We start from the raw sequence: 54,883 nt of genomic DNA on the forward strand, positions 1-54,883 counted from the left end.
AAGGCTTGCAAGTTAGCGCTCAGGTCTTTTTGTTGCAGGGTCTTGGCGTTCTGTTGCGCGACGAGCTGGAACACCCCGTCATCGAGAAACAGCAGCGCAAGCGGCAGGTCGAAGGCGCCGCCGGCCAGTACGATGTCCAACGCTTCCCGGGCGCTTGGCCCGGACCACGGTGCCTGACGGCTGATAATGAGCAAGGATTTGGCCATTTCAGGCACCTCCGAAACAGATCAGGCGGTCGGCGTCTTGCACCGCATCGTGCAACTGGCCCAGGCCAGACAGTTCCCACGGTGTGCCGACGGCCACCGCGTCGCGCTGATAACGCCGGGCTTCGTCTTCGTTCAACACCCCGCGGCGCAGGGCCGCAGCGATGCACACTACGCCGTCCAGTTGATGCTCGGTAACGAAGGTTCGCCATTGCTTGGCCACGTCCAGTTCATCCTGCGGCGTGACGAGGCTGCCGGACGCGTTGTAAACGCCGTCCTGATAAAAAAACAGCCGGACAATTTCATGTCCCCCAGCCAGTGCCGCTTGGGCGAACAGCAGGGCGCGGCGCGAGGAGGGCGCATGGGCGGCGGAAAACAGCGCGATGGCGAACTTCATGGCGGACTCGATCAGCAAAACTGCGGCCATGATAAAGCTTTATCGACGGGGCGGCGAAAGGCGTTTACCTGAAAACCGTCTATCCGCCATCGCCAGTGGGCTCGCCGTACAACGCCGTCAGTCGGCAAGGCTGGGAAATCTGCTTTCTGACAGGATTTTCATCCAGCCGATAGCGTCATTGTCACGGGCTGCCATTACACTCCAGCCCTCTTTCATTCCCAAAGATCAACGGCCATGTCTGAAGCGTTCGAAGTCCCAAGCCCGCATGAACAACATGTTGAACACGCCACAAAGAGCGCCCATGCCCACGGCGACAATTTTGCCAGCAAAATTGCAGTGATGACGGCGATCATGGCGACCGTGGGGGCGTTGCTCAGCTACCAGGCGGGTTCGACGGAGAGCGAGGCGGCGATGGACAAGAACAACGCCGCTATCCAGAAAACCGAAGCCTCCAACCAGTGGAATTACTACCAGGCCAAATCCAGCCGGCAAAATCTGTCTGAGCTGGCGTCCCATATTCCGGGCGTAGATTCTGCGCATTACGTTGCCGAAGCGCTGCGCTACAAAAACGAAAAGGAAGTGGTGCGCCAGAAAGCTGAAGCGCTTGAGGAAAAGGTGCGTGAGTGGGATGAAAAATCAGAGTTGGCGATGCATCAGCATCATCGCTGGGCCCAGGCAATGACGGCCATCCAGATTGCTATTTCACTGGCCGCGATCACCTTGTTGACGCGCAAGGAGTGGCTGAAGAAACTCGCCTATACCGCCGGGGGCGCCAGTGTCGTGCTGGGAACGTTGGCCTGGCTGCACATCTAAGCCTGAGGTTCAGTCCACCGGCTTGCGCGCCACCAAGCGCAACCCGCTCGCAATACTGCCCACGGCGGCGAACCCGGCGCCGATGCTCAGCGCCAACACGGGGCCATGGCTGCCCGACAGGCCAAAACTCAACGCCACCAGGGCCGCACCGGTGGCCTGGCCGATCAGCCGTGCCATGGCGATGGTGCCGCTGGCACCGCTGGCGCGGGCGCGGGGGGCGCTGGTCATCAGGGCCTTTTGGTTCGGCGCCTGAAAGAAACCGAAGCCGATGCCACAGATGACCATGCGGATCACGATCTCCAGCGCACTCGGGTCGTTGGGCAGCAGCGCGAGGGACACCATGCCCACACTGAGCACGGCCAAACCGATTCCGCCCAGCAGGCCGGGTGGATAGCTGTCCGACAGGCGTCCAGCGACCGGCGCGATGGCAGCCACGACCACAGACCAGGGCGTCATCAGAAAACCGGTCTGGATCGGGTCACGTCCCAGCGTCGTCTCAAAGAAAAACGGCAGCGAGACAAACGCCAGCCCTTGGGTGGCGAATGAGCAGAACGCGGTCAGTGCCGACAGTGCGAACATCGGGCGCTTGAGCAGGTCAATCGGAAACATTGGCGCTGGATGCCCAGCCTCGCGGCGCACCATCAGCGTACCAGCGATCAGAAATACCGCCAGCGCGATCAACACGCTGTTCATCGATCCCAACTGGGCTGCCTGGCCCAGGAAAAAAATCAACGCTGCGAACGTGAGGACATTCAGCAGCGCAGTCAGTTTGTCGAAGACCATCGCCTGAGGTTTGCCCACGGGCAGGGAACTCCAGGCAAAGGCCAGGGCAAACAGGCCGAGTGGCAAGTTGATTGCGAAGAGCCAAGGCCAACTGGCGACCGACAGTACCAGCGAGGCAATGGTGGGGCCGGCGGCGAAACACGTGCCCACCACCAGCGCGTTCAAGCCCAGGCCTCGGCCGAGGCGTTCAGGGGGAAAGATCAGGCCGATGAGCGCGGCATTGACGCTCATGATGGCGCTGGCGCCGAAGCCTTGCAGAACGCGTGCGATGGTCAGGGTCGGCAACGACCAGGCGAACGTACACAAGGCCGATGACACCAGGAACATGATGATGCCGCCCAGGAATACCTTGCGCTGTCCGACGATGCCACCCAGCGTCGCAAATGGCAGCAACGTCGCCACCGCGGCCAGTTGATAGGCGTTGATGATCCACACCGACGCGGCGGGAGACGCATTCAGATCCGCGGCAATGGTGGGCAGTGCGGTGTTGGCGATGGCGGTATCGAGGATCGCCAGGGCAATCGACACCAGAATCGCCAGCAGGCCACGTAATTCGCGAGGCGTGAGTTTGCTTGATGCGGGGAGAGACGGCTGGACGGCTGGCTGAGTCATTGAACGACAGGGCTCCGGAAAACGCTGCAAGGCACACACATCAGTACATTGAGGTGTTGCACACGCGGGATTTGGCATTAATGCACAGACGATGGCCCTGAGCCAGTGAACATCGTTTTAAGCCAGCGTCAGGATCCGAAAGACCTCCCCAAGGTATCGCGTATCATGGTTCCTTTTTTGCCGTCACAAGGTGCCGTCAATGAGTTTAAGTAAACGCGATCAGGCGCACATTGAGCGTCTTTTGGTCGCTACCCTGACCGAGGCGTGCGAAACCGCCAAAGCCGAAATCGTCGGGTTTGAATGGCTGACTCATGAGGTCGATTACGCGCGATTTCCATCAAGCTTGCGGGTGGTCTGGGTCTTCGATACGCAGTTGAGCAAGGATCAGGCCCTGGCGAGCGGGCAGGGCGAGCGCATGGTCGAACTGACGACGATCGCGTTAGCGGCAGCCGATGTGCTGCTCAGCCCGGTCGCGGCTCATGTGCAGTTCGATTCTGAACAAGCCTGTCAGCACGCCAACGGTGGCGACTGGCAGCAACGCCTGGCGAGCAAACGCTCGTCCCGGAGTTAAGCCATGGCCAAGGACATCGAAAATCCGTGCATTTCCGTTTGTCAGTTGAGCGGTGAGTTATGTGTGAGTTGTGGTCGCACCAAGGACGACATCCGAAAGTGGAAGCGAATGAAGCGGCCAGAGAAAATGGCCGCCGTGCAGCGGGCGACACTGCGTCTCAAAAGCCTGCAAAAGCGCGCGCAAACACCCAACTGAAAACCGTGATGGCAGGATGGTTTTGCACTTCAGTCACCCCCTTATGCAGGTTCATGATCGACCGCACAATAGCGAGTCCCAGCCCGGTGCCACGAGAGTCCGTGGCTTTTTTTACGCGAGTAAACATAACGAATATGTAATGTCTGCGCCACTGTCGTGACAGGTTCTAATTGATAATCTGAAAGCGTCAATTATATGAGGTGTCAACATGAAACGTATCCAGGTATGTGCGCTTTTAGGTGCAATGGTTCTCTCTTCTTTTGCAATGGCTGAGGGCGGTGGTGACAAGACGTTTGAAAGAATGATGGCGTCCAAAGAGCAGGCTGTGCAGGCATATGCGGCCAAAGAAGCAAAGGGTGATCCTGTGGTATTGAATAATGCCAAGGAACACAAAACTGAAGCGATGTAAGCATGTTGTCGGTTGAAAGGCCCGCGATCACATTTCGATCGCGGGCTTTGTTATTTCACTCAGTTGATGACGTATGTGAAAGTTTAACGCCACGTTCTCGAAAAAGTTGTGTTGTTGATCTTGTAGCAGTCGATCAATAACGGAGTAAGTGTGAAGTTAATGAGCGTCATGACGTGTGTGGTGGCGTAAGTTCAAACGACACAGGACTTTGAAGATGGCAAGAAATGTCTAATCGATGACCCGTGGCTGTGAGGGCCCAGGGATAAGCTGCAGACGTTGAAACCGATTCAGGGTACTCGGTGTCAGCCTGAAGCTTCCGTCATTCGCCACGTACTTTAACCATGAATTCAAGTACAGGTCGTGCTCACGGGCAAAGCTCTCCACCGCGAGTCGATTCTGATAACCAGGTTGCTGGGCCAGTGCCTTCCATTCGAGCAATAGGGCGTCTGTAATTTTTTTTGTAGGTTTTTTCAGTCTCGCGAGCTTCTCCAAGCCCATTGCATTCGGTACGCCTTTGGCGTCGAGGTATTGATTCCAAATCAACAGTTTAATTCGGTGCTCATTTCTGAACGCGGTTGCGGCTGCTTCATTAAACTCCTGCATCTCTACCCACTCCAAAAATAGCTCATCGGTGAATTTTTTAAAGCCGCCGGGGTTAAGTCGTTGTAGGCCCAACGTTGTTAGCCGGCCGTTTTTCGCCGATACGAGCTTGGCCCAGGTTTGGTAAGTGATGCCTCTTGTTAAAAAAAAGTTATGTGGTTTGAGCGCCGGTGACAGAGTGACTGCTGTCTGCCATTCCTGAAGCAGTTCAGCGCTGACTTTCTCCGGCTTCCCGCCTGGGAGGCGCTCCAGTGTGTCCAGCGTCCACGTTTTGTTCGGCAGTCGCCTCAGTTTGAATGATGTTGAAGCGCCACTGGGGGTAAGCACTTTCGCGACTAATCCGGTTTTACCGTACAGGTTGAACGAGTTCTGGATACGGTAGACCACCTCATCGCCCATCTCGCTCACATGGCGGATCAGCAGTTCGCCGCCGGGTGCCCGGTAAATGCCGGTTCCTTCTGACAGGGACGAACCGGAAGGAACGCCCCCCGCGAACGCCAGGTTGCGCCGCTGCTGTCGGAACGCGTTATGCAGCGTCGCCGACGCGGTTTGGCTCATCGGTGTTCCCGCACTGGCTCCTGTCAGAGGCCGCGCGACACTGGCCACCCGGAGCGGTTTGATTCCGATGCTTGTGGTTTCGCCTGCCCGTGCGGCGGTCTCGGTTGCTACCTTTATCACGAGCCGGCCCGCGATCCCCTGACGCGTAATCAGCCCCGGAATTTTCTGCCCCAAGTGGCGCAAGGTCTGTGCCGACCTCAGTGCGATTTTCCCCAACCACCCCAAAGCGGAGGCTGTCTGATGTGTTGCCCACGGGAACATCGTTATCACCGCTGTTGCTACCTCAATTCCGAACATCACACTGTTGAACGTTGACTGGCGTTGTAACTCTGCATTACTGATCGTTTGAGCGTCAGTCTGCTCGATCAAGTACAAGAAGTTCTGTCGGTACATCCCGTCCAGAACATTTCCGGTGTGCGGTGCCAGTTGCATATTGAGCAAGCGCGTTCCGGCCGGCAGTCGCTCCTTGAGGTAGACCTGCCAGGCCGTTGCTCGGAGCAGTCTGGCCATTTCGGACTCGCTCTTCACTTCTCTGAACGCCATCCCGTCCGGCGCATTTGGCGTGTACAGGATGACCTCCTGATGCTCGTCGGTGGAAATCACCAATACACCGTTTACCCGCTGTTCCGGTAGGCCTCCGGGGACGTTGTCCGGATTAAACATCAGCGCATTGGCGACGACGGCCTTACCCGCCACGCCGTTGCGTAGTGTCGCGTCCGGCGCTGCAATGACGGCCGCTACCCAAGCTGCGCCCAGTTTTTTTGTGCCGTCAGTGGGCAGTGATGAGTGGTAGGCGTCTGGACTGAGCCGGGCCAATGCCGCCGCATATCGCAGAGCTGCCGCCTGGGTTCTACTCCAAGCCGCCTTAAGGATATAGGGCTCGCCCGTTGTGGTGTCCGGGTCGAGCTTTTTTTTGAGCACGTCAGTGATGTAGCTGGGACCGACATTGATGTCTTTGACCCACTGTTCAAGGACGTCTTTCGTGAGAGTGAGAGGCTTGCCCTGGTGATCGCGCACCGGCGTACCAGCTGCGTTGGTGAGTGTGGCGCCCATGCTGTCCGTTGCGGTCCAGGAGAGGCTCCGCTCCCACGGCTTGTTATTTTTCAGTGTCAGGTCGGTCAGGCTCATCCGTTCCACGGGCTCAAGACCTTCGTGCAACATCCCAAAGCCGCTTTGGTTGAGGCGAACTGCCGTCACGCGGGTAACAATGACTTTGTCTGGATCAATGCGTTGTGAGGAAGCGTCTGCCTCGGCGTGACCCTCTGGCCATTGGCGTATCAGGAAGTCTTGTATTTTGTTCAGTACCTTTTCCTTGGCGTAGCCCTGCAACGTGGGAATCGCTCGCCACAAATTGACCAGGGCTTGCTCTTCGATAAGGGCAGCCTTTGCATAGGTTTTCAGTGTCGTCTGGTCCGCCGAACTCAACTGCCGCTCCCAGTCCTGCCGGCTGTTTTCCAGCAGCAGTTGGTTGCGCACCCAAAACGCCGCGGCCATGTCCAGCTGTTCTGCGAGTTCGGCAAGTGCGTTGCTGTCCTGCTCCATAAAGTCTACGCCCAGGCCTAGCTGCGTCTCGATGTCGTGCTGCTGCTTGTCCAGTAACGCCTGTACGCAGTCGACGACAAAGTCCCCTGCAATCGGTACAAACGTGCTGCGTAGATCGTCACCCCACATCCCGGTTTTCGTTAGCGCCACCAACAGCGGCAAGCCATTGCCGAGCAATCTACCGTCTTCTGTGCCGCCATTAATTCGAGCTACAAGCGTTTGGTGGAGCGATTCCAGCAAGGGAAATTCTTCAAAGCCCTTGCCTGGGGTGTAGAGCACCACCGGGCCATGGACGACGCTGCCACCCACCCCGTTGGTACTGACGTTTTTATGCCCGCTCGGCCAGTGGGGTGTTGTTGTCCAAGCGCCGTCGCTGGGCGTCAGGATGAAGCTTGTGGCCAGTCTTTCGCCTTCCGGCGTGCCGTTTTCCACCCTCAATTGATAGACCCCAGGGCGAGAACCGTGGCGGAAGACGTCCTCACGCTGGGCCTGGGACGGATACTGCATTACACGATCAATCAGAAGTCGTGCCAGTGGAGAGAGTGTCTGGTCAGCCGAACGTAGCTGGGCCTGGGCCGCCAGGCACTGGCGATGAATATCTGTCAGTCTCGCCTGTGGGCAGGTTAGCCCGGCCGCTACCGGCGTCCGCCAGAACGCCGAGATTTGCGCAGGCAACCGAGTTTGAATACTGTCGGCCAACCCCATGAGCGAGCCTTCTTGGGCGACCTGCTCGGCTTTATTGAACGCCGTGGGGCTGTGAAAGACACCTTCCTCCACGCCGTTTTCAACAGCCACCTCTTCCGAAGAGTTTTCCCACCCTAATAGATCTGACAGCGCCCTTGTCAGGGGCCTGGACGATTCAAAGTAGCGGATATCCGAGCGGTCAGTCCGGTAGCGATTGACATACAGCGTTTCGATGCCCACCCCAGTCGCCAGCTGCGGGAAGGTCTGTTGCAGCAGCTCCGGCAACACCGTGTTGAGCGAGGGATGAAGCGCTTTGTCCAGCACCGCCTCAAACTGCTCGTTAAGCGAGCTCCAAAGTCGTATCAGGTGTGTCTGCCGCGCACTGTCAGTTGGCAGGCTTTGCCCTATTAGAGTGGGCGGGGGCGGGGCGGGATGGCGCGCCAGCAGGTGTTTATTGCCCCCCAGCGGTAACGCCAATGTTGCTTGCACAGTAGCGTTCAAGGCCTCAAACGTGGAGCGAAGAGCGCGCATGCCATGGCTAATATCGGCCTCCTGCTGGTCTCGCTGTGACTGCAGGTTTTCGCTGAAGACCTGTCCGGTTATTGCGGTATAGCGCAGGGACTGAGCACTGCGTAAAACCTCCGTTGCGCGGCCCCGCTCGCTGATGGGTACGCTGGTCAGCAGAGCGGTTCTGTCCGCTACGTTGACCAGCCGGAGTCGCAGCCTGTTTTCCATGGTGGAAAAATTTTCGAAGGTCTCAACCCCGTAGTGCGGCGTGTAAAGAACCACCGGGTGCGTCGTGTGCAGTTGGTCGGCAAGTACGAAGGCGCCGGCAATCGGCGCGGACCAGTCAGGTTGGCCGTCAGCGTAAAGGCTGAGATTAAAGCGGCCATCGGTGGTTGCTTCGTCGCTCAGAAGGGCTTCAATCAGCCGCGCACCCGTCGCCAGAAGCGTCAGTTGATCGTTGGCCGTGGCCAGCGTTTGTTGAGCGAGGGTGATCGAGGGTTCGCCTGCTGAGTGTGTTGTCCTGAGTTCGGCCAGCGCCTGGGTCGCTTCGGTGACTTGTTGCTCGACCTCGACCAGCTTCAGGGCCGCTTCGAGGCGAAACACTTCACGTTGCCGTTGGCTCACGGCGTCGAGGACACTGAGGCCGCAAGAGGATGGGTGTGGCGCCGACCAGAATGTCTGGAGCTGGCGTTCGTAAGTGGTCTGGCTGTCTTGCCTAAGCTGTTCGATCAGCGTGTTAAAGCGGGTAAACGTGAGTTCAGCGATTTCGCCGTCCTGGCCCGTGCGGCGAATTTCTCGGTAGAAGCCCGCAGCCCGGTCCTCGCCACTGGCTCTTGGCTCTTTAGCGAGCAAGGTCGGTGTCCTGCCGGTGGCGATGGCGTCCTGGAGGGTCTGGATCAATGAACGCGAGCGAGTGAGGCGAGGCACCTGAGCACCGGTCGCGTCGCTACCCACCGGCGCGGCGTCGTAGCGGTACTCGTTGAGGAACACGGTGTCGGGGTTGAGCGTTGCACCGGGGGCGAGGGCGTTCAGGTGTCGGCGTAATTCGGCGTCCATCACCGTGGTGAAAACAGGCTGGGAGATCAGCATCTGCTGGATGGCGTGGGTATGAAGACTGAGCTGGCGCAGCAATTCCTCGGGTGAGGAGCGCGGCAGTGAGTTCGGGGAAGCGTTCATGTCCGGGACATCCTGTCGTTATGAGTGATGAAAGTGCGCTGCGACGACGATGGAGAGGCAGCGCAAAAATTGAAAATCGACTCAGCACACATTAACGAGGAGCAGACGACGAACAGGGCTACATAACTACTACATTCGGCTCGCAAATTAGTGTAAACGCGTGCCGAGGAGCTGGTCGTGAGGAGGGCAATCCCACCACCTATACTCAACTTTGCAGGCTGATGAGCCCCGCGCATTTTGCTCGGGGCCGACTTTAGGAAACCGCGATCTTGAACGTGCGTTCGCTGATCGTCGTCGTGCTGGTGATCGTGGCCGGGTGTGCCACGTCTGCGCGTGCCCCGGTGGTGGCGCCCGTGCTGGTTTCGCCGGGTACGTGGCGTCAGGTCGATCAAGAGATTGTCAGTGCCTCGCAGCAGGCCTCCGAGCAGGCGAGGTTCTTCGCGAGCGGCTCCATGGATCATTGGCGCACGCGGATTTACGAACAGACCGAGGAAAAATTCATCCCTTGGTTCAGCAGCTACTGGACCCAGGAATGGCTGTCGATGAAGGTCAGTTGGTATTCCATGAGTGCCGGTGACGAGCAGGATGCCTCGGCCAAGCGCTTGGCGGATTATCTGCTGGAGCAGTATCAGAAGCGGGTGCTGGCGCCGGTAGCGGTGGAGATCGACCCCACTGCGATCCTCGATCAGTCCACGGCGTTTTACGTGCAACTGGTCGGCCAGCAATTGCAGGTGATCGCGCAGCGCCATGGCATTCCGATGGCTCAGCTCAATGGTCATGTGCAGAAAATCCCTGCGATTGCGCTAGGACCGCCGTCCACCCGCGACGCTTCGCTGTTTCAGGTGGTGACTACCGAACCGTTGAATACGCTGCCGGCCTACGCGGCGCTGATCGACAAGATCCACAAGGACGGAGGTGACAAAGGCATCGCGGCGACCGACGCCGCCATGGCACCGGTGGCCAAACGTGCCAGTCAACGCATGCAGGCCGAAATGGCCCCACGCGGTGCCGCCAGTGCAGTGGCGGCGGTGGCGGGAAAGCTGGCAGGGGGGTTGATTACCGTTGGCGTTGCCGGCGTGCGCGCGATTGTTCAGGCCAATGACCGTCCCGACAGCGAGGCTTTGATTCGCAGCAGCTTGGGTAATACGTTTGATCAGGCCTGGCTGAAATTGCTGCACAACCCGACCACCGGCGTGATGGCGGGCACGCTGTACATGGCCGCGCAAATCGAAGGCAGCCTGGCGAACAGCGTCGAACCGCCGGCCGGGTAGGGCGCCGAGTCTGGTGATTGGCATCCGCGCGAAAAGACCATCCTGCCAATCGACCCATGATCCAGCGCAGCACGGAACACACAGCGCTTGGTTGATTGCTCCCTGGTGAGCGCTGGAACGATCAACCCATCGAGCATTACTTTCCGAGCTTCACCCGCGTCCACCCTCGGGTCATCACCCGCTGGATACCGATCGGCAAATCCGGAATGGCGTACAGCGTCGCCATGACTTGCTGCGACGGATACGAAGCGGGATCGTTGCGGATCGCTTCATCCACCAGCGGTGTGGCCGCTGCGTTGGCGTTGCTGTAGCCGACACTGTTGGTGACTTCGGCGATGATGTCTGGACGCATCAGGAAGTCCATGAACCGGTAGGCGTTCTCCACGTTGGCCGCGTCCCGTGGGATGGCGACCATGTCGTAAAAGCTGCCAGCGCCTTCTTTCGGGATGCTGTAGTCGATTTTCACCGTGTCGCCGGCTTCCTTGGCGCGGGCCTTGGCTTGCAGCACGTCGCCGGAGTAGCCGACCGCCACGCAGATGTTGCCGTTGGCCAAATCGGAGATGTATTTCGATGAATGGAAGTACGCCACCGACGGTCGGATCTTCATGAACAGCGCTTCAGCTTCAGCGATTTGCGCGGTGTCATGGGAGTTCACCGGGTAGCCCAGATAGTGCAGGGCGGCCGGAAGCATTTCCGTGGGTGAGTCCAGAAAGCTGATACCGCAGGCTTTCAATTTGGCAGCGTTTTCCGGTTTGAACAGCAGGTCCCAGGAGTCGGTCGGTGCATCGGCGCCGAGCGCTTGCTTGACCTTGGCCGCGTTGAAACCGATGCCAATTGAGCCCCACATGTAGGGGAAGGCGTGAGCATTGTCGGGATCGCTGGCCGATGCATTTTTCAGCAGGACCGGGTTGAGGTTTTTCCAGTTGGGTAGCTTTGATTTGTCCAGCGTCTGATACACGCCAGCCTTGATCTGTTTGGCCAGAAAACTGTTGGACGGCACCACAATGTCGTAACCGGATTTTCCGGCAAGTAACCGCGCCTCCAGGGTTTCGTTACTGTCGAAGACATCGTAGGTCACGCGGATGCCCGTCTCGTTTTCAAATTTTTTCAGGGTGTCCGGGGCAATGTAATCCGACCAGTTGTAGACGCGCAGCACGTTGTCATTGGCGTGGGCGCCGTTAGCGATCACGCCCAATAAGGACAGTGTCAGCAGAGTCCTGCCAAACATTTTCATCGGTACCATTCCCTTCTTGTTTTTTTAAGCTGATAAGCAAAAGCGTAAAACGCGACGGCCCTAGGCCGTCGCTTCAACCCGCTGCTTGTTTGGTTGCTGCCATGACTCGCTGGCGGTTTGCTCCATCGCTTCCTGGATCGCCCGTTTACGTGTGGCTTCGGCCCGGCGGCTGAAGAACCAGACCATGAACGTGACGATGGAAACTGCCAGCAGAATCAGGCTGGCCACGGCGTTGATCTCAGGCTTCACGCCAAGCCGCACGGCCGAAAACACTTCCATTGGCAGCGTCGTAGACCCTGGGCCAGAGACGAAGCTCGCCAGCACCAGGTCATCCAGCGATAGGGCAAACGACATCATGCCGCCGGCCGCCAGTGACGGGGCAATCATAGGAATGGTGATCAGGAAAAACACCTTCAATGGTTTCGCCCCGAGGTCCATGGCGGCTTCTTCGATGGACAGGTCCAGCTCACGCAAGCGCGCCGAAACGACCACCGCTACATAGGCGGCGCAAAACGTGGTGTGGGCGATCCATATCGTCATCAAACCGCGCTCTTGTGGCCAACCGATCAACTGCGCCATTGCTACGAACAGCAGCAACAGCGACAGGCCGGTGATCACTTCAGGCATCACCAGAGGCGCTGTGACCAAACCGCCAAACAGCGTGCGGCCCTTGAAACGCGTGACGCGGGTCAGGACGAACGCCGCCAATGTGCCCAGCGCCACCGCCGCAATCGCGGTGTAGCAAGCAATTTCCAGCGAGCGCATTACCGAGCCCATCAGTTGCGTGTTGTCGATCAGCCCGACATACCATTTCACCGACCAGCCGCCCCACACTGTCACCAGCTTCGAGGCGTTGAACGAGTAAATCACCAGAATCAGCATCGGCAGGTAGATAAACGACAGGCCGAACACCAGCATGAATTTCGAAAATCCGAAGCGTTTCATCCCCGTGCCTCCATCTCTTTGGCCTGGCTGCGGTTGAACAACAGAATGGGCACAATCAGGATCAACAGCATCACCACCGCCAGGGCAGAGGCCACCGGCCAGTCGCGGTTGTTGAAGAACTCTTGCCAGAGCACGCGGCCGATCATCAGCGTCTCGGGGCCGCCCAGCAGTTCCGGAATCACGAACTCACCGACCACCGGGATAAACACCAGCATGCACCCGGCGATGATTCCGTTCTTGGCCAGCGGCACGGTGATTTTCCAGAAATTGTTGAAGTTGCTCGAGCCCAGGTCGGACGCGGCTTCCAGCAGGCTGCCATCGTGTTTCACCAGGTTGGCGTACAGCGGCAGAATCATGAAGGGCAGGTACGCGTACACCACGCCGATGTAGACCGCGGTGTTGGTATTAAGGATCTCGATCGGCGTTGACGTCAGCCCGGTCCACATCAAAAACGCGTTAAGCAAACCGTTGTTGCTGAGGATGCCCATCCACGCGTAAACGCGGATCAGGATTGCGGTCCAGGTCGGCATCATGATCAGCAGCATCAGTACGTTTTGCGCTTCTTTGCTGGCCTTGGTAATCGCGTAGGCCATTGGGAAGCCCATCACCAGACACATCAGTGTGCTGAAAAACGCAACCTTCAACGAGCCCAGATAAGCCGAGATGTAAAGCTCATCTTGGGTCAGCAGCGTGTAGTTACCGAGGTTCAGCAGCACTTGCAGCTTTTGGTCAACGAAATTGTAGATGTCGGTGTACGGCGGGATCGCCAGCGCCGCTTCGGAGAAGCTAATTTTCATTACCAGGAAGAATGGCAGCATGAAAAACAGGAACAGCCAGATGAACGGAATGCCGATCACCATTTTGCGCCCGCTGGGGACTAGCCTCAGGAATTGCTGATTGAAGGTTTTCATGAGCGCAGCACCACGCCGCTGTCGTCTTCCCACCACACATAAACCTGATCGTCCCAGGTTGGCCGCGCACCACGGCGTTCGGCGTTGGCCATGAACGACTGGACGATCTTGCCGCCAGGCAGCTCCACGTAAAACACCGAGTGCCCGCCGAGGTAGGCGATGTCATGCACCTTGCCCTGGGACCAGTTGTAGCGAGTCTCGGGTTTGACGGTGCTGAGCAGCATTTTCTCTGGGCGAATGGCGTATGTGACCGACTTGTCCTGCACTGATGTACTCACGCCGTGACCGACGTAAATCTTTTGCTCCAGGTCCGGGCTGTGAATGATCGCGTGACCTTCCTGATCATCAACCACGGTGCCGTCGAAAGCGTTCACGTTACCGATGAATTCACAGACCATGCGGCTGACCGGCGCTTCATAAATATCGATCGGGCTGCCGATCTGTGCGATCCAGCCCAAGTGCATGATCGCGATACGTTCGGCCATGGTCATGGCCTCTTCCTGATCGTGGGTCACCATCACGCAGGTCACGCCGACCCGCTCGATGATTTGCACCAACTCCAGTTGCATTTGTGAACGCAGCTTTTTATCCAGCGCGCCCATCGGCTCATCGAGCAATAACAGCTTCGGCCGCTTGGCCAGGGAGCGCGCCAGCGCCACACGCTGACGCTGGCCACCGGAAAGCTGGTGGGGTTTGCGCTTGGCGTACTGAGTCATGTGGACCAGTCGCAGCATTTCCTCGACCCGCGCCTCGATTTCACTCGAAGACAGACGGTCCTGCTTGAGGCCGAAGGCAATGTTTTGCGCCACGGTCATGTGCGGGAACAGGGCGTAGGACTGGAACATCATGTTGATCGGCCGCTCGTAAGGCGGCATGTCGGTGATGTCCACACCGTCGAGCAAAATCCGCCCTTCGGTCGGGCGTTCAAAGCCAGCGAGCATGCGTAGCAGCGTCGATTTTCCTGAGCCGGAGCCGCCGAGCAGGGCGAAGATTTCGCCTTGATGGATCTCCAGAGACACATCGTCCACCGCAGTGGTTTCGTCGAATTTTTTGGTGACGCGATCGATTTTCACCAAGACCTTTTTCGGGGCTTGGTGACCTTCAAGAGCCTTCCTGTAAGTGCTGGAGGCATTTGCCATGTGAAACTCCCAACAGGTTTCAGTCGTCGGGCCAACACGGCCTGACTTAATAGTTGATTGCAAGCCTGTGTCATACGGTGCCAGTCCGTCAGATCGCTGATCCCCTGGGGGGAAGTTGACCCTCTGGCCCATACTGTCCGGGCTTATTCGGCGCCGCCGTCCTGGCTGCCTGGTCGTACTTGTTGTTATCGCAGTGTGTTGTTGTCGTGAGGGACGGGCGCACAAAAGCGCGCCCGCCTGGCCCACGGGGGCAGTAAATGGATCAATCGTGTTTAAGTCAGCGCGAATTGCGCAGTGCCGCTCGTTGCCGGCAAGCGTCGCCAAACGCCTGAAAAATACTCAAATAAGGAGGGTTGCTCAGCACCTGCCATTCCGGGTGCCACTGCACGCCGACAGCGAAGCCTTTGCTGTCCTTGACGGAAATCGCTTCGATCAAACCGTCCGGCGCGATGCCTTCAGCCCGCAGGCCGGGCGCCAGTCGGTCGATGCCCTGGCTATGAATTGAGTTCACCTCAAACGTCTGCGGCAGCCCCAGCGCTTGGAACACACCGCCTGGCTGCACATTGACCGCATGCGCCGCAGCGTACTGCACCGCTAGCTCTGGGTGGCCTGCCTCGCGGTGATCAAGCATGCCGGGCAGTTGGTGAACTTTCTGATGCAGGCTGCCACCGAACGCGACGTTCATCTCTTGAAAACCGCGACAGATACCGAGCACCGGCACCCCAGCCGCGATGGCTGCACGTAATAAAGGAAGGGTCGTGGCATCCCGCGCCGGATCGTGATCCGTGCCGGGGGCGCTGGCGGGGCCATGATAGTGGAAGGGCTCCACATTCGAAGGCGAGCCGGTCAGCAGCAGACCGTCGAGCTGCGCGAGCAGGTCATCGATTTCAGTCAGTTCAGCCAACGAAGGAATGATCACCGGCAACCCCAAAGCCGCGACGCTGACAGCACGCAAGTACTTGTCGCCGCTGACGTGGTAGGGGTGCAGGCCAATCTGTTTGACGCACGCAGTCACACCGATCAATGGCTTGAGTGCCATTTTTATCACCTCGAAGTTTCACACTTGAACGAGCTTTTCCGGAGCTTAGCCTTGTTGATTTTAATTAACAACTCTCATGTAAAAAATTCTAAACGCCGTGTGTCCGGAGATCAGTATCGACAGGGTAGCAAGGCTGCTTTAGCACTCTAGTCCAGCAAAAAGGCGCATAAAATAGCGCTGCGAGGCCAGGTGTTCGCTATTGACTTCACTTTGGCTTTCGGATTGACTGGGCCCTCGAAAGTGCAGTGAACATAATAATTAACAGCCAATAGGTGCATCATGTCGGTCCCTCTGCGTGCCGTTCAACTCAACGAAGCAAACGCATTCCTCAAGAAACACCCTGAGGTTTTGTACGTCGACCTTCTCATTGCGGATATGAACGGCGTGGTGCGCGGTAAGCGTATCGAGCGCACCAGTCTTCATAAGGTCTACGAAAAAGGCATCAACCTCCCGGCGTCTCTCTTTGCTCTGGACATCAACGGTTCGACGGTGGAAAGCACTGGCCTGGGTCTGGACATCGGCGACTCCGACCGAATCTGCTACCCCATCCCCGATACTCTGTGCATCGAGCCTTGGCAAAAACGCCCCACCGCGCAATTGCTGATGACCATGCACGAACTTGAAGGCCAACCCTTCTTTGCCGACCCGCGTGAAGTCCTGCGCCAAGTGGTGACCAAGTTCGACGACATGGGCCTGACCATCTGCGCCGCTTTTGAACTTGAGTTCTACCTGATCGACCAGGACAACGTGAACGGTCGTCCGCAGCCGCCACGCTCGCCGGTATCCGGCAAACGTCCGCACTCGACTCAGGTCTACCTGATCGATGATCTGGACGAGTACGTCGACTGCTTGCAAGACATCCTCGAAGGTGCGAAAGAGCAGGGCATTCCGGCTGACGCCATCGTCAAGGAAAGCGCCCCGGCACAGTTCGAAGTCAATTTGCATCACGTCTCTGACCCGATCAAAGCCTGTGATTACGCGGTGCTGCTCAAGCGTCTGGTGAAAAACATCGCCTATGACCACGAGATGGACACCACCTTCATGGCCAAGCCGTATCCGGGCCAGGCGGGCAATGGGCTGCATGTACACATTTCGATTCTCGACAAGCAAGGCAACAACATCTTCGCCAGCGAGGATCCCGAGCAGAACGCCGCACTGCGTCACGCGATCGGCGGTGTGCTCGAGACCCTGCCGGCACAGATGGCGTTCCTCTGCCCGAACGTCAACTCGTACCGTCGCTTTGGCGCGCAGTTCTATGTGCCGAACTCGCCAAGCTGGGGCATCGACAACCGGACCGTTGCGGTACGTGTGCCAACCGGCTCCGCCGACTCGGTGCGCATCGAACACCGCGTAGCCGGCGCCGATGCCAATCCGTACCTGCTGATGGCGTCAGTCCTGGCCGGTATCCACCACGGCCTGACTAACGAGATCGAGCCGGGGCCGCCCGTCGAAGGCAATAGCTACGAGCAAAACGAACAGAGCCTGCCGAACAACCTGCGCGATGCACTGCGCGAGCTGGACGACAGCGAAGTCATGGCCAAGTACATCGACCCGCTGTATATCGACGTGTTCGTGGCGTGCAAGGAAAGCGAGCTGGCCGAGTTCGAGAACTCGATCTCTGACCTTGAGTACAACTGGTACTTGCATACGGTTTGATGGGTTAAACCCTGGATTCAGGCTGAAAATCCGCTCAACTGTATGCACTGCATTTTAAGTCCATGGTTGAGCGGCACTGAGTCCTCTACTTCTTCACCTGCGTCGAGTCACAACAATGACAAACACTCGCAGCGACTGGGAGCAACGCTTTCAGTCCTTATCAATAGAAGGCCGGGCATTCATTGATGGTCAATACCGCTCGGCACTCAGCGGTGACACCTTTGAATGCATCAGCCCGGTAGACGGTCGCTTCTTGGCGAACGTTGCCAGCACCGATGAAGCCGACGCGAATGCGGCAGTCGCCGCTGCACGGCAGGCATTCGAATCCGGCGTCTGGGCCAAACGGGCACCGGCTGAGCGCAAGCGCACTCTGATTCGTTTCGCCGACCTGATTCTGGCCCACCACGAAGAACTGGCGCTGCTCGAAACCCTAGACATGGGCAAGCCGATCAGCGACTCCATGGCCATCGATATCCCGGCGACTGCCAACGCGATCCGTTGGAGCGCCGAGGCCATCGATAAAATTTACGACGAAGTCGCGGCCACACCGCACGATCAACTCGGGTTGATTACGCGTGAGCCGTCGGGTGTTGTCGCGGCCATCGTGCCGTGGAACTTCCCGTTGATCATGGCCAGTTGGAAGTTTGCCCCGGCCCTGGCTGCGGGTAACTCGTTCATCCTCAAGCCTTCGGAAAAGTCACCGCTGACTGCAATTCGTATCGCCCAGTTGGCGCTGGAAGCAGGCATTCCCAAAGGTGTGTTCAACGTCCTGCCAGGTTTCGGCCACACCGTCGGCAAGGCTTTGGCGTTGCACATGGATGTTGACGTGCTGGCCTTCACTGGCTCGACCGCGATTGCCAAGCAACTGCTGATCTACGCCGGACAAAGCAACATGAAGCGCGTTTGGCTTGAAGCGGGGGGCAAGAGCCCGAACGTGGTGTTTGCCGATGCCCCGGATTTGCGCGCCGCCGCACAAGCCGCCGCCGGCGCGATTGCGTTCAATCAGGGCGAAGTCTGCACCGCCGGTTCGCGTTTGCTGGTGGAGCGCTCGATTCGCGAACACTTCATTCCGCTGCTGGTGGAAGCCCTGCAAGCCTGGCAACCGGGGCACGCCCTGGACCCGGCGACCACCGTCGGCGCGGTCGTCGATCAGCGTCAATTGGACAACGTGCTGCGCTACATCCAGATCGGTAAAGACCAAGGCGCGCAACTGATTGCGGGCGGCAGTCGCACCCTCGAAGACACTGGCGGCCTGTACGTGGAGCCGGCGATTTTCGACGGCGTGACCAACGCCATGACCATCGCTCGGGAAGAGATCTTCGGCCCGGTGTTGTCGTTGATCACTTTCGACACGGCTGAAGAGGCCCTGGCGATTGCCAACGACAGCATCTTCGGCCTGGCCGCCGGGGTCTGGACCAGCAACCTGAGCAAGGCCCACACCTTCGCTCGCGGTTTGCGTGCCGGCAGTGTCTGGATCAACCAGTACGACGGTGGCGACATGACCGCGCCGTTCGGCGGGTTCAAGCAGTCGGGTAATGGCCGGGACAAATCGCTGCATGCGTTCGATAAATACACCGAACTCAAAGCGACCTGGATCAAGCTCTAACACTTCTACAACGAAGGCCGCCAGCGTGTGCCAGCGGCCATCGGAGAACGCTATGAAGCAAACTCATGTAAACAGCTACTACGCGGCGACCCGCAACGCTATCGGCGACTTCCCGACGCTGGAAGACGCGGTTGATTGCGATGTCTGCGTCATCGGCGCGGGCTACACCGGCCTTTCTTCCGCGCTGTTCCTCAGTGAAGCCGGTTACAGCGTCACCGTTCTCGAAGCGGCCAAAGTCGGCTTCGGCGCCAGCGGTCGTAACGGCGGCCAATTGGTCAACTCCTACAGCCGCGACGTCGATGTCATCGAAGAGCGCTACGGCGATAAAACAGCCGAAGTTCTCGGCAGCATGATCTTTGAGGGCGCCGACATTATTCGTTCGCGCATCAAACAATACGACATCCAATGCGACTACCGCCCCGGCGGCATCTTCGCCGCGCTGAACAAGAAACAGCTCAAGGCCCTGACCGAACAGAAAAGCAGCTGGGAACGCTACGGCAACAAAAACCTGAAAATGCTCGACGCCGCTGATATCAAGCGCGAAGTCGGTTGCGACAACTACGTCGGCGGCCTGCTGGACTTGCAGGGCGGTCACATTCACCCGCTGAACCTGGCCCTCGGCGAAGCCGCCGCAATCATCGGCCTGGGCGGCAAGATCTATGAGCAGTCGGCGGCGGTGGAAATCACCTACGGCGAACCGATCATCGTGCGCACCGCCAAAGGCGTGGTGCGGGCCAAGTACCTGCTGATCGCCGGTAATGCCTATCTGCCTCAGAATCTCGACGCCCGTGTGACCCGCAAAAGCATGCCCTGCGGCTCGCAAATCGCCGTCACCGAACCGCTGTCCGAGCAGGTTGCACGCAGCCTGATCAAAAACAACTACTGCGTCGAAGACTGCAACTACCTGCTTGATTACTACCGCCTCACTGCTGACAACCGTCTGCTGTACGGCGGCGGCGTGGTCTACGGCGCCCGCGAACCAGACGATATCGAACAGATGATCAAACCGAAAATCCTCAAGACCTTTCCGCAATTGAAGGACGTGAAAATCGACTACCGCTGGACCGGTAACTTCCTGCTGACCATGTCACGCATGCCGCAATTCGGCCGCGTCGAGAAAAACGCCTATTACATGCAAGGTTACAGCGGCCACGGCGTCACCTGCTCTCACCTGGCCGGCAAGCTGATCTCGGAAATGATCCGCGGCGACGCCGAACGCTTCGACGCGTTCGCGTCCCTGCCACATATGCCGATGTTCGGTGGCCGAACCTTCCAGGCCCCGCTCACCGCCATGGGCGCCGCGTATTACGCGCTCCGGGATCGGTTCGGGATCTAACCGAGCGGCTCCCACAGGAGGTCGATGGCAAGCACCCATTTGTGTGTGCGCACGATCAGCCTGTGGGACTTGCCCGCGATGAGAGCCTTCTGGCCGCTCCCGGTATTCCTTGAGACACGGCCAACCATCCGCACAATTTGCGCACCAAAACTGACCAGCATCCGGGCTGCCGGGATTTTTTACGGGCCGTCCATCGAACCTGCTGAGCAACACCTGCAAACGTGATTTAATACCCGCCTTTCACGGTTCCGGGACAAGGAAGCGGTGTTCCAAGCGGCCATACGTCGCCCGCCATCCACCCCCATTACCCCTTAAGTCGTTCTCAACATAAGGCTGTCAATGGACACGGGCTCACGACTCAAATTAGTACGCGAAAGCTACAAAATGTCCCAGCGCGAGCTGGCCAGGCGTAGCGGCGTCACCAATGCCACCATTTCCCTGATCGAACAAAATCGTGTCAGTCCCTCCGTCAGCTCCCTTAAAAAACTGCTGGAAGGCATCCCCATGTCTTTGGCGGACTTCTTCACCTTCGACCAACCGCCGCGTGAGCATCAATACGTGTTTCGAGCCAACGAACAGCCCGATCTCGGGCGCGATGGCCTGCGATTGCTGCTGATAGGCGCTTCAGTGCCGAGTCGGCAGATGCGCCTACTGCGCGAGCAATACGCGCCAGGGGCGAGTTCGGGAGAAGAGCCTATCGTTCACGCGGAAGGGGAGGAGTGTGGGCTTGTCACCCGTGGCACGGTTGAACTCACTGTTGATGGACAAATCAGCGTGTTGAATGCCGGGGATGGGTATTACTTCCCGACCACGCTGGCGCATCGGTTTCGCAATATTGGGGCGGATGAGGCCGAGATTATTAGTGCCAATACGCCGGCGAACTTTTGATCTCAAGAGGGACGTGAACCTGAAGTGGCTGGGGCGAGTGCTTATTCAAGGAAATAGCAGACGTCGTCCTTGGCGAGTGGCCAGCTCATTGTTCGACAGCGCTAGAAAGAATTATGTTGTTGTTTGATCAGTTAGCTTCCTGTGGTTTTTTTGATTTTATATTGATGAGTAAGACGTATTGAAAAGGATAACGATACAGCGTCTTCTTCTGGCTTTTTTCAGAACCGTAGGCATGAAAAATGGAGCGGTATGGGATTTTCACACTACCGCGGTGGGTAGTTACAGAGGGGCGCTTGTTTATATATGGGAAGGGGTGGGTAACCAGCTAGAAGACGTGCCCGTCATGTTCGAGTCTTACGACGAACTTATGAACTGGGCTTATGGCGAAGGCATTGTAACTACCGATCTGTATATTTCACGTTGTGGCGACAGAAAAGCCATTTCGTTGCGCAGTAATGATCTCCAGTCCACGTACTGTGGTGTTCCTCAGTTATGGGTTAACGCGCGGTGGGGGCAGTACCGTACTGCATTTAAATATTGGCTCGGCGCGAACCGCTCTGGCAGTAGCATTCATGAGTTGCACCGCTCAGCTGTTCAGGTTTTTACTAATTTGAATAGTGCATTGCTTTCAAAAAGTATTTTTAAAAATCTGTCTGACGATTTCCGCTTAAAGGCCAAGCTTATTGTTGATGCTGAGATTTCAGCTAATAATGCCGCCGCCAATACAGCATCAGGCGACCCAGCGCTGATCGAGAAATTTGATAGTTTTTTAGATGCTGATCATCTCGTTCACAAAGCTTCCCTGAGGAATCTTCCCAATGCGTGGGTGCTTCTTGGGCCTGTGCATGCGGATGTGAATAGAAATTATGGGCGGTTGGTAGAGAAAAAACTTCCCAGGTCTAAAGTGGGAGTCGGACGAATAAACTTAAACGCGTTAATGGGGTTTAAGGTTTTTGCGCCGTTTATGCCGCTCACTAGTGCAGAGGTGGCGAATTGTGTGCAAATGATGGGCGGTGGTTTTTCTACTTCCACACATCTGGCAGCGCAACTGCCACTCATGGCCGATCAGGTGTCTGCGTTTGTTCGTTATCCTGGGTTTAAAGCCAAGTGACGACTGAGCAGCGTGAGTCAGGCTGTCGCCAAAAGTGGGTGCATGTCTCCCGAAAAATCGACACTGCGGATCATTCCAAACGCTGTCGGCCCATGATCCGCACTTGGCTCATGAACATGCTGGGCTCCTCCATGACCTCTTGCGCTGGGCCTTGAGGTCATGTGTTCGCTGGCACAACCCTTATAAGTCGGGGTCGGTGAATACCTGAGGAAATCGGCAGCCGGGGTGATGCCCGGTGGGCCGCTAATGCGCGCCGTGGGTGCTGTGCTTAGGTCCGGCCAGCGCCCAGGCGATCAATCCAAGCAGGGGTACAAACACGATCACTACGATCCACACGCCCTTGTTATCTGCTGTGCTCGCGCTTTTGATCACCTTGTTGATTGCCCACAATTCAATCACTACCAAAATTACTGCAAGTGCGATCCATACGTATTCGATTTGCATTGGCCACCTCCTGAGTGTCATTTCCTTAGGTGGGCGGTGGCGATGAGGGTTCATTAAATGTGCCGTTGGCGAGCAGCCACCAGCACCTGTGTCCGGTGATATGGGTGTCAGCGACCCGACAATGCAGGCGTGCGGGGTGGAATCATCCGCTTGCTAGCGGTTGATTCAAACGCCGAAGCCAGCCGCAGCAACGCCGAATCGTCATACGCACGGCCGGCAAAGGTTAGCCCGACCGGCATGCCGATGTCGGGCATGACGCCCATCGGTACGGTGACGGTGGGCACGCCCAAGTGGCGGATGGCGAGGTTACCGTTGGCGACCCAGACGCCGTTGCTCCAGGCGATGTCCGCCGATTGCGGATTTACGTCTGCATCCGCGGGGCCGACGTCGGCGACGGTCGGGAAGAGCACGGCATCGAGTCCGAGCCGATCCATCCAGTGTTCAAGGTCAAGTCGACGGGTTTGTTCAAGTCCGCGCAGGCCGTCGGGCAAGGTGCTGATCTGGTCCCACGGGGTGATGCCGCGTTCGGCCATTCGCACGTATTCGTCCATGCCGGCGGCGAGGTCGCCTTCTCGGTTAGGCAGCGTACCGGGGTCGTGGGGGAAGATCAGGGAGCCATCGACATCGACCAATCGGTTTAATGTCGGATCGCCGTTGGCCTGTAGAAAATCATCGAACGCCCACGCCGTCAGGTCCCACAGCTCGTGGTGCAGAAACTCTTTTGAGACGATTGCGCGATTGAACACGGTGGGCGCCCCCGGGCGATCGCCTTCGCAATTGGAGACCAGCGGGAAATCGACGTCGATCACTTCGGCGCCTGCCGCTTCGAGTGCCTGGCGTGCCTGTTCCCAGAGCCCGATCACCGAGGCACGGGTGTGAATGCGCTGCCCGGTGGGGCCGCCGATGCCCGGCGCTGCGGACGTGCCCGCTGCGGGGTCGGCGTTGATGTACATCCGAGGAATGCCGAGACGTTTGCCGGCGAGGGCCGCGGGGGTTGCCGCCAGTTCGGCATAGGAGACGGGACGCACCGAGGCGACGCTTGGAATCGGCACCCAACGCTGCATGCGCCACAGGTCGCCGCGTGTGTCGGGGTCTTCGGCGACCACCACGTCGAGCACTTCAAGCAGGTCGGCCATGGTTCTGGCGAACGGCACGACCACGTCCATGGTCGGCGTCAACGGCCAGTTGCCACGCACCGAGATGACGCCGCGTGATGGCGTGTAGGCGCACAAACCATTGTTCGACGCGGGGCCGCGTCCGCTTGACCACGTTTCTTCCGCCAGGCCGAACGCGGCGAAACTGGCGGCGGTGGCGGTGCCGGCACCGTTTGATGAGCCTGAGGCGAACGGTGCCGTGAGGTAGTCAGCGTTGTAGGGACTCTCGGCGCGACCGTAGGCCCCGCGCTGCATGCCGCCATTGGCCATGGGCGGCATATTGGTCTTGCCCAGGCAGATCGCTCCGGCGCCGCGCAGCCGTTCGATGGTGAACGCATCGCGATAAGCCGTCAGGTGGGCAAAAGCGGGGCTGCCGGAGGCGGCGCTCAGGCCTTTCACCAAGTAACTGTCCTTGGCCGTGTAGGGGATGCCATCGAGTGGCCCCAGCGTTGCGCCGTTGGCCCGACGAGCATCGGACGTCCGCGCCTCGTTCAGCGCTTCGGGGTTACGTACCACCACCGCGTTGAGGGCGGTCGGTGTGTCGGCGCCGTCGTAAGCATCGATTCGCGCGAGATAGGCCTGGACCAGCTCAACCGCGGTGGTCTGGCCTGACTCGAGCGCCGCACGCAGTTGGGCAATGGAAACCTCGGTGACCTCGATCATGCTGTTCTCTCAAAGGGCTGTTCATATCGGTTTTAGGTGCGCTGTATTAGGAACGACAGCGCGCCGGCTTTCAACCGAGCATTCGATTTAATACTCGGCTAAAACAGCCCCGTGATGGCAGGCCCTTTCTTTGCGCACAGGCTTGGGGTCGTGTTGATTGATCCCTGCGCGCGAGTTGTCCAGGTCAGGCTTTATTGGCCGCCAGGTACGCGCCCAGCCGGTGGCCCATTTCTTTGCCCAACGCTTGTAAGCCACTCAAGGGACGGACCATCACTTCAAACTCGATGATCTTTCCGTGTTCATTGAAACGGATCATATCGATACCCTTTAGCTCTTTCTCACCGACGCGGGCGCTGAATTCGAGAACGACGTTCAGTCCGTCCGCTGTCGCCAATTCACGGTGGTACGCAAACTGTTCGAAGACGCTGAATACCGTGGTGAGAATCATCGTGACTACATTGATGCCGGCGTAAGGCGTGTGAGCCATGGGCGAGCGCAATACCGCGTGTGGGTCCAGTAAGTCGGGCAGGGCAAGCAAGTCGCCTGCGTTGATCATGTTGTGCCACTGGCGTAAGGACTCGGCGGCATTGGGGTGAAGTTTCAGTTCGGACATTTTCAGCTCCTGTGATTTTTGTTGTTGTGCAGGTGTCGAGGGGCGCGTCGATGGGCCGCACGTCGCCGACCCACAGACTGTAGATCAAGTGGCGCGGATCGACGTGAGCGGCAGTTATTTGATCTGAATAAGGCCCGGCAGCAGCGGCGCAGAGGCGGGACGAAATGGCCCAATTTCTTCATTTACTTGAACGATTCAGCGGCTATGCTGGTCACTTCGTACTCAACGTCCGAATCAAGAGGTGATTGCAATGGTCAAGACTTACAGTTACGCCGCCAAGGATCCCAAGGACTCGCTCAAGCCCTTCACTTTCGAGCGTCGCGCCCCCGGCGCTGACGATGTACAGATGGATATTCTGTACTGCGGCGTTTGCCATTCCGACCTGCACACCGCGCGCAACGAGTGGCACAACACGCTGTACCCTTCGGTGCCGGGCCATGAAATTGTTGGTCGAGTGACCGCCGTTGGCGCCAATGTCAGCCAATTCAAAGTCGGCGACCTGGCCGGTGTCGGCTGCATGGTCGATAGCTGTCAGCACTGTGCGTCCTGTGCTGAAGGCGAAGAACAGTATTGCGAGAACGGCTTTACCGGCACCTACAACGGCCCGGTGTTTGGAGGCGAGAACACTTTCGGCGGCTACTCGGACAACATCGTGGTCAAGGAGAAGTTCGTTCTGCGCATTTCCCATGGCGAGGCGAACCTGGCGGCTGTCGCTCCATTACTGTGTGCCGGTATCACCACGTATTCGCCGCTGCACCATTGGAAAGTCGGCCCAGGCAAGAAAGTCGGTGTCGTGGGCCTCGGAGGTCTGGGGCACATGGCGGTGAAAATCGCTCATGCCATGGGCGCGCACGTGGTGTTGTTCACCACCTCGCCGAACAAGCGTGAAGACGGTCTGCGCTTGGGCGCTGATGAAGTAGTGGTGTCGAAAAACCCGGATGAAATGGCCAAGTTCGCCAACACCCTGGACTTCATCCTCAACACCGTGGCGGCACCGCATGACCTGGACGCCTTTCTTTCGCTGCTCAAGCGCGATGGCACCATGACCCTGGTCGGTGCGCCGGACAGCCCGCACCCGTCGCCTTCTGTATTCAACCTGATCTTCAAACGCCGCAGCCTGGCCGGGTCGTTGATCGGTGGCATCCAGGAAACGCAGGACATGCTGGATTTTTGCGCCAAGCACGGGATTGTTTCGGACATCGAGATGATCGACATTCAGAACATCAACGAAGCCTACGAACGAATGATCAAGGGCGACGTTAAATACCGCTTTGTGATTGATATGAACAGCCTGAAAAAGGACGCCGAGGCGGCCTGATCCATCCACCCAGATGGGCCTGGCCCTCGTGGTCGGGCCTCATGAGGTTGGCGTTTTTACGCCGGCAACGTTAATCCAGACCGACACACACAACCCAACTTTTTGCTGCTCATCGGTGAAGCTCAATTCAATCTGGGCTCCAGTACGGTCGGCTATCGCCTTGACGATGGAGAGTCCCAGCCCGGACCCGGTTTCATCGGTGCCCAGACTGCGATAGAACGGGTCGAATACCCGCTGCTGTTCGGGTGGTGTAATGCCCGGTCCCGAGTCCTTGACCTGCAACAGAACCCTACCGTTTTCGTGGCTGACCGAGAGGTCAATCCGCCCCCCTTCGGGGGTGTATCGGACCGCATTGTCGACCAGATTTCTGACCACCGTGATCAAGTCCATTTCAGCCATCAGTACGTGGGCGTCCTGATCGCCTTCGACGCCGATGTCGATGTGTTTGATCTCGGCCAGAGGCAGCAAATCCTCCAGCACGTGGCGATACACCGCGTGTACCGACACGACGGCTGCCGGCTGGCTTGACACCGATTGTGCCCTGGCCAGGCTGAGCAGTTGATCGATCAGTTTGCGACTGCGTTCGATGCCTTGGCGCAGTTGCACCAAGCGCTCTCGGGCGGGCGGCGACATGTCGGCGGCGGCCAATCGTTCGGCTTGCAGCGACAGGGCGGTCAGTGGCGAGCGAAGTTCGTGGGCCGCATCGGCAACGAAGCGCCGCTGGGTGTCCATGGATTGCCCCACGCGAGTGAGTAATCGGTTGATCGCCACGACGAAGGGACGGACTTCGGCGGGCAGATGGTTCTCATCGATGGGGTGCAACGCTTGCTCGGCGCGCTGGTCGATTTCAGCTGAGAGGGTTGCGATCGGGCGAAACAGCTTGCGCACCAGATCGCCGACGACCAGCAGCAGCACCGGAAACAAAATCAGAAACGGCAGCAGGCTGCGCCATGCGCTCTCGCGGGCTTCCTTGTCACGCGCACCGGTTTCCTGGGCGATGACGATGCGTTTGCCATTGGCGGTGGTTTTGACCAGCACCCGGAAGTCCTCGCCCGCGACCGTCAAGGTCAACAAGCCGTCAGTCAGGGTGGTGGGGAAGGGCAGCGGTATCGCGGCATCATCGTTGCCGACGGCTTTGCTGCCGTCGGCCAGGTATTGAACGATAACGCGGGACTCTTCGTCGTCATTATTGAGCCCGGCGCTTTCGGGGTAGCTGAGGGTCATTTGTTGCCGGTCCAACAGCATGGCCACTTGACGCAACGTGGCGTCCTGCATTTCGTGAGCTTCGTCGAACGCCGAGACGAAGGCAAAAATACCGGCCACGACCGCCACGATCAGGATGGCCAGCGACAGCGTGACGGACAATCGCCGTTGCACCGAGTCACTCAAGCGTTTTTTGACACCATCCATCCCACACCCCTGACGTTCTTGATGACATGACTTCCGAGTTTGCGCCGCAGGGCGTGAATCAGAAACTCCACCGCATTGCTTTCCACTTCATTGCCCCAGCCATAGAGGCGGTCTTCGAGATCGCTGCGCGAGAGAATCGCGCCTGGACGGATTAGCAGTGCCTGGAGCAGGGCGAATTCGCGGCTGGAGAGTCGCACGCCAGGGTGTTCGGCGGTAGTGGCCTCCTTTGAGACCAGGTCCAGCGATACCACGCCGTTTTCGAGCAATGACAGGGCGCTGCCACCTTTACGCCTTAGCACGGCGCGCATGCGAGCCAGCAGTTCGGCCATTTCGAAAGGTTTGAGCAGGTAATCGTCGGCGCCGCCGTCGAGACCGCGCAAGCGGTCGTCGAGGCTGTCTCGGGCGGTAATGATCAGCAACGGTACGGGGTTGTTGCTGGCGCGAATGCTGTCGAGTACGTCCAGCCCGTCCTTGCCGGGCAAGCCAAGGTCCAGCAGCACCAGGTCATAGTGTTGCGTGCCGAGCGCGGCAAGCGCTGTGAGGCCGTTCTTTACCCAGTCGGTGGCGTAGCTCGCATCCTTCAGCGCGTCCTGGATCGCCTCGCCAATCATCGAGTCGTCTTCGACCAGCAATATCCGCATGTTGCGCTCCGGCAAAAATAAGGCGCGACGGCCATGACCGTCGCGCTGTATTGAAACACCTGAGCAAGCGTTTGTCCGCTGTCGGATCAACGCCGCGTCGGGGGCATTATTTGCCTTTCATCGAATCGAACGCCTTCAGCAGGTCATCCATTGCCGCTTTGCAGTCAGCCTGTTTCGGGCTATTGGCGCGCAACGCTTCGAGTGCGCGGTCGATGGCTTTGTCTACCACGTGCCAGTCGCTGGCGGCGCGCGGCTTGATCCCGGCTTCGGCGGAGTCCCACGAAGTTTCCAGGTCCTTGATCCGGGTTTTCGCGGCGGGCAGGTCGTTTTTATCGACAAGGCCGGCGACGTCCGCCGCGATGTTACTGAACTCAGACAGGTCGCCCAGTTTCGAGCCCGAAAGGCTCTGCGAGGTTACAGCGCCCGAGGTGCTGCCTGTCGCGGGTTTGTCGGCAGGTTTCGAGCAGCCGGCCGTCACGCTGAGGGCAATAATGGACGAGATGATGGCTGCGCGGCGAAGCAGGGTTTGAAAAGTGTGCATAACAATTCCTTGATTGGCTTTTGAACGATTATTGAGTGACGTTTTTGCGCTGGCCGACGCTGAACTGTGCGGCGGCGACCAGAAGAACGATGACGCTGAGGAAAATAGCGCTGGTCCAGGCGGCGCCCATGCCGAGGCCACCGTAGGTTTTGGCCTGGGTCAGCAAGTCGCCGAGGGAGGCGCCAAACGGGCGAGTCAGGATGTAGGCGATCCAGAATGTCAGTACGACGTTACCGCCCATGCGCCAAGCCACCAGGGTAGCGGCGATCAGCACACCGAAGATCACGGCGCCCAAGGTGAAGCCGAGGCCCAGGGCTTCGGTGGCCAGGTCGCCTGCCGCCGTACCAAGGGCAAAGGTGCAGAGCACGGTCGCCCAATAGAACAACTCTCGGCGGGGCGTGACGATTTCACGGATCGACAGGCTGTGCTCTATCCGATACCAAATCACGAAGTTGATCGCGAGCAGCGCGGAAAACACGACGGTACTGGTGTACAGGCTGACGCCCAGTTTGTCGGTCAGAATGTCGGTGATTTGTGTCCCGACGACGCTCACCAAAACCACGGTCAGCCAGTAGATCCAAGGCGTGTAGGCCTTGGTGCGAAGTTGGCAGGACAGTGCGACTGCCAGCAAAACGGCCATGGCGATGCTGGTCTTGCCCGCCCCGAAGCCGGCATCAACGGCCAGAAAGTCCGCGCCGGTTTCGCCCACGGTCGTGGACAGGATTTTGATCACCCAGAATGACAGCGTCACCTCGGGCACTTTGTTCAGCCAACTGGCCGTTGTGGAATTCATGGGGTCGCCTCTCCTGTGCAGCGCTGTAGTTTGCGCAACGGAGAGGCTACGGGCTGAAACTTAGCTGAGACTGAGGGGCCGGAAATAGGTCAGGAGATGGCTGACAGGTAGGCCTGCCTCGAAGAGCCCATCACCTCGGCCCAGGGTGGCGTAGCAGGTCGATTTGGTCTGGCGGCACCAGCGTTCTCAAGGTTTTGTAAAGGGCTCGGGTTTCCAGCAGGTTCCAGACCCGCAGCATCGTTTCCAGGGCGTCCAGTGGTTTGCTGATGAAGTCTTTCGCGCCCAGCGCCAGCGCACGCAAGCGGGTGTCGCGGGTGGCGTCAGCGGTGAGGACGAGGATCGGCAGGTATTCGCTGTCCGGGATGCGCCGGTTCAGTTGTTCGAGCACCGCAAAGCCGTCGAACTCCGGCATGTGCAGGTCAAGAATCACCAGGTCAGGTTCGAAGCTGTTGAACAAGTCCAGGGTGCGCAAGGGTTGAGTGCTACTCAGGACGTTGGTCAGCCCCTCACGGACCAACAGTTGCTCCATCAGGTCGAGATTGGGGCGTTGGTCGTCGATGATCAAAATGCGCAGGTCAGTGTTCACGCGGGCTCCGGAAGGTACTGGTCAAGGTGGGCAAGGAACGCAGGGATGTGAATCGGTTTGCTCAGCACCGCTGTCGCGCCCGCTTCGCAAACGGCCAGACGGGTGAGTTCGCTGGCGTCGGCGGTGATCATCAGCACGGGCGTGGTCCGGGTGATCGGAGACTGACGCAGGCGCTGCAAAACGGTGACCCCGTCAATGTCCGGAAGCGAGACATCCAGCAGAATCAGTTGCGGTGCATGGCGGGCAGCCAGGTCCAGGCCCATTTGCCCTTGCATGCTTGAGAGCAACTGGATGCCGGGTCGGCGGTGCAGCAGGGTTTCGATCAGCGCCAGGCTTGAGAGGTTGTCCTCGATGCACAGCACTTTACCCTTGTATTCACGGGGGGGCGGGGTTGCCAGAGGCGTGGTGTTACCCACGTTTTTTGGCGCCTCGGAGGGCAAGTGTGCAAAGGGTAATTCGAAAGTGAAACGTGAGCCTTCGCCGAGTTGACTTTGCACGGTCAAACGGCCATTCATCATTTCCAGCAGGTTCTTGCTCAGCGCCAGTCCCAGGCCGCTGCCCTCTATATTCGGGTCGGTCTCCAAACGTTCGAACGGCTTGAACAACTGATCCACCCGATCGGCTGCGATGCCTTTTCCGGTATCGATGACCGACACGGCAATACGTTGCCGTTCCTGCGTGAGTTCGATCCTCACGTGGCCGTGTGGCCGGTTGTATTTGATGGCGTTGGACAGCAGGTTCAGCAGCACCTGCGTCAGGCGTTGGCGGTCGGCGACCACCCCACAGTCGGCCGCCAGTGTCGGCAGTGGGGCGAGGTGGATAGCTGCGTCGGCCGCCATCGGCGAGACCAGCGTCAAGGCTTCTTGCAGGGCGATGGCCAAGGGCACTGACTCGATATTCAGCGGCAGGCGCCCGGCTTCGATTTTGGCGATGTCCAGCACTTCGTTGATCAGGGTCAACAGGTGTTGGCCGGCGCGCAAAATGTGACCGATCTGCGCCTTTTGCCCTGGCTGCGAGTCCATGTCGAGCAGTTGCGCAAAGCCCAGAATGGCATTCAGCGGTGTGCGCAGTTCGTGGCTCATGCGCGACAGGAACTCGCTTTTGGCTCGGCTGGCGCGCTCCGCCTCTTCACGGGCGGTGCGCAGGGCAATCTCGGCCGCGCGGCGGTCGGTGATATCGCGGGTGATTTTGGAAAATCCGCGCAAGGCGCCGCTGCTGTCGTATTGCGCGGTGATCACCACGCTCGCCCAAAATCGGCTGCCGTCCCGGCGGCTGCGCCAGGCCTCTTCCATGTAGTGACCGTCGCGAGTGGCTTCGCGTAATGCCCGCTCGGGGTGTTGCGGGCAGTCTTGCGGCGGATAAAACACCGAGAAATGTTGGCCGATGATTTCTTGCTCGGTATAGCCCTTGATCCGCTCGGCACCGGCGTTCCAACTGGTGACAAAGCCTTGGGTGTCGAGGGCGAAGATTCCGTAGTCCTTTACGCCGTCGATGATCAGCCGCAAGCGCTCTTCATTGTCGCGCAAGGCCCGCTCGCGCTCGGCCAGCAACCGTCCGGCTTCCACCAGGCGGGTGCCGAGCTGACCGATCTCGTCGTTCTCCGGCGGTTGCGGCAATAGCGGCTGACCGAGGGCCAGGCGTTGTGCGTTGCCTTGCACCTGCTGCACCCTGGCGACGATGCCCTTGGACAAAAACAGCACGGCAACCACCGCCCCGAACAGCCCGCAGAGGGCGGCCAGTAACGTCGAGAACAACAACCGCTGACGGGTTTCGGCGGCGGCGGCCGTGCGCTCGGCCAAGAGCGTATCTTCGAGGGTGCGCATGGTGCCGATGCGTTCGCGCAGCTCGTCGAGGATGTGTTTGTTGTTGATCAGGATCGTGGTGATCGCTGCCGGTGTTGGGTTGCGATCATTGAACATGTCCTCCAGCCCTTCGACTTTGCTGTCGATCAACGGCGTGATGGCGTCCAACTGCGCACGCACGCGTTTGTCCCGCACGTTACGGTCCAGCCTTCCCAGGGCGGATGCGATCAACGGTTTGGCGTTCAGGTAACCCGGCAGGAAATCCTCCCTGCGCGTTAACAGATAGCCACGCATGCTGGCGGCCGACTCGGCGAGCAGGGTGTGTACGGTCTGGATGTCGCCCTGTACCAACAGCACCCGGCGCACATCCTCTTCGGCTTGTGCCGTCTGGCGCTCGGTGATGTAGATCAGCACCAGGGACAGCAGCAGGATCACCAACGGTAGGGAAATAACCACCAGCGCCTTGCCGCGCAAAGGCAGATCGGCCCAGCGTCGTGCGTAAAAAAAGCTCATGGCGGTGTCACCAGGCCCAGCGCAATGCCCCGCACTGCGGCCTGAGTTCGGTCGGCGGCACCGAGCTTACCGATGACCCGTTCGACATGCGCCTTGGCGGTGCCTGCGGTAATGCCCAGAGCCTCACCGATTTCGCGGTTGCTCATACCATTGGCTACCAGCGCCAGTACCTGGCATTCACGGGCCGTCAGGTTTTCGGCATGCGCCGCGCCGCTGGCATTGCGGTCGGTCATGCGTCGCAACAGGCGTGCGCTGACTGAACTGTTGAGTGCCTCCTTACCACTGGCGACACGTTGCAGGGCATCGATCACTTCATCGCGGCTGGCGTCTTTGAGCAGGTAGCCCACGGCGCCGGCATTCATCGCGGCTTCGAGGTGGTCGGGGCTGTCGTCCATGGTGAAGATCACCACTTTCAGGGCCGGTAGGCGTTGCTGGAGAAGGCGTGCCGCGCCCAGGCCGTTAAGCACCGGCATGCGGATATCGAGGATGACGATGTCGGGCAGCAGGCGTTCGCACAGCTCCAGCGCTTGCTGGCCATCCTTGGCTTGGCCGACGACTTCGAATTGCGGATGTCCCGCCAGCAGGGCGACGAAACCGGTGCGCGTCACTTCATGGTCGTCTGCCAACACCAGACGCAGGACGTTTGTCATTGAGTGGCTCCTTCCAGATCACAGGGCACGGTAATGTTCAGTTGAGTGCCCGATTGCGCGCGGCTGATGCACGTCAGGCGACCGCCCAGCAGGTTGGCGCGTTCTTGCATGACCGCCAATCCCATGTGCCGGATGTCGCGGTTGTCGAGCGGTTGTTCGATGGCAAACCCTTGGCCGTCATCTTCTACGCGCAGCGAGGCGTGACCGGCGTGCAGCTCCAGCGCCAGGTCGACTTGACTGGCGTGGGCATGTTTAAGGATGTTGTTGATGCCTTCCTGGGCAATCCTGAACAGCGCGATTTCCACCTGACTGGGCAAGCGCGCTTCGCATCGTGCATGCCAGTACACGCGAATTCCGGCTTCACGCAGGCGATCAGCCTCTTTGTCGACGGCTTTGAGCAAACCAAAATCATCGAGCACGGTCGGGCGCAGACCGCCGATCAGTTGCCGGCCTTCCCCCACGCAATGCTGGGCCAGCTTCAGAATGGCCTGCAAGTCTTCGTCCAGCGTGCCTGGCAAGTTCGGGCAGCGCCCGGCAAACCCTTGCAGGCGTTGGTGCAACCCGGCGAGGGTTTGGGCCAGCCCGTCATGCAGGTCATAGGCTACGCGTTTGCGCTCGTCTTCCTGTGCCCGGAACAAGCGCTTGACCAGGTCGGACAGGCTGCGGTCCCGAGCCTTTAGGGTGGTCAGCAGTCGGTCGTTTTCAAGGTGCGCCGCCAGCAGGGTGGCGAGCAGTTGCAGCGATTCGATGTCTTCGTTGTCAGGGGCGCGGATGCTCACGCTGTTGGCCAGAATCAGGGCGCCAAAGGCATTGCCGTCGCCACCGCGCAAAGGCACCCGCAACACATTAGGCAGAACCGCTCCCGGTCGCTCCTGCCAATACGCTGCGCGCAGCGTGCTGTCGGTCTGGCGATCGAGGCTTAGCAGCCGCTCATGATCACCTTGGCTGGCAGTGGTTCTGATCCGCCCATCGGCGTCCCATTCCAGCAGGAGCGCGTGGTCCATCGCCAAAAAAGCACAGGCCCTTGCCAGCACTCGCTCGCGCATCTCGACGGGTGCCAGTTGGGTCAACTCTTGGCCGGTGTCCACCAATAGCCGCAGTCGCGCCGCGCGGCTTTGCAATTGCCGGTACTGGGTGCGAATGGCCAAGGCATTCCCTGGGTCGAGGGGAGGGTTTTGCATGGTACGGCTCCGGCGTCGAGACAGGCCCGCGGGTGCGCGGGAGCATCATTAAACCTTGTTAGCGGGGCAGGGCGCTATCTGCCGAATGGCATACGTCGATGATTCCGATTGGCCGATGCCGGGATGCTGGAGCGTTGGCAAAGTGTGCTCACGGATCAACACTGGAGCATCGTAATGAAATTGAAGACATCAGCCCTCGTCCTGTTTTTTGCCCTGACCGCCCCGTTGGCCTACGCCGAAGAGGCGACCCCGCACGTCTACCGCACCGTGGCGCAGCAGCCCGTTGATGTGAAAGACCGTGAAATTGCCGGCTTGTTTGACCGTTGGAACAGTGCGTTGCAGACCGGTAACGCCCAGTCGGTGGCCGATCTCTATGCGGCAGGTGCGGTGTTGCAGCCCACCGTGTCCAATCAGGTGCGAACCACGCCAGCACAGATCAAAAACTACTTTGAGCACTTCCTGGTCCTCAAGCCGGTAGGGCAGATCAACTACCGCGAAATCCGCCAACTGGGCAGCAACGTGGCCATGGACAGCGGCGTCTATACCTTTACCCTGACCGAAGCCACCGGCAAGAGCCGTCAAGTGCAGGCGCGCTACACCTTCATCTACGAGCTGGTCGACGGTCAGTGGAAGATTCTCAATCACCACTCTTCGGCGATGCCTGAAGCGCAGCCCAAGCACGCGGCGAAATGATCGCGGGCCGCCGCCCACCCCGCACCGCGCTGGCAAAGCGAGACGGGGTGAATGGCGCCGCTAGCGCAGGAGAAACACCGTCATCCCTATCAGTGCGCAGCCGATCAATACTTCAATCACCCCGCGCTTGAAGCGAAACAGCGCGATTGCGGCGACCAGCGCAATCAGCGCCGAGGGCCAGTCAAGGTGGCCGCTGAAGCCTTGGGGCCAGAGCACGTGGTAGCCGAAGAAACACGCAAGGTTGAGGATCACCCCGACCACCGCCGCGGTAATAGCGGTCAGTGGCGCCGTGAACTTCAGCTCGTTGTGCGTCGACTCCACTAGGGGGCCGCCGACGAGGATGAACAGGAACGACGGCAGGAAGGTGAACCACGTGACCAGCGTGGCGGCGAGCGCGCCGGCCAGGAACACATGGTCCGGGCCGAACACCTGATGCACGTAAGCCCCAATAAACCCAACGAACGCTACCACCATGATCAGCGGCCCTGGCGTCGTTTCGCCGAGCGCCAGGCCGTCGATCATTTGCGTCGGCGTCAACCAGCCAAAGTGATCGACTGCACCCTGATACACATAGGGCAGCACGGCGTAGGCCCCGCCAAACGTCAGCAGCGCCGCCTTGGTAAAGAACCAGCCCATCTGCGTCAGGGTGCCGCCCCAACCGTACAACGCGCAGAGAATGCCCATCGGTAATAGCCATAAAAGCGCACCGATGAGGGTCAGGCGCAGCAGTTTAAAACCACTGAACCGTGCATGTTCGGGTGTCGGGGTATCGTCATCGATCAACGCCGGACCGTATGATTTTTGCGTGGCGCTGTGGCCACCGGTTCTGAACTTTTCCGGCGCCAGGCGTCCGCCGAGGTAACCGATCAGCGCCGCGCCCAGGACAATCAGGGGGAACGCTACGTTGAAGGCGAAGATGGCGGTAAATGATGCAGCGGCTATTCCCCATAACCCGTTGTTCTTCAGGGCCCGAGAGCCGATTCGATGGGCGGCTTGCACCACGATGGCGGTCACCGCAGGCTTGATCCCATAAAACAGCCCCGCTACTACGGGCAGGTCACCCAGCGCGATGTACATCCAGGACAGCGCAATCAAGATGAACAGCGACGGCAGCACAAACAGCACACCGGCGATCACACCGCCCCAGGTCCGGTGCATCAGCCAGCCGATATAGGTGGCTAATTGTTGCGCCTCGGGGCCAGGGAGCAACATGCAGTAGTTAAGGGCGTGCAGGAAACGCCGTTCCGAAATCCAGCGGCGGCGTTCTACCAGCTCCTGATGCATGATCGAAATCTGCCCGGCCGGGCCGCCGAAACTGATGAAACCGAGCTTGAGCCAGAAGAGGAAGGCTTCGCGCAGGGGGATTGCCAGTGGCTTTGGTTGAGGCGGCTCTAGGGCGCAGGTCTTAGTGCTCAAGGGATTGTCCTTTTTCAGGTACCGGCGAGCGGCTAACCGTCACGGTGATGGGCCGGTTCAGGTCGCCGGCGATGAGCACACGCCATCGACTCTCGACGCCTACAGTGTTGGTGTTCCGCGAGCCTTGGCGTCCGTCTAAAGCCCAAGGCCGCCACCGACCGAGCACTGAATGGCGAGCCGTTAGGGCGTGCCAAACATGGCAGTCCAGTAAATCCCTGCATCGCTTTTCGGGTCCACCGCATAGGCTGCGCCCAACTCACGGAACTGTGGGTTCATCAAGTTGGCGCAGTGGCCGGGGCTCGACAGCCAGCCATCGACCACTTTGCGCACGGTGTCTTGCCCGGCGGCGATGTTCTCGCCGATCTGCTGGCCACTGTAGCCGGCAAGTTCGGCTCGGTCGCCCGGTGTACCGCCACTGCGGTCCTTGTGATCGAAATAGTTATTGTTGGCCATGTCGCGGCTGTGGCTTTCGGCTGCGGTCCCCAGCGTCGCGTTCCAGGCCAGCGGCGTAGTCGCGGCAAACGGTTGCCCGCCGCACTGGCGTGGTTGGCTGCGGGCTGCGTTGAGCAGATCGAGCAGTTTCTGGCCTTCGGCCTGAGCGTCGCCGAGGCGACTGCTGAGCAGCGGACGCGCGAGTACGATGCGCCATTCACGACCTTCACGGCTGACACCGACATCGATGAATTGCGGGTTCAGCACCACTTGGCAGAAGCTCTCCTGCACCGCCTGCATGGCCGACTGCGCATCGCGGGGACCGGAGAGGCTGATGGCCTGGACGTTGACCATCGGATAACCCACGCGGGCCATGGCCTGTTGCAAATCGCCGCTATTGCGGATGGGCAGCACCAGTCGCGGATCGGCGGCCAGTGGTGGCAACTCCGATGATGCTTGGCCGGCACAGCGCTGAACCTGGCTGCGGTACGTATTGATCGATTCAATCAATTGCGACTCATCGGTGGCCAGGGCTGTGGTCGCGGACACCCAGCCTGCGCAAATCGCGGCAAAACGCAAAACGGACGGTATGAAACGCATGGAAATCCCCCTTGAACTGACTGCGCCCATGATGCGCGATTTTACCCCCAGCGGGGCAATGCCTTTTTGCAGCGTGTGGCTTGTCGAAAGCACCGATTTGGCTACTACAATGACGCCGTGGTGCCAACCCGGCGCCTCCCTTGATGCCTAACCGAGTGTTACCGCCATGCGTTCAACGTGGATAGCAACCTGCCTCGCCATCAGCCTGTTTACCGCCGATGCCAGCGCCGATGACCAGGCGCAAAAAAAAGCAGTGGCGGTGGACAAGGCCCAGGTCCTGGAGCAAAAAGCCGCCGAAAAAGGCAGCGAGGCGCCGGTGGCCAAGAAGGCCGAGGCCATTACGCCTGCCGAAGTGCAGGCTGTCGACCCGGCAGGCCAAGCGCCGCTGGACGATGCGATTACCTGCCTGGCCCGCTCTATTTACTGGGAAGCCAAAGGCAAGGACACCGCTGACATGGAAGGTGTGGCCAATGTGGTCATGAACCGCTTGGGCCACGAAGGCTTTCCCGACACGGTGTGCGGGATCGTCAAGCAAGGCTCGGAAAAACATGCCTGCCAGTTTTCGTGGTGGTGCGACGGCCGTTCGGATGATGTCCAGGAAGCAGAGCCTTACGCGACAGCCAAGGAAGTCGCGCGCAAGGCGCTTAACAAACAGCTGCCGGATCGTACCCATGGCGCGATGTACTTCCATGACCGGAATGTGAACCCGGCGTGGGCCAAGGCGTACATCAAGACCGTCGAGATCGGCCGGTTTCTGTTTTATAAACCGCGTAACGGAGAGGCTAAATAGGCCCTCAGGCAGTCACGCTGTGTCAGCCCCCCGTTCATTCAGCCTCAGCTCTGCGCAGAGTCCACCCTGCGGCAGGTTGTAGAGTTTCAGGCTGCTGCCGATTTTGCGCACAATCATATCGACAATGGCCAAGCCCAGGCCGGCGCCGTTGGCGTTGCCTTGGCTGTAAAAGCGTTCGAGTAATTGCGAGTCCTGTTCATCGATGCCAGGCCCTGCATCCTCGACGCTGATGTACACCGCGCCTGAGGGTTGCGGGCGAATTAGCACGCGAACCTCACTGCCGGGTGGTGAAAAATTCAGCGCGTTGGTCACCAGGTTCTGCAAGGCAATGGCCACCGCCACCGGGTCGGTATTGATCGGGCAGTCAAGGTCGCCGTCGAGGAACAGTTCGACCTGCTTTTGCAGGGCCAGTGGGGTGAGTTCAGCCAGTTCTTCACGTATCAGCGCGGTCAATTCCACGACGTGAATATCAGGATTGTTCAGGTGCGGTTCGATCCGCGCCATGGTCAGCAACTGGCTGCCGATACGGGTGGCGCGGTCGACTCCGCTGACCAAAAACTCTAACGCCTCTGCGCGTTGCTGCGGCGTCCCGGCCTGCTGGGCGTTTTGTGCATGGATACGCAGAATCGCCAGCGGGGTGCGCAGTTCATGGGCGGCGTCGGCGATGAAACGACGTTCGCGTTCCAGTAATCGGTCGATCTGTGTCAGCAGGCCATTGAGGGCGGTTTGCATGGGTTCAAGGTCTGGGGGCAACGGCTGGAGTTGCAACGGTTGCAGCGCCGCGGTGTGACGGCCGCGGATGGCCTGAGCCATGGCGCGCAGTGGCTCCAGGCCCCAACCGATGGTCAGCCAGATCAGCGCCGCCAGCAACGGCACGCCGATCAGCGTCGGCCACAGGGTATGACGCACAATGCGCTGGATCAGGTCCTGACGAATATCGTCACGCTCGCCGACCCAGATCAGCAAATTCTGCTGCGGGTCGGCGAGCAGGAAGGCGCACCAGTCACGGCCGTTTTCCAGTAAATCGTGGGCGCCCAGGGTGGTGGGTGGGGCGTCGAGCACCGGCGCCTCGGCGGAACGAACCAGCAATGTTCCATCAGTGCGCCAGACCTGAAAGGTCAACCGGGTTTCATAAGGATGGGCCACTTCGCCATCGCCGACGCGGCTCATGGCCTGGTCGAAAGCCCGGTACAGACGGTCCCAGTCCGCTTCACCCGTGGTGCGTTGCGCCAGCACCCCTTGTAGCAACCTTGCGCTTTGCGCCAGTTGGGCGTCATACACCTCTTCGATTTCATGGTGGCTGTCGCGCAACGCGAACCAGCTGATCAGCACGGTGCCGATCATTACCAGCACCAACACCGGCACCAGAATCCGCGCACGGACTGACATCATGGCGTGAGCTCCATCACATAGCCCACCCCGCGCACGGTGCGGATCAGCTCTGCGCAGAGTTTTTTGCGCAGGTTGTGGATCAACACTTCCAGGGTGTTGCTCTCGACCCGGTCCTGCCAGCCATACAGCGCCCTGGACAAGCGTTCGCGGGTCACCACTTTGCCGGGGCGGGCTATCAGTTGATGCAGCAATTGATATTCCATGGGCGTGACGATCACCTCAAAGCCCCGGTAGCTGACTTGCTGGGTGGCCGGGTCGAGGCTGACGCCCGCGTGCTCCAGCAATGGTTGCGCCCGGCCCTGACTGCGGCGCAGCAGTGCGCGAACCCGGGCTTTGAGTTCTTCGACGTCGAACGGTTTGACCAGGTAGTCGTCGGCGCCGGCGTCAAGGCCGGCGATGCGTTCGGGGGTGCCATCGCGGGCGGTCAGGATCAGCACCGGCAGGTTGTGCTGTTCGGCGCGTAATTGCTGTAACAGTCCCAGCCCGTCCAGCCTTGGCAACCCGAGGTCGAGCAACAGCAGATCGAAGCTTTCGGTACGCAGGGCGTGCAATGCACTGATGCCGTCCTGCAACCAGTCAAGGGTATAGCCTTCGGCGCTAAGGGCCACACGAATGCCTTGGCCGAGGGCGCGGTCATCTTCGACGAGGAGCAGACGCATGACAGGTTCTCTGTAGGAAATCGGACGAGTGAGCGGCGGCATCATGCCGCCCAACGCGCTGGCCGGGCAGCCCTTGCTGCCTGTAAAGATGTAACGGTTCGTTGCCAACTAAGCTTGCATTAAGTTTGGTTTTGCACAGTAAGGCTTCTCTCATCACCCGAGCCTGTTTTCATGCGCACATTACTGCTGCTGTCTCTGATTGTCGCCAGTCCCCTGGCTGTCGCCGGTCCGCAATGCACCACCGCCGAACGCTCGCAATGGCAAGACCCGAAGGCTTTTGAGGCGCAACTCAAGGCTCAGGGTTATGAGGTTAGCAAGTTCAAAGTCACCGACGGTAACTGCTACGAGATTTATGGCTTCGACAAGGACAAGCGCAAGGTCGAGATCTACCACGACCCGGTGACAGGCAAGGCGGTGAAAACCGAGATCAAAGGTTAATGTCGACTGAATCCCTACGACTGTGGGACCCCGTGGTGCGGCTATTTCATCTGTCGATCGCGGGTGTTTTCGTGGCCAATTACTTCTTTAATGAAGCGGGCGGCACCTGGCATGTCTGGCTCGGTTATTACGCCGTGACCTGGTTGCTGGTGCGCAGCGTGTGGGGATTCATCGGGCCGCGCAGTGCTCGCTGGGTGGATTTCTGGCCGACGCCGGCCAGGCTCGGCGCGCACCTGCGGTCGCTGTTGGCCAGAAGACCGATGCACCGGCTGGGGCATTCGCCCCTCGGCGCATTGGTGATGATTACGATGATGCTGGTGTTGCTGACCCTCGGGCTCAGTGGCTGGGCCATGGAAGAGGTCGATGCCCTGTGGGGCGCCGACTGGCCGTTGCAGGTGCATGAAACGGCCGCCAACGTGTTGCTGGCGCTGGTGGGCCTGCACATTGCCGCTGCGCTGTTCGAAAGCCTTCAAGTGCGCGACAACCTGCCGTTGTCGATGCTCACCGGGCGTCGGCGGCGATTGCCGGATGACGTCGCGCAGTAAGGCGCCTTTATTTCGTTTGCCCCCCACTTGTCTTTGCATCGGGATTTTTATGCATGCGCTTTCCTTTCGCCTGATTTTTGTGTGCAGCAGTCTGTTACTGGGGGGGATCTTTCTCGCCGCTTGGCGCAGCCATCCGGACCATCAACTGTCGGGCTTTGCCCAAGCTCAACCCGCGCCCGAGAAGACGCTGCCGAGCGCCAAGCCCCAATTCAATAGCCGCTTTGTGTCCTCGGAACTGGATGATTTCGTGCATTCGTCGTCGGTCACCGCGTTGCCCAATGGTGACCTGATGGCTGCGTGGTTTGCCGGCTCTCGGGAGGGCGCTGCCGACGTGCAGGTGCGGACCGCCCGCTTTGACGCCAAGAGCGGCGAGTGGGGCGCCGAGCAGGTCCTCGCGACGCGTGCATCAACCCGTTCCGGCACCCAGCGCTATATTCGCAAGCTGGGCAACCCGGTGATCGCCCTGGCGCCGGATCAGCGTTTGTGGATGTTCTACGTCTCGGTCTCGGTGGGTGGCTGGGCCACCAGCGCGATCAACGTCATGGTCTCCGATGATTTGGGCCAGAACTGGTCTGCGCCCCGACAGTTGATCACCTCGCCGTTTTTTAACATCAGCACCTTGGTGCGTGCTGCACCGGTGTTTCATGCGGACGGCTCGATCGGTTTGCCGGTGTACCACGAGTTCATGGGCAAATTCGCCGAGTACCTGTACTTGAGCGCTGACGGTAACGTCATCGATAAATTCCGCATCAGCCGTGGCAAGTATTCCTTGCAGCCGACCATCGTGCCGTTGGATGAAAGGCGTGCCGTGGCCATGCTGCGTTATGCCGGTGACACCTATCATCGCGTTCTCGCCAGTCGCACCGAAGACGCGGGGCTGACCTGGAGCGAGCCGTATCCGCTGGAGCCGGCCAACCCCAACTCGTCGCTGGCGGCGATGGGCGCCGCAGATGGCGGTTTACTGGTGGCGCTCAACGATCTGCAGGACGGGCGCTTCAAGCTGAGCCTGTACCGCACCGATGCCAACCTCAAAGACTGGCGCACGGTTGTGGAATTGGACCAGTCTCCCGACCCGCTGGGGCAACCGTTTTCTCCGGAGGCCTACAAGGCAATCATCGGCGAGGGTTTTCGAGCCTCCAGCGGGGCGCAGCGCTTGCCACTGGAACAGCGCTTTTTGAGCAATCTCGATTACCGGGTGTGCAAACCCAAAGGCTGTGAGTTTGAGTACGAGTACCCGTATTTCGCCCGCAGCCCGGACGGCATGTACCACCTGGTTTACTCGTGGAATAACACGTTTATCAAACATGTCAGCTTCAACGATGCCTGGCTGGCGGAGCAACTCTGATGCTATCTCTCTGGCAAGCCCATTTGAGTTTTATCCTGCTCGGCTTTCTGTTGCTGAGCACGTTACGGTTCACCACGCCCTGGCGTCCCTGGCTGTTGCCGTTGCTGGCGCTGATCAGTTTCATACCGGTTGAGGGCCTGTCGCTGGCGGCCTATGTGCGCAGCGTCACCGACGACTTGGCCATCACCACGTTAGTGTTCATGGGCTGGGCATGTCTATTGCGTCTGGGGGTGGTGCGGCCCCTCAACGTCTTGCAGCGGGGCCAGGTACTTGGGCTGTTTGTGGTGTTCGCGTTGGTGTTGTACCCCGCGACCCTTGGCCTGACGTATGTCGATCCTTATCGCTGGGGTTTCAACCCGCGCCCGCTGATTGTGTGCATCGGCTTGTTGACACTGTTGCTGCTGTGGCTGCGTCACGCCTTGGGCGTGTGGATGCTGGCGGTTGCCACACTAGCGTTTGCCTTGCGGCTCAAGGCCTCGGAAAACTACTGGGACTACCTGATCGATCCGCTGTTGGCGGGGTACTGCCTGGTGGCCGGAGTCGGTTTACTGGCCCGCGTTGCCTGGCGTCGTATTCGCACTGCGCGCGGGGCGTTGAAACCTGCTGTTTAAGTGGCTGACCTGCTGGGCTGCCAACGACTGAAACACCACACCGAGGTAAACGATGGGCTGGTTGCAATCACGGCGTCTGCGCTACGGCGCGGGGGCGATAGGGCTGATGTTTTTGCTGTTCGTCATGCTCCGACTGATATTTGTGCTGGGGTTTTCCGGGATTGATCCCAGGGCGGTTGTCGATACTCCGTCGCTGTTGAAGACCCTGAGTATCGGTCTGCGTTTTGACCTGCGTCTGGCGGTATTGCTGATGCTGCCATTGGCGTTGCTGGCGTGGTTGCCGCGCTGGAATCTGACCCGCACCCCGTTGTTGCGCTGGGTGGCCAGGCTCTATCTATTGCTGGCCCTGAGCGTGGTGGGACTGGTGTATATCGTCGATTTCGGGCACTACGCCTACCTCGGTGTGCGGATCAATGCCACGGTGCTGCGTTACCTTGAAGACGCGCAAATTTCCCGGCAGATGGTCTGGCAGACCTACCCGGTGTTATGGATCGCGCTGGGTTGGCTGGCGGTAGTCGGGCTGTGGTTTTATGCGCTGGTGCGTCTGGAACGCTTGACCCTGGACCGCGCGCCAACACTGATTCGTCGGGTCTCGGTAGCCTTCGGCGCGGGGCTTGGGCTGGTGACCGTGTTGCTGGCGTTGCTGGGACGGGTCGACAACCTCAACCTGCAAAACCCGGTGCCGTTGCGCTGGAGCGATGCGTTCTTCTCCGGCGACAGCCAGATGGCGGCGGTGGGGCTCAATCCGGTTATTTTCCTGTACGACACGCTCAAGGTCGGACAGTCGCAATTCGATGAAGATCAAGTCCGCCAGCATTACCCGGCGGTGGCCAAGTACCTGGAGGTGAGCCAGCCTGATACGCAGACCTTGACGTTCGAACGCCAGCAAACCGTGCAGCCTTACCGGGTGGCGGGTGCGCGTGCGCCCAACGTGATCTTCGTCATGCTTGAGTCGTTGGGCACCAGCGCCGTCGGCGTTTATGGCAACCCGTTGAACCCGACGCCGAACCTTGATCGGCTGGCGAGCCAAAGCTGGTTCTTCAAGCATTTTTACGTCCCGGTCACTGGCACCGCCAAAACGGTCTGGGCCAGCATCACCGGGGTGCCCGACGTGACCCGTCAGGAGACTGCCACGCGTAATCCGCTGATCACTCGCCAGCACACATTGATCAATGCATTCGCTGACTATCAGAAGTTCTACATGATTGGTGGCAACGCCGGCTGGGCCAATATCAATGCGCTGATCCGGCAGAGTATCGACGGCGTGCAGCTCTATGAGGAAAGTGACTGGCGGGCGCCGCTGGTTGATGTGTGGGGCATTTCGGACCTGGACCTGTTCAAGGAGAGCGACCGGATTCTGCGTGCGGTGCCCAAAGACCGCCCGTTTTTTGCCTACCTGCAAACCTCCGGCAACCACCGTCCATTCACCATCCCCAAGGATAACGACGGCTTCGAGGTCAAGGATTTGTCGCTGGAACAGGTGCAGGCCGCCGGCTCGCGCAGTGTTGAGCAATACAACGCGGTGCGTTTGTTGGATTTCAACATTGGTCGCTTGATGCAGATCGCCAAGGACGGTGGTTACTACGACAACACGATTTTTGTGTTCTTCGGCGATCACAACACCCGCATCAGCCAGATCCCGCACATGCCGCCAGCCTTTGAACAGTTGGGCCTGGAAAGCAACCATGTGCCGCTGCTGATTCATGCCCCCGGCTTGTTGCAGCCCAAGGTGATCGAGGAAGCGGTGGGGCTGGCCGATGTGTTACCGACCGTGGCGGGCATGGCGGGCATGCCGTTCCGCAACGGCGCCATGGGGCGCGACGTCCAGCAGCCGGCGCCGGAGGGCGAGCGGGTGGTGCCGTTGGTGTTACGTGAAGGCACGTTTCCGCTGATCGGCGGCGTGACCCAAGACTACCTGTTGCAAATGCAACATGACGGCAGCTCGCCGACCTTGCACGACCTGGCGTCCAGCACACCGCTGGACGATGTGGCAGGACAGCATCCGCAGGAGTTTCAGCGTCTGTTGGAACTGACCCGGGGGCTGCATGAAAGTGCGCGGTTGATGCTGTATCGCAATGTTCGTTGAGGGGGCATGCCGCTACATTGAGGGCTTCGGGGTATTGAAGGGCCAGGTAATGAGATCGCCGGCAAACAGCGCAGCCCACACCAGTACCGGTTGCAGCGCCAGCCGAGGCCCGTGGTAGCCCCAGCCCAGTAGCACGCCGCCGACCGGTAGGTTCTCCAGTGCGTGCTTGATGTTTGCCGGAAACACGCACACGGCGTACAGGGCGAGCAGGATCCCCGCCAGTCGGCGCAGGCGCGGTGTCAGCAGGGCCACGGCCCCCAGCAGTTCACAGATGCCCGTGACGATCACAACCGCGTGAGGGTAAGGCACCCAGTCCGGGACGATGCTGACGAAACCGGCCGTGGCATAGAGGTGAAAGCCCCCTGCAACGAAGTAAAACAACGCGAGCGCTACACGCAGGACACTGCGCGCGCGCTCGACTTGGGTATTAAAACTGTGGTCACGGCGGGTGTCACGTGCCGCAGGCGGGGTGTCGGTCAAAGCAGTCTCCAGTGTCAGGAATCAATAGGCGCGCCAGTGTCCAGGCACCCACAACCATTGGTTGCCTCCCCAACGATAGTGACCCTCTACCCAGTGATAACCCGGCGCCGGCATGACCGGTACGACTTCGTAGCGTGGTGGCGGTCGGTGTGGATGTTGCGGAGCGATGATGCAGCCTGACAGCGTGACCGCCATAAGGCCTGCGATGAGCATAGTCTTGAATGTCTGCGGCATGGCTTGATTCCTTGTTTCAAACAGCGCCCGGTTGACGGGCCTACGTGGGTTAAACGGCTGGCGACGAATAATCCGTCGCCACGGGTCAGTTCTTGTTGGCGGCCCGTGGCTTTGCCTTGACGCCCCCGTACAGGGAGTCGGCCAGTGTTTGCCGTTCCTCGGCCGGCAGGGTGCTGGCGAATTTTGCGAGGCTGGCGTCTACCCGTGCGCGCAAGGTGAGGTCGGCCTCGCGGGCTTTACTTAACTGATTGTCCAGTGCCTCGCGATCCAGGGTCGGTGCCTGCAATTGGCGAATCACCTCAAGCCGGGCCTGGCGACTGTCGATAATCAGCGGCTGATTGTCGTCACGGGTCTGGCGCATCAACTGACGCAACTCCCGGCGTTTGGCGGGGGGCAGTTGGACCAGCACCTGGTGCAAGCCGTGCTGCGGCAGTGCCAGCTCGGGTTTAGGCTGGTTATGCCATTGATAAAGACCGCCGGCCACGCCGCCGATCAGGAACACATTGAGCACCAGCGATACCACCAAAACGGCTTTGAAATGCGGGGATGGCACAGTCACTGATCGATCTCCTCGGCGTTGATACTCAGGACGATGTCGGCATCGCTCTGCTCGAAAATATTGGGCAGCGCCTCGGATGAGGAGGGCAGCGGCAGGCTGATAGACATCACCAGCATGCCGGCCGCAATGCCTGCCAGGCCGGCGCCGACGAACCCGATGCTTGACAGCCACTCGCGATGTCGGCCCCAGAACGATGGTGCCCTGGCTTGCGGCGCCGACGCGACGATGCGGCGCACCAGCTCGGGCGTGGCGGCCGGCACGTGATGGCTGTCGAGCAGCGTGTCGAGCCAGCGTGCCTGCTCCAGTGCCTCGCGGACCTGAGGCTCACCTGCGCCAAGCAACGCCTGGGCCTGCACGCGCTCTGCCGATGGCCAGCGTTGCAGGTCGGCGCCATAGGCGTTGACCAAATGACTGAACCGTTCAGGTGTCATGGTTTTCCCCTCCGTAGGACCGTTTGGCCGTATGAGTCGGCAAGGTGATTGCGCAGGTTGCGCCGTGCGCGCGATAACAGGCTTTCCAGTGCTTCGACCGTAATGTTCATCAGCGCCGCCGCCTCGACATTCGACAATTGCTGGTAGTACTGCAACACGATGGCTTCGCGTTGACGCTCAGGCAATGCGGCGAGGGCGGCGGCCATGTGTTCGCCCTGGGCACTGGCTTCCAGTTGTTCATCCGGCAACGGCGCCGTGTCTGCCGGTTCTGGCAATTCATCGAGCACCGACAGCGGTTGCTCCTTGCGTCGGCGTAAACGGTCGTAGCACAGATTGAGCACCACCCGGTGCAGCCAGGTATCAAACCGTGCCTGCTCGTTGCGCCAGTGCGCAGCCTGTTTCCAGATGCGCAAAAAGCTTTCCTGGGCCACGTCTTTGGCCTCATCGGCATCGCCCAGCAAACGACTGGCCAGCGCCAGCAAACGGGGCAGCTTGCGCGACACCATCTCGTTGACGGCCTTTGCTTCGTTGTTGCCAATGCGGGCCAGCAACTCCACGTCCGGATCAGTTTCTTTCAAATGGCAGGTCTCGGTCCGGTGACAGGGTCAGGTTGTGCGCAATGGGCAAGGAGCAGGGCGGCGCCCGTTTCCTTGCCGTGCTGTCCGTAGGCTCAACGAGTCCAATGCCCTTCGATCCAGTACCAGTTTGGCCCACGCGCCTGCCAGTGCCCTGGCTTCCAGCGTGCGCCGTGCATCACCGGTTGCCAATGACCCGGTTCCCAGGCATAGCCGCGACCCTCCCAGCGCCAGTGACCGTTATCCCAGGCGTAGCCTGGACGTGGCCCCGGCGCCATCTCCATACGCATGGGTGGAGGCGCCTCGCGAATGATGATTTCGGTCTGCGCAAAAACCGGCGTACTCGCCAGCGCGGCGAGCGCCAAGGGAACGAGCAGAAGATGCCGCAAGTTGATCAGGGGGCGCATAACGTTCATGACAACTCCTCAAGGCTCGCATCTGAAAGTGAATGCAGCTGATGAGTTGAACGTTAGAGGGGGAAAAGATCCGTCGCGGCAAAATGAAATTATTTTCAGGGTGGGAGGCGTGGCATTGGTTGCTTTAGAAAAGATCATCAAGGCGCGACGGATTTACCACGCGGCGCCGTTCAATCAGTAACCGGCAGCGATTATGACCTGTCGCACGTCACTGACCCATGAGGATTCAACCATGTCCCGCTCGCTGAAGTTAATCGCCTGTGCTGTTGTGTTGCTGACCTTGAACGGGTGTGTGTTCTATGGCCACCCGCACCCTTGCTGCTGGCGCTATGGCTACGGTTATGGCTATGGGTATCGGCGGTAAGGATCCGCAAGGGCCGCGCTGACAGGGCGTTAAGGTGTGAACCCTGTGAACGGGCGCTGGGGGACGCCCGTTCACGCTCAGGCTCAGAGATTCTGGCTGAGGAAGGTCAATGTGTTGCCGTGGGCCTCGACCGAAGCGCGCTGGTTGTAGCTGCTGCGATGCGAGCAGTTGAAACCATGTTCGGCCCCTGGATACACCTCGATATCCACGTTGTCGTTGTGTGCGAAACGTTCGGTGATTTGCTCCACGGCGTCCATTGGGATGTGGCTGTCCTGATCGCCGAAGTGCATCAGCATCGGCACCTTGATGTCATCGGCGCGTTGCAGTTGGTTCTGGATGCCACCCCCGTAGTAGGCAACTGCTACATCCACCAAGCCGTTGGCGGCGGTGTGGTAGGAGAGCATGCCGCCGAAGCAATAACCGATGGCGGCGACGCCGCCCTCCAGGCCGGGTTGGGCCTTAAGCGCGTCGATGGCCAGCTTGACGTCTGTTTGGGCCTTGCCGACATCGGTGGCGTTCATCAACTCGACGGCGCGTTTCCAGCCGGCTTCGTCGTAGCCCAGCTCGATGCGCGGACCGCTGCGCCAGAATAGGTCCGGAACGATCACGAAATAGCCATCGGCGGCATATTGCTCGGCGACTGAACGGATGTGCTCGTTGACGCCAAAGATTTCCTGAATCAGGACGATTCCTGGCCCCTTGCGGGTATGAGGAGTCGCCAGGTAGGCGCCGAATGTTCCGTCGGCGCTTTCAATGTCGATCCACTGGGTGGTTACGCTCATGGTGGCTCCAGTCTTGGCAAGTGAAGTCGGTAGATAACCTGTCGCGGCAATCGTTCAATGGGCCCGTCGCCGTCTCGATGAACAGCCCCCGGGGCCTGCCAACAACCCTGAGGCCGCGAGCCGGTTCGCGCAATGTTGTCAGATCAGTGGCATTGCCCTGCAAAACTGTGATTCGCCGCGCGCCAGTGGCGTCTAGCGTCAGTGACCCCGCAATCCCATGGGGCGAGACTTCGGAGCCCGGCATGCAAGCGCTGTTGAGCGAGATCCTTGACGCAGTTCGGCCCCTGATCGGTCAGGGTAAGGTGGCGGATTACATTCCCGCCCTCGGTACGGTGCCGGCCGATCAACTGGGCATTGCCGTCTACGGCAACGACGGCGAACTGTATTGCGCCGGCGATGCGCACACGCTGTTCTCGGTGCAGAGTATTTCCAAGGTGTTCAGCCTGGTGCAGGCCATCGACCATTCTGGCGAAACCATCTGGGAACGTCTGGGCCATGAGCCGTCCGGCCAGCCGTTCAACTCCCTGGTGCAGTTGGAGTTCGAGCGCGGCCGCCCGCGTAACCCGTTCATCAATGCCGGCGCGCTGGTGATCTGCGACATCAATCAGTCACGCTTCGCTGCGCCGGCGCTGTCGATGCGTGATTTTGTCCGGCGCTTATCCGGTAACCCGCAAGTGATGGTGGACGGCAAAGTCGCCGAATCCGAATACCAGCACCGTGCGCGCAACGCCGCCATGGCCTATTTGATGCAGTCCTTCGGTAATTTCCATAACGACGTCGAAGCGGTGCTGCGCAGCTATTTCAGTCACTGCGCCTTGCGCATGAGCTGTGTGGACCTGGCACGGGCGTTCTGCTTCCTGGCCAACGACGGTTTCTGCAAACACAGCGGCGAGCAGATACTCACCGCCCGCCAGACCCAGCAAGTCAATTCGATCATGGCCACCAGCGGCTTGTACGATGAGGCCGGCAACTTTGCCTACCGTGTCGGCCTGCCAGGCAAGAGCGGCGTCGGTGGCGGGATTGTCGCGGTGGTGCCGGGCCAGTTCACGGTGTGCGTCTGGTCACCGGAGCTGAATACCGCCGGCAACTCGCTGGCGGGCATGGCGGCGCTGGAGTTGTTGAGCCAACGGATTGGCTGGTCGGTGTTCTAAGGTCCGGTGTCAGTAATGACGCTCCGGGGATTTTCCTATACATTTTCCGCCCGCCCACTGCACGGTGAAACCGCTTCATGTCCCTAACGCTCGAACGTCTCGTTGCCGGCACGCCCATCCCGTTCGCGGGCAATCGTGTCACCGTGGTCAGCCCCGAGCTGGCGGCACGCTTCCAGCCGGGGGACCATCTGCTGGTGGAGCAGGTCAGCGGCGAGTTGTTGTTGATTCCGGTGGCTGACCAGCGAGCGGCGGCGGTCGCCATCGAACGTGCTGAAGTGGCGTTCACCGCGCTGTCGGCGGTGTCGGATCAGGCGATCAGCGATTTCTTCGACCGCTTTGCCCAGCGCCTCGAACACCCTGACGCCTGGGCCTTGATCGAGGCCGCAAACCTGGCCGACATCGAACGCGCCAAGTCCCGTGGACGTTCCACTACCCGGCTGCTGGCCGATGAACGCATGCGCCGCGACATGATTGCAGGGCTGCGTGCCTGGCGCGATGCGTCAGCGACGCGCGGCAAGGTGATCAGCAGCGTTGAGCACGACGGTTGGAAGGTCGAGCAAGTGGTGTCGCCGCTGGGCATCGTCGCCTTCGTCTTCGAAGGCCGGCCAAATGTTTTCGCCGACGCGGCCGGGGTGCTGCGCACGGGCAACACCGCCGTATTGCGCATTGGCAGCGATGCACTGGGCACCGCCCAGGCAATCGTTACGCATGCACTGAACCCGGCGCTGGCCGACGCCGGTTTGCCGGCCGGCGCGGTGTCGCTGGTTGAAAGCGTCAATCACGCCGCCGGTTGGGCAATGTTCGCCGACCGCCGCTTGTCGCTGGCGGTGGCTCGGGGTTCGGGTCGCGCGGTCAGTCAGCTCGGTAGCATTGCTCAACAGGCCGGCACCGCTGTCAGCCTGCACGGCACCGGGGGGGCCTGGCTGATTGCCGACAAGGACGCAGACGCTCAGCGCTTTGCCGCCGTGGTGCGTAACTCCTTGGACCGCAAGGTCTGTAACACCCTGAACGTGTGCCTGATCCAGCGCGAGCGCGCCCACGCGTTGGTGCCGCTGTTTCTCGATGCGCTGCAACAGGCGGGAGCGGCCAGGGGCCAAGGCTGCAAATTGCACATTGTCGAGGGCAGCGAGTCGTACTTGCCGGCCGCTTGGCAGACCGCCACCGTCGAGGTGTATCGCGCCGAGGGCCTTGTGACTGAAGCGATGGCCGAAGCGCTGTCCGAAGACCAGTTGGGCCGCGAGTGGGAGTGGGAAGAAACCCCGGAAGTGAGCCTGAAAATCGTCGACGACCTGGACCAGGCCATCAGCTTGTTCAACCGCTATAGTCCGCAGTTCACCGTATCGCTGATCAGCGAAGATGCGCAGGCTCAGGCGCGGTTTTACAACGCGGTCAACGCGCCCTTTGTGGGCGACGGGATAACCCGTTGGGTCGATGGCCAATACGCACTGAACAAACCGGAACTGGGGCTTTCGAACTGGGAGAGTGGGCGGCTGTTTGCCCGCAGCGCGATTCTCTCGGGGGACGGTGTATTCACCATCCGCAGCCGCATGACCCAGACGGACCTGGGCGTCAAACGCTGAGTTGCCCGGCGCAGCGGCCGTGTGAGTAGCGGTCGGTGCGTGCGGCTATCGGGCAAATTTTTTCGCACCGACCACGCAAAGGATCACTGCCACGGTGACCCCCAGCATGCCCAGACTGACCGTTTCGTGAAGCAGCGTGGCCGCTAGTGCCAAACCAAAAAACGGCTGTAGAAGCTGAAGCTGTCCAACAGCGGCAATGCCGCCTTGGGCCAGTCCGCGATACCAGAAAATGAAGCCGATCAGCATGCTGAACAGCGACACGTAAGCCAGGCTCAACCACGCGGGCGTGGTGACGGCTGAAAATGAGCTGGGCATGAGCAACCCGGTCAGAGTTGCCGTCACCGGCAGCGACATCAGCAACGCCCAACTGATCACCTGCCAGCCCCCCAGCGTTCTGGACAGCGTGGCCCCTTCGGCATAACCGAGCCCACAGACAATCACGGCCAACAGCATCAGCAGGTCTCCCTGGGCAGAGGCGGTCAGCCCCTGTGTCACGGCGAACCCCATCACGATCACACTGCCCAGGATCGAAAATAACCAGAACACCGGCTGCGGACGCTCGCCACCGCGCAAGACCCCGAACACCGCCGTTGCCAAGGGCAGCATGCCAAGAAAGACGATGGAATGCGCCGACGTCACGTACTGCAACGCGAGCGCAGTCAGTAACGGAAACCCGACCACCACCCCCAGCGCCACGACGAGCAACGGCCCAAACTGATGGCACGCAGGGCGTTTTTGCTTGAACAGCAACAGCAGGCACAGCGCGAGCACGCCGGCGATGGTCGCGCGGGCGACGGTCAGGAACACGGGGTTGAACGCTTGGACCGCCACCCGCGTAGCGGGCAATGAGCCGCTGAAAATCAGTACGCCGATGAAGCCGTTGATCCATCCGCTCGCACTCGTTTGCGGCAGCGGGTTTTGCGGGTTCGATGTACGGTCCATTCAGGATCACACTCCATGCAAGCGGCTTGAAAGCGGGGGTTGCGTGAAGCGCATGCTATGGCCGACTATCAAGACAATCAAAAAATTGTCATGGATACATCTCGCGATGCCACGTTCTCGCTACAAGTCGTTGGTGGACACGTTTGCAGCCGATATCCGCGCTGGGCGGTTGCCGCCAGGCACACGCTTGCCGACTCATCGTCAGTTGGCCGCCACAGAGGGGCTGGCGCTGGTCACGGCCAGTCGGGTCTATGCCGAGCTGGAGGCCATGGGCCTGGTCAGTGGGGAAACGGGGCGGGGCACGTTCGTCAGGGAGACGTCCCTGCCTCCCGGTCAGGGCATCGACCAGCCCCTCGTCGCGGCGGGGATGATGGACCTCAACTTCAACTACCCCTCGTTGCCCGGCCAGGCCGATCTATTGCGCCAAGCCTTGCGCCAACTCGCGCTGTCCGGTGATCTGGAATCGCTGCTGCGTTATCAACCCCACAGTGGACGGATGCATGAGCGCGCTTGCGTGGCGCGTCATTTGCGTACACACGGGCTGACGGTGCAGGCCGAACAGGTGCTGATTGTCAGCGGTGCCCAGCATGGTCTGGCGGTGACCTTGATGGCGTTGCTGCAACCGGGTGACGTGATCGCTGCCGATGCGTTGACGTACCCAGGGTTCAAAGTGCTGGCCGAAGCATTGCGTCTTGAAGTAGTGCCTATTCCCGCCACGGACACGGGTCCTGACCTTGAGGCGCTTCAAACGCTGTGCCGAAACCGCTCGGTGCGCGCGGTCTACAGCATGCCGACGCTGCATAACCCGTTGGGCTGGGTCATGCCGTGCGGCCAGCGCGAGCAACTTGTGTCGATTGCGCGTGCGCATGATCTGCTGATCATCGAGGACGCGGCCTACGCCTTTCTGGCGCAAGCGCCGCCAGCACCGTTGGCGCAGCGGGCGCCAGAAAGGACGGTGTATGTGTCGGGGTTGTCGAAGAGTGTCGCCACCGGTTTGCGCGTTGGATTTGTGGCCGCGCCGTTGCAAAAAGTCCCGGCGCTCGAACGCACGATTAGGGCAACGACCTGGAACACCCCAGGGGTGATGACGGCCCTGGCCTGTGCCTGGCTGGAGGATGGAACCGTGAGCCTGCTCGAAGCGCAGAAACGTGTGGACGCGCAGGCCCGGCAGGCGTTGGTCGATGAGGTGTTGGCAGGCTTGCACTGCGTTCGTCATCCCAATTCGTACTTCGTCTGGTTGCCGTTGCCGGAAGAGGCGCGGGCCGACCAGATCGCCATGGCGTTGCTGCGCGAGCAGGTCTCGGTCTCGACAGCCGAACCGTTTGCGACCTCGGTCCAGATACCCCATGCGCTCCGATTGGCGCTGGGGTCAGTGGATCTGCATGCGTTGCGAGACGCGCTGCTGAAAGTGAAGCAAGTGGTCGGTGCTTATGCTTAACGTTGTTCAGGCGGCATTCATCGTTTTGGCCTGCACGGCGCAGGTCGTCGGGTGTTCAGACAGGGACAGGAAGCGGCGGCTGTCGGCATCCAGTGCGACGATCGAACCGGACTCGATGTCATAGACCCAGCCATGCAGGTTCAGCAGACCTTTTTCCTGGGCCAGTCGCACGCTGGGGTGGGTCTGGATGTTGGCCAGTTGGGCAATCACGTTTTCGCGCACCATTGAACTGACCTTGGCCGCTGGGTCGGCGTGTGTGCGAGATTCATTGATGACCTTGGCCGATTCGGCGTGTTGCAACCAGCCGCTGACCGCGGGCAGGTGATCCATGCACTTGCACGCGGCGACGGCGGTCATGGCGCCACAGTCCGAATGGCCGCAGATCACGATGTCGGTCACACCCAGTACGGCGACGGCGTATTCCACAGT

At 59.9% G+C, this 54,883-nt stretch carries 58 protein-coding genes (2 of these 58 running past the window's edge); 24 read left to right on the forward strand and 34 right to left on the reverse strand.

The features are described from left to right. Positions 1-206, reverse strand: the 5' portion of a protein-coding gene (tusC, locus tag RHM68_RS10185; protein ID WP_322222518.1) for a sulfurtransferase complex subunit TusC. 157 nt of this gene lie to the left of the window's left edge; 206 of the gene's 363 nt are visible here — the first part of the coding sequence; its start codon is at positions 204-206; its stop codon lies off the left edge, out of view. 1 nt (position 207) lies between these two features. Continuing rightward, entirely contained in the window at positions 208-600 is a 393-nt protein-coding gene (gene tusD, locus RHM68_RS10190) for a sulfurtransferase complex subunit TusD (RefSeq protein WP_322223753.1), read from the reverse strand. A 234-nt stretch (positions 601-834) separates the two neighbouring features. On the opposite strand from tusD, the gene RHM68_RS10195 reads away from it, so the two are divergent. Continuing rightward, positions 835-1,413: a DUF4337 domain-containing protein gene (locus tag RHM68_RS10195; protein ID WP_322222520.1), complete on the forward strand. Its 579-nt coding sequence runs from the start codon at positions 835-837 to the stop codon at positions 1,411-1,413. Between the two features lie 9 nt (positions 1,414-1,422). Here the strand turns inward: RHM68_RS10195 and RHM68_RS10200 are convergent, their stop codons facing one another. Then, complete coding sequence (locus RHM68_RS10200) at positions 1,423-2,808, reverse strand: MFS transporter (protein ID WP_416195229.1); 1,386 nt, start codon at positions 2,806-2,808, stop codon at positions 1,423-1,425. A 199-nt stretch (positions 2,809-3,007) separates the two neighbouring features. Here RHM68_RS10200 and RHM68_RS10205 point away from each other — a divergent pair, with 199 nt between their 5' ends. Together RHM68_RS10205 and RHM68_RS10210 are read left to right on the forward strand one after the other, a co-directional pair. Further along, complete coding sequence (locus RHM68_RS10205; RefSeq protein ID WP_322222522.1) at positions 3,008-3,379, forward strand: hypothetical protein; 372 nt, start codon at positions 3,008-3,010, stop codon at positions 3,377-3,379. Between the two features lie 3 nt (positions 3,380-3,382). Further along, positions 3,383-3,574 (forward strand): DUF1289 domain-containing protein, encoded by a 192-nt coding sequence (locus tag RHM68_RS10210; protein WP_322222524.1) that lies wholly within the window; start codon positions 3,383-3,385, stop codon positions 3,572-3,574. Here RHM68_RS10210 and RHM68_RS26675 read toward each other — a convergent pair. Further along, positions 3,537-3,701, reverse strand: coding sequence for a hypothetical protein (locus tag RHM68_RS26675; RefSeq protein WP_416195230.1), 165 nt, complete (start codon positions 3,699-3,701; stop codon positions 3,537-3,539). The genes RHM68_RS10210 and RHM68_RS26675 overlap by 38 nt on opposite strands. Positions 3,702-3,782: 81 nt before the next feature. On the opposite strand from RHM68_RS26675, the gene RHM68_RS10215 reads away from it, so the two are divergent. Next, a complete protein-coding gene (locus tag RHM68_RS10215; protein ID WP_322222526.1) occupies positions 3,783-3,983 on the forward strand; it encodes a co-regulatory protein PtrA N-terminal domain-containing protein in 201 nt (66 codons plus the stop codon). Between the two features lie 228 nt (positions 3,984-4,211). Here RHM68_RS10215 and RHM68_RS10220 read toward each other — a convergent pair whose 3' ends face one another. Next, complete coding sequence (locus RHM68_RS10220) at positions 4,212-9,050, reverse strand: dermonecrotic toxin domain-containing protein (RefSeq protein WP_322222528.1); 4,839 nt, start codon at positions 9,048-9,050, stop codon at positions 4,212-4,214. 269 nt (positions 9,051-9,319) lie between these two features. On the opposite strand from RHM68_RS10220, the gene RHM68_RS10225 reads away from it, so the two are divergent. Further along, a complete protein-coding gene (locus RHM68_RS10225; RefSeq protein ID WP_322222530.1) occupies positions 9,320-10,321 on the forward strand; it encodes a hypothetical protein in 1,002 nt (333 codons plus the stop codon). Between the two features lie 136 nt (positions 10,322-10,457). Here RHM68_RS10225 and RHM68_RS10230 read toward each other — a convergent pair whose 3' ends face one another. The 5 genes from RHM68_RS10230 to RHM68_RS10250 form a co-directional block, all read right to left on the reverse strand. Continuing rightward, positions 10,458-11,555, reverse strand: coding sequence for a polyamine ABC transporter substrate-binding protein (locus RHM68_RS10230; protein ID WP_322222532.1), 1,098 nt, complete (start codon positions 11,553-11,555; stop codon positions 10,458-10,460). Between the two features lie 60 nt (positions 11,556-11,615). Beyond that, positions 11,616-12,500, reverse strand: a complete 885-nt coding sequence (locus RHM68_RS10235) for an ABC transporter permease subunit (RefSeq protein ID WP_322222534.1) — start codon at positions 12,498-12,500, stop codon at positions 11,616-11,618. After that, positions 12,497-13,411, reverse strand: coding sequence for an ABC transporter permease subunit (locus tag RHM68_RS10240; protein ID WP_322222536.1), 915 nt, complete (start codon positions 13,409-13,411; stop codon positions 12,497-12,499). The genes RHM68_RS10235 and RHM68_RS10240 overlap by 4 nt, the downstream gene beginning before the upstream one ends. Continuing rightward, on the reverse strand, positions 13,408-14,550 hold the full coding sequence (gene potA, locus RHM68_RS10245; protein WP_322222538.1) for a polyamine ABC transporter ATP-binding protein: 1,143 nt from the start codon (positions 14,548-14,550) through the stop codon (positions 13,408-13,410). The genes RHM68_RS10240 and potA overlap by 4 nt, the downstream gene beginning before the upstream one ends. A gap of 277 nt (positions 14,551-14,827) precedes the next feature. Beyond that, positions 14,828-15,589: a gamma-glutamyl-gamma-aminobutyrate hydrolase family protein gene (locus tag RHM68_RS10250; protein ID WP_322222540.1), complete on the reverse strand. Its 762-nt coding sequence runs from the start codon at positions 15,587-15,589 to the stop codon at positions 14,828-14,830. 279 nt (positions 15,590-15,868) lie between these two features. Here RHM68_RS10250 and RHM68_RS10255 point away from each other — a divergent pair, with 279 nt between their 5' ends. From RHM68_RS10255 to RHM68_RS10280, 6 genes are all read left to right on the forward strand, one after another. Further along, positions 15,869-17,245: a glutamine synthetase family protein gene (locus RHM68_RS10255; protein WP_322222542.1), complete on the forward strand. Its 1,377-nt coding sequence runs from the start codon at positions 15,869-15,871 to the stop codon at positions 17,243-17,245. Positions 17,246-17,360: 115 nt separating this feature from the next. Next, entirely contained in the window at positions 17,361-18,851 is a 1,491-nt protein-coding gene (locus RHM68_RS10260) for an aldehyde dehydrogenase (protein ID WP_322222544.1), read from the forward strand. A gap of 52 nt (positions 18,852-18,903) precedes the next feature. After that, a complete protein-coding gene (locus RHM68_RS10265) occupies positions 18,904-20,187 on the forward strand; it encodes an FAD-binding oxidoreductase (RefSeq protein WP_322222546.1) in 1,284 nt (427 codons plus the stop codon). 24 nt (positions 20,188-20,211) lie between these two features. After that, positions 20,212-20,412: a hypothetical protein gene (locus RHM68_RS10270; protein WP_322222548.1), complete on the forward strand. Its 201-nt coding sequence runs from the start codon at positions 20,212-20,214 to the stop codon at positions 20,410-20,412. Positions 20,413-20,526: 114 nt separating this feature from the next. Next, a complete protein-coding gene (locus tag RHM68_RS10275; RefSeq protein WP_322222549.1) occupies positions 20,527-21,075 on the forward strand; it encodes a cupin domain-containing protein in 549 nt (182 codons plus the stop codon). A 232-nt stretch (positions 21,076-21,307) separates the two neighbouring features. Further along, positions 21,308-22,186 carry a hypothetical protein gene (locus tag RHM68_RS10280; RefSeq protein WP_322222551.1) on the forward strand — a complete coding sequence of 293 codons (879 nt, stop codon included), beginning with the start codon at positions 21,308-21,310 and terminating at the stop codon, positions 22,184-22,186. Positions 22,187-22,429: 243 nt separating this feature from the next. Here the strand turns inward: RHM68_RS10280 and RHM68_RS10285 are convergent, their stop codons facing one another. The 3 genes from RHM68_RS10285 to RHM68_RS10295 form a co-directional block, all read right to left on the reverse strand. Then, on the reverse strand, positions 22,430-22,630 hold the full coding sequence (locus tag RHM68_RS10285) for a PLD nuclease N-terminal domain-containing protein (RefSeq protein ID WP_322222553.1): 201 nt from the start codon (positions 22,628-22,630) through the stop codon (positions 22,430-22,432). A gap of 107 nt (positions 22,631-22,737) precedes the next feature. Next, positions 22,738-24,447, reverse strand: coding sequence for an amidase (locus RHM68_RS10290; protein ID WP_322222555.1), 1,710 nt, complete (start codon positions 24,445-24,447; stop codon positions 22,738-22,740). Between the two features lie 184 nt (positions 24,448-24,631). Continuing rightward, a complete protein-coding gene (locus RHM68_RS10295) occupies positions 24,632-25,060 on the reverse strand; it encodes a nuclear transport factor 2 family protein (RefSeq protein WP_322222558.1) in 429 nt (142 codons plus the stop codon). Between the two features lie 250 nt (positions 25,061-25,310). Between RHM68_RS10295 and RHM68_RS10300 the strand changes: the two genes are divergently transcribed. Beyond that, entirely contained in the window at positions 25,311-26,378 is a 1,068-nt protein-coding gene (locus tag RHM68_RS10300) for an NAD(P)-dependent alcohol dehydrogenase (protein WP_322222560.1), read from the forward strand. Between the two features lie 39 nt (positions 26,379-26,417). Here RHM68_RS10300 and RHM68_RS10305 read toward each other — a convergent pair whose 3' ends face one another. From RHM68_RS10305 to RHM68_RS10340, 8 genes are all read right to left on the reverse strand, one after another. Continuing rightward, positions 26,418-27,788 (reverse strand): ATP-binding protein, encoded by a 1,371-nt coding sequence (locus tag RHM68_RS10305; protein ID WP_322222562.1) that lies wholly within the window; start codon positions 27,786-27,788, stop codon positions 26,418-26,420. After that, on the reverse strand, positions 27,764-28,429 hold the full coding sequence (locus RHM68_RS10310; protein ID WP_322222564.1) for a response regulator: 666 nt from the start codon (positions 28,427-28,429) through the stop codon (positions 27,764-27,766). Before RHM68_RS10310 ends, RHM68_RS10305 begins: the two co-directional genes overlap by 25 nt. A 106-nt stretch (positions 28,430-28,535) precedes the next feature. Next, positions 28,536-28,970, reverse strand: a complete 435-nt coding sequence (locus RHM68_RS10315) for a hypothetical protein (RefSeq protein WP_322222566.1) — start codon at positions 28,968-28,970, stop codon at positions 28,536-28,538. 28 nt (positions 28,971-28,998) lie between these two features. Next, on the reverse strand, positions 28,999-29,763 hold the full coding sequence (locus RHM68_RS10320) for a hypothetical protein (protein ID WP_322222568.1): 765 nt from the start codon (positions 29,761-29,763) through the stop codon (positions 28,999-29,001). Positions 29,764-29,893: 130 nt separating this feature from the next. Then, the gene (locus RHM68_RS10325; protein WP_322222570.1) at positions 29,894-30,349 is read right to left on the reverse strand and encodes a response regulator; all 456 of its coding nucleotides are present in this window, start codon (positions 30,347-30,349) and stop codon (positions 29,894-29,896) included. After that, complete coding sequence (locus tag RHM68_RS10330; protein ID WP_322222572.1) at positions 30,346-32,664, reverse strand: ATP-binding protein; 2,319 nt, start codon at positions 32,662-32,664, stop codon at positions 30,346-30,348. The genes RHM68_RS10325 and RHM68_RS10330 overlap by 4 nt, the downstream gene beginning before the upstream one ends. Further along, positions 32,661-33,314, reverse strand: a complete 654-nt coding sequence (locus RHM68_RS10335) for a response regulator transcription factor (protein WP_322222574.1) — start codon at positions 33,312-33,314, stop codon at positions 32,661-32,663. Before RHM68_RS10335 ends, RHM68_RS10330 begins: the two co-directional genes overlap by 4 nt. Beyond that, positions 33,311-34,495, reverse strand: coding sequence for a sensor histidine kinase (locus tag RHM68_RS10340; RefSeq protein WP_322222576.1), 1,185 nt, complete (start codon positions 34,493-34,495; stop codon positions 33,311-33,313). The genes RHM68_RS10335 and RHM68_RS10340 overlap by 4 nt, the downstream gene beginning before the upstream one ends. A gap of 174 nt (positions 34,496-34,669) precedes the next feature. On the opposite strand from RHM68_RS10340, the gene RHM68_RS10345 reads away from it, so the two are divergent. Further along, positions 34,670-35,188: an SgcJ/EcaC family oxidoreductase gene (locus RHM68_RS10345; RefSeq protein ID WP_322222578.1), complete on the forward strand. Its 519-nt coding sequence runs from the start codon at positions 34,670-34,672 to the stop codon at positions 35,186-35,188. A 60-nt stretch (positions 35,189-35,248) separates the two neighbouring features. Here RHM68_RS10345 and chrA read toward each other — a convergent pair whose 3' ends face one another. Both chrA and RHM68_RS10355 read right to left on the reverse strand, forming a co-directional pair. Beyond that, complete coding sequence (gene chrA, locus RHM68_RS10350; RefSeq protein WP_322222580.1) at positions 35,249-36,604, reverse strand: chromate efflux transporter; 1,356 nt, start codon at positions 36,602-36,604, stop codon at positions 35,249-35,251. 180 nt (positions 36,605-36,784) lie between these two features. Then, positions 36,785-37,636, reverse strand: coding sequence for a CAP domain-containing protein (locus RHM68_RS10355; protein ID WP_322222582.1), 852 nt, complete (start codon positions 37,634-37,636; stop codon positions 36,785-36,787). A gap of 166 nt (positions 37,637-37,802) precedes the next feature. Between RHM68_RS10355 and RHM68_RS10360 the strand changes: the two genes are divergently transcribed. Next, positions 37,803-38,426, forward strand: coding sequence for a cell wall hydrolase (locus RHM68_RS10360; protein ID WP_322222584.1), 624 nt, complete (start codon positions 37,803-37,805; stop codon positions 38,424-38,426). A gap of 12 nt (positions 38,427-38,438) precedes the next feature. Here RHM68_RS10360 and RHM68_RS10365 read toward each other — a convergent pair whose 3' ends face one another. Continuing rightward, on the reverse strand, positions 38,439-39,818 hold the full coding sequence (locus tag RHM68_RS10365) for an ATP-binding protein (protein ID WP_322222586.1): 1,380 nt from the start codon (positions 39,816-39,818) through the stop codon (positions 38,439-38,441). Beyond that, positions 39,815-40,477: a response regulator gene (locus RHM68_RS10370; protein ID WP_322222588.1), complete on the reverse strand. Its 663-nt coding sequence runs from the start codon at positions 40,475-40,477 to the stop codon at positions 39,815-39,817. The genes RHM68_RS10365 and RHM68_RS10370 overlap by 4 nt, the downstream gene beginning before the upstream one ends. Before the next feature lie 171 nt (positions 40,478-40,648). On the opposite strand from RHM68_RS10370, the gene RHM68_RS10375 reads away from it, so the two are divergent. The 5 genes from RHM68_RS10375 to RHM68_RS10395 are packed head-to-tail and all read left to right on the forward strand — an operon-like array spanning position 40,649 to position 45,502. Continuing rightward, positions 40,649-40,915 carry a PepSY domain-containing protein gene (locus RHM68_RS10375; RefSeq protein WP_322222590.1) on the forward strand — a complete coding sequence of 89 codons (267 nt, stop codon included), beginning with the start codon at positions 40,649-40,651 and terminating at the stop codon, positions 40,913-40,915. Beyond that, positions 40,915-41,460: a cytochrome b/b6 domain-containing protein gene (locus RHM68_RS10380; RefSeq protein ID WP_322222592.1), complete on the forward strand. Its 546-nt coding sequence runs from the start codon at positions 40,915-40,917 to the stop codon at positions 41,458-41,460. Before RHM68_RS10375 ends, RHM68_RS10380 begins: the two co-directional genes overlap by 1 nt. A 49-nt stretch (positions 41,461-41,509) precedes the next feature. Then, positions 41,510-42,805, forward strand: a complete 1,296-nt coding sequence (locus tag RHM68_RS10385) for a sialidase family protein (protein WP_322222594.1) — start codon at positions 41,510-41,512, stop codon at positions 42,803-42,805. After that, complete coding sequence (locus RHM68_RS10390) at positions 42,805-43,416, forward strand: hypothetical protein (RefSeq protein ID WP_322222596.1); 612 nt, start codon at positions 42,805-42,807, stop codon at positions 43,414-43,416. Before RHM68_RS10385 ends, RHM68_RS10390 begins: the two co-directional genes overlap by 1 nt. Before the next feature lie 52 nt (positions 43,417-43,468). Then, on the forward strand, positions 43,469-45,502 hold the full coding sequence (locus tag RHM68_RS10395; protein ID WP_322222598.1) for an LTA synthase family protein: 2,034 nt from the start codon (positions 43,469-43,471) through the stop codon (positions 45,500-45,502). Positions 45,503-45,514: 12 nt separating this feature from the next. Here RHM68_RS10395 and RHM68_RS10400 read toward each other — a convergent pair whose 3' ends face one another. The 6 genes from RHM68_RS10400 to RHM68_RS10425 all read right to left on the reverse strand — a co-directional run bounded on the left by RHM68_RS10400 (position 45,515) and on the right by RHM68_RS10425 (position 48,197). Further along, on the reverse strand, positions 45,515-45,982 hold the full coding sequence (locus RHM68_RS10400) for a DoxX family protein (protein ID WP_322222599.1): 468 nt from the start codon (positions 45,980-45,982) through the stop codon (positions 45,515-45,517). Positions 45,983-46,003: 21 nt separating this feature from the next. Continuing rightward, positions 46,004-46,216, reverse strand: coding sequence for a YXWGXW repeat-containing protein (locus tag RHM68_RS10405; RefSeq protein ID WP_322222601.1), 213 nt, complete (start codon positions 46,214-46,216; stop codon positions 46,004-46,006). Positions 46,217-46,301: 85 nt separating this feature from the next. Then, the gene (locus RHM68_RS10410) at positions 46,302-46,775 is read right to left on the reverse strand and encodes a periplasmic heavy metal sensor (protein WP_322222604.1); all 474 of its coding nucleotides are present in this window, start codon (positions 46,773-46,775) and stop codon (positions 46,302-46,304) included. Further along, entirely contained in the window at positions 46,772-47,206 is a 435-nt protein-coding gene (locus RHM68_RS10415; protein ID WP_322222606.1) for a hypothetical protein, read from the reverse strand. The genes RHM68_RS10410 and RHM68_RS10415 overlap by 4 nt, the downstream gene beginning before the upstream one ends. Then, positions 47,203-47,784, reverse strand: coding sequence for an RNA polymerase sigma factor (locus RHM68_RS10420; RefSeq protein WP_322222608.1), 582 nt, complete (start codon positions 47,782-47,784; stop codon positions 47,203-47,205). The genes RHM68_RS10415 and RHM68_RS10420 overlap by 4 nt, the downstream gene beginning before the upstream one ends. Positions 47,785-47,876: 92 nt before the next feature. Continuing rightward, entirely contained in the window at positions 47,877-48,197 is a 321-nt protein-coding gene (locus tag RHM68_RS10425; protein WP_322222610.1) for a YXWGXW repeat-containing protein, read from the reverse strand. Here RHM68_RS10425 and RHM68_RS10430 point away from each other — a divergent pair. Beyond that, positions 48,196-48,378 (forward strand): hypothetical protein, encoded by a 183-nt coding sequence (locus RHM68_RS10430; protein ID WP_322222612.1) that lies wholly within the window; start codon positions 48,196-48,198, stop codon positions 48,376-48,378. The genes RHM68_RS10425 and RHM68_RS10430 overlap by 2 nt on opposite strands. 51 nt (positions 48,379-48,429) lie before the next feature. After that, entirely contained in the window at positions 48,430-48,561 is a 132-nt protein-coding gene (locus RHM68_RS10435) for a hypothetical protein (RefSeq protein ID WP_322222614.1), read from the forward strand. Positions 48,562-48,644: 83 nt separating this feature from the next. Here the strand turns inward: RHM68_RS10435 and RHM68_RS10440 are convergent, their stop codons facing one another. Beyond that, positions 48,645-49,343: a dienelactone hydrolase family protein gene (locus RHM68_RS10440; RefSeq protein WP_322222616.1), complete on the reverse strand. Its 699-nt coding sequence runs from the start codon at positions 49,341-49,343 to the stop codon at positions 48,645-48,647. Between the two features lie 242 nt (positions 49,344-49,585). Between RHM68_RS10440 and glsB the strand changes: the two genes are divergently transcribed. Next, a complete protein-coding gene (gene glsB, locus RHM68_RS10445) occupies positions 49,586-50,494 on the forward strand; it encodes a glutaminase B (protein WP_322222618.1) in 909 nt (302 codons plus the stop codon). 77 nt (positions 50,495-50,571) lie between these two features. Further along, positions 50,572-52,074, forward strand: coding sequence for an aldehyde dehydrogenase family protein (locus tag RHM68_RS10450; RefSeq protein WP_322222620.1), 1,503 nt, complete (start codon positions 50,572-50,574; stop codon positions 52,072-52,074). A 45-nt stretch (positions 52,075-52,119) separates the two neighbouring features. On the opposite strand, the gene RHM68_RS10455 is transcribed toward RHM68_RS10450, so the two are convergent. Next, positions 52,120-53,016, reverse strand: a complete 897-nt coding sequence (locus tag RHM68_RS10455; RefSeq protein WP_322222622.1) for a DMT family transporter — start codon at positions 53,014-53,016, stop codon at positions 52,120-52,122. Between the two features lie 106 nt (positions 53,017-53,122). Between RHM68_RS10455 and RHM68_RS10460 the strand changes: the two genes are divergently transcribed. Next, positions 53,123-54,454, forward strand: coding sequence for a PLP-dependent aminotransferase family protein (locus RHM68_RS10460; RefSeq protein ID WP_322222624.1), 1,332 nt, complete (start codon positions 53,123-53,125; stop codon positions 54,452-54,454). Between the two features lie 6 nt (positions 54,455-54,460). On the opposite strand, the gene RHM68_RS10465 is transcribed toward RHM68_RS10460, so the two are convergent. Next, on the reverse strand, positions 54,461-54,883 hold the 3' portion of the coding sequence (locus RHM68_RS10465) for a carbonic anhydrase (protein WP_322222626.1). It continues 237 nt past the right edge of the window; the window shows 423 of its 660 coding nt (coding positions 238-660); its start codon lies beyond the right edge, outside the window; its stop codon occupies positions 54,461-54,463.

Source organism: Pseudomonas sp. DC1.2 (assembly GCF_034351645.1).
Taxonomy (GTDB): Bacteria; Pseudomonadota; Gammaproteobacteria; order Pseudomonadales; family Pseudomonadaceae; genus Aquipseudomonas.

What these genes read in the sequence shown, in the direction of transcription:
- glsB (WP_322222618.1), top strand. Translation starts at nt 49,586, where the DNA reads ATGCAAGCGCTGTTGAGCGAGATCCTTGACGCAGTTCGGCCCCTGATC.
- RHM68_RS10235 (WP_322222534.1), bottom strand. Translation starts at nt 12,500, where the DNA reads ATGAAACGCTTCGGATTTTCGAAATTCATGCTGGTGTTCGGCCTGTCG.
- RHM68_RS10365 (WP_322222586.1), bottom strand. Translation starts at nt 39,818, where the DNA reads ATGATGTCAGTCCGTGCGCGGATTCTGGTGCCGGTGTTGGTGCTGGTA.
- RHM68_RS10380 (WP_322222592.1), top strand. Translation starts at nt 40,915, where the DNA reads ATGTCGACTGAATCCCTACGACTGTGGGACCCCGTGGTGCGGCTATTT.
- RHM68_RS10405 (WP_322222601.1), bottom strand. Translation starts at nt 46,216, where the DNA reads ATGCCGCAGACATTCAAGACTATGCTCATCGCAGGCCTTATGGCGGTC.
- RHM68_RS26675 (WP_416195230.1), bottom strand. Translation starts at nt 3,701, where the DNA reads ATGTTTACTCGCGTAAAAAAAGCCACGGACTCTCGTGGCACCGGGCTG.
- RHM68_RS10205 (WP_322222522.1), top strand. Translation starts at nt 3,008, where the DNA reads ATGAGTTTAAGTAAACGCGATCAGGCGCACATTGAGCGTCTTTTGGTC.
- RHM68_RS10425 (WP_322222610.1), bottom strand. Translation starts at nt 48,197, where the DNA reads ATGAACGTTATGCGCCCCCTGATCAACTTGCGGCATCTTCTGCTCGTT.
- RHM68_RS10455 (WP_322222622.1), bottom strand. Translation starts at nt 53,016, where the DNA reads ATGGACCGTACATCGAACCCGCAAAACCCGCTGCCGCAAACGAGTGCG.
- RHM68_RS10300 (WP_322222560.1), top strand. Translation starts at nt 25,311, where the DNA reads ATGGTCAAGACTTACAGTTACGCCGCCAAGGATCCCAAGGACTCGCTC.
- tusD (WP_322223753.1), bottom strand. Translation starts at nt 600, where the DNA reads ATGAAGTTCGCCATCGCGCTGTTTTCCGCCGCCCATGCGCCCTCCTCG.
- RHM68_RS10260 (WP_322222544.1), top strand. Translation starts at nt 17,361, where the DNA reads ATGACAAACACTCGCAGCGACTGGGAGCAACGCTTTCAGTCCTTATCA.
- RHM68_RS10195 (WP_322222520.1), top strand. Translation starts at nt 835, where the DNA reads ATGTCTGAAGCGTTCGAAGTCCCAAGCCCGCATGAACAACATGTTGAA.
- RHM68_RS10370 (WP_322222588.1), bottom strand. Translation starts at nt 40,477, where the DNA reads ATGCGTCTGCTCCTCGTCGAAGATGACCGCGCCCTCGGCCAAGGCATT.
- RHM68_RS10275 (WP_322222549.1), top strand. Translation starts at nt 20,527, where the DNA reads ATGGACACGGGCTCACGACTCAAATTAGTACGCGAAAGCTACAAAATG.
- RHM68_RS10330 (WP_322222572.1), bottom strand. Translation starts at nt 32,664, where the DNA reads ATGAGCTTTTTTTACGCACGACGCTGGGCCGATCTGCCTTTGCGCGGC.
- potA (WP_322222538.1), bottom strand. Translation starts at nt 14,550, where the DNA reads ATGGCAAATGCCTCCAGCACTTACAGGAAGGCTCTTGAAGGTCACCAA.
- RHM68_RS10200 (WP_416195229.1), bottom strand. Translation starts at nt 2,808, where the DNA reads ATGACTCAGCCAGCCGTCCAGCCGTCTCTCCCCGCATCAAGCAAACTC.
- RHM68_RS10460 (WP_322222624.1), top strand. Translation starts at nt 53,123, where the DNA reads ATGCCACGTTCTCGCTACAAGTCGTTGGTGGACACGTTTGCAGCCGAT.
- RHM68_RS10415 (WP_322222606.1), bottom strand. Translation starts at nt 47,206, where the DNA reads ATGACACCTGAACGGTTCAGTCATTTGGTCAACGCCTATGGCGCCGAC.
- RHM68_RS10310 (WP_322222564.1), bottom strand. Translation starts at nt 28,429, where the DNA reads ATGCGGATATTGCTGGTCGAAGACGACTCGATGATTGGCGAGGCGATC.
- RHM68_RS10210 (WP_322222524.1), top strand. Translation starts at nt 3,383, where the DNA reads ATGGCCAAGGACATCGAAAATCCGTGCATTTCCGTTTGTCAGTTGAGC.
- RHM68_RS10215 (WP_322222526.1), top strand. Translation starts at nt 3,783, where the DNA reads ATGAAACGTATCCAGGTATGTGCGCTTTTAGGTGCAATGGTTCTCTCT.
- RHM68_RS10270 (WP_322222548.1), top strand. Translation starts at nt 20,212, where the DNA reads ATGGCAAGCACCCATTTGTGTGTGCGCACGATCAGCCTGTGGGACTTG.
- RHM68_RS10440 (WP_322222616.1), bottom strand. Translation starts at nt 49,343, where the DNA reads ATGAGCGTAACCACCCAGTGGATCGACATTGAAAGCGCCGACGGAACA.
- RHM68_RS10395 (WP_322222598.1), top strand. Translation starts at nt 43,469, where the DNA reads ATGGGCTGGTTGCAATCACGGCGTCTGCGCTACGGCGCGGGGGCGATA.
- RHM68_RS10430 (WP_322222612.1), top strand. Translation starts at nt 48,196, where the DNA reads ATGACAACTCCTCAAGGCTCGCATCTGAAAGTGAATGCAGCTGATGAG.
- RHM68_RS10320 (WP_322222568.1), bottom strand. Translation starts at nt 29,763, where the DNA reads ATGAATTCCACAACGGCCAGTTGGCTGAACAAAGTGCCCGAGGTGACG.
- RHM68_RS10305 (WP_322222562.1), bottom strand. Translation starts at nt 27,788, where the DNA reads ATGGATGGTGTCAAAAAACGCTTGAGTGACTCGGTGCAACGGCGATTG.
- RHM68_RS10360 (WP_322222584.1), top strand. Translation starts at nt 37,803, where the DNA reads ATGCGTTCAACGTGGATAGCAACCTGCCTCGCCATCAGCCTGTTTACC.
- RHM68_RS10390 (WP_322222596.1), top strand. Translation starts at nt 42,805, where the DNA reads ATGCTATCTCTCTGGCAAGCCCATTTGAGTTTTATCCTGCTCGGCTTT.
- RHM68_RS10355 (WP_322222582.1), bottom strand. Translation starts at nt 37,636, where the DNA reads ATGCGTTTCATACCGTCCGTTTTGCGTTTTGCCGCGATTTGCGCAGGC.
- RHM68_RS10255 (WP_322222542.1), top strand. Translation starts at nt 15,869, where the DNA reads ATGTCGGTCCCTCTGCGTGCCGTTCAACTCAACGAAGCAAACGCATTC.
- RHM68_RS10340 (WP_322222576.1), bottom strand. Translation starts at nt 34,495, where the DNA reads ATGCAAAACCCTCCCCTCGACCCAGGGAATGCCTTGGCCATTCGCACC.
- RHM68_RS10385 (WP_322222594.1), top strand. Translation starts at nt 41,510, where the DNA reads ATGCATGCGCTTTCCTTTCGCCTGATTTTTGTGTGCAGCAGTCTGTTA.
- RHM68_RS10285 (WP_322222553.1), bottom strand. Translation starts at nt 22,630, where the DNA reads ATGCAAATCGAATACGTATGGATCGCACTTGCAGTAATTTTGGTAGTG.
- RHM68_RS10220 (WP_322222528.1), bottom strand. Translation starts at nt 9,050, where the DNA reads ATGAACGCTTCCCCGAACTCACTGCCGCGCTCCTCACCCGAGGAATTG.
- RHM68_RS10295 (WP_322222558.1), bottom strand. Translation starts at nt 25,060, where the DNA reads ATGTCCGAACTGAAACTTCACCCCAATGCCGCCGAGTCCTTACGCCAG.
- RHM68_RS10240 (WP_322222536.1), bottom strand. Translation starts at nt 13,411, where the DNA reads ATGAAAACCTTCAATCAGCAATTCCTGAGGCTAGTCCCCAGCGGGCGC.
- RHM68_RS10315 (WP_322222566.1), bottom strand. Translation starts at nt 28,970, where the DNA reads ATGCACACTTTTCAAACCCTGCTTCGCCGCGCAGCCATCATCTCGTCC.
- RHM68_RS10290 (WP_322222555.1), bottom strand. Translation starts at nt 24,447, where the DNA reads ATGATCGAGGTCACCGAGGTTTCCATTGCCCAACTGCGTGCGGCGCTC.
- RHM68_RS10375 (WP_322222590.1), top strand. Translation starts at nt 40,649, where the DNA reads ATGCGCACATTACTGCTGCTGTCTCTGATTGTCGCCAGTCCCCTGGCT.
- RHM68_RS10450 (WP_322222620.1), top strand. Translation starts at nt 50,572, where the DNA reads ATGTCCCTAACGCTCGAACGTCTCGTTGCCGGCACGCCCATCCCGTTC.
- RHM68_RS10230 (WP_322222532.1), bottom strand. Translation starts at nt 11,555, where the DNA reads ATGAAAATGTTTGGCAGGACTCTGCTGACACTGTCCTTATTGGGCGTG.
- RHM68_RS10435 (WP_322222614.1), top strand. Translation starts at nt 48,430, where the DNA reads ATGTCCCGCTCGCTGAAGTTAATCGCCTGTGCTGTTGTGTTGCTGACC.
- RHM68_RS10250 (WP_322222540.1), bottom strand. Translation starts at nt 15,589, where the DNA reads ATGGCACTCAAGCCATTGATCGGTGTGACTGCGTGCGTCAAACAGATT.
- RHM68_RS10345 (WP_322222578.1), top strand. Translation starts at nt 34,670, where the DNA reads ATGAAATTGAAGACATCAGCCCTCGTCCTGTTTTTTGCCCTGACCGCC.
- RHM68_RS10265 (WP_322222546.1), top strand. Translation starts at nt 18,904, where the DNA reads ATGAAGCAAACTCATGTAAACAGCTACTACGCGGCGACCCGCAACGCT.
- RHM68_RS10335 (WP_322222574.1), bottom strand. Translation starts at nt 33,314, where the DNA reads ATGACAAACGTCCTGCGTCTGGTGTTGGCAGACGACCATGAAGTGACG.
- RHM68_RS10280 (WP_322222551.1), top strand. Translation starts at nt 21,308, where the DNA reads ATGAAAAATGGAGCGGTATGGGATTTTCACACTACCGCGGTGGGTAGT.